Below are 57,671 nucleotides of genomic sequence, written 5' to 3'. Positions count from 1 at the left end.
GGTCGGCGGCTCGCTTTATCTGCTGGTCGTCCTGACGACGGTGGGCATGTTCGGAGCCGAGGAGACGAAGATTCTGACCTATCCGACGCTGGAGACGGCGCGCAGCGCGTCGATGGGCGTCGGACAGCGGCTGGATGCGCTGTTCCTGATCATCTGGGTCATCTCGATCTATACGACCATCTATGCGACCTATTACTTCTCCGTCCATGCCAGCCGCGATCTGTTCCGCCTCGAAGACCATCGCATGCTCGCTTCCTTCTATATGCCGGCCGTGTACGCCGTGTCGATGATTCCGCCCAACATCCATGTTCTATACTCCTTGTGGGACTTGTCCGGGCGCTACGGATTTTTGCTGACGGCAGCGTATCCCTTGCTGCTGCTGGTCATGTCGTTCATCCGGTCGGGAAGGAGGCGGGCCCATGCCTAGCTGGAGGCGCATGCCGGCCTTGGCGCTGGCGGCGGCGATCGCTTTGCCCCTATTGAGCGGCTGCTGGGACCGGCAGGAGCTGGAGGATCGCGCTCTTATTCTCGGCATGGCGATCGATGAGGTGAATGAGGCTGCAGCCGGCGACCACGAGCATACGACTCATCTGCATGAGCCCAAATCGTTGCGGAACCACCGGATTCTGGTGACGGCCCAGATCGCCATTCCCGGCAGGGTGCCGCTCGGTCCGGGAGAGAGCGGCGGCGGCAAGCAGGGAGGGCTGCCCGTATGGGTCGTGAAGGTGACGGGTTATTCCATCGACGATGCGCTCAACAACCTGCAGCAGGAAATCGCCGATCCGCGCAGCCTGATCCATCTGCGGATCATCGTCGTCAGCGAGAAGATCGCCCGCAGAGGGATGGAAGACATCAACGACTACTTCCGCCGCAACTCGGAGGTGAGGCGCTCCACCTGGATCGTCGTCTCGGATATCGAGGCGAACAAGCTGATGAACGTGGCGCCGCCGCTTGAGCGGGTCCCTACCCTCTATTTGCTGTCCATGATTGAAAAGTCGGTGGAGATGGGCAAATTCCCTCCCCAGTACTCCGGCAACTTCTGGAGCGCCGAATCGCGCCTCGGACAGGACGAGTTCCTTCCTTACGTATCCATTCGCCAGAAGGAGAACATCCTGCTCAAGGGGATGGCGCTGTTCCGCGGGGGCAAAATGGTCGGCCATTCGGAGCCGATCGAAATCGGCAGCTACATGGCCATCAAGGGGCTCAATCCGGGAGGCTATTCCATCCTCGGGGATGTGCCGGGCATAGGCGCAATCATGCTCAAAAGCAACCGCCGCATCGCCCAGACGAAGGTATCCATCCGGAACGGCAAGCCTCACGCGCATATCGTCGTCCATCTGGACACCAGCATCGAGGAGAAGATCGACGGCGAATCCGAGCGTTATACGGCGGAGGATTTCGACCTGATCCGCAACCACATGGGGAAGGAGGTTTCCTACTTCCTGCTGGAGTTCATTCGCAAAACCCAGCGTTACCGGAGCGATCCGTTCGGCTTCGGGGAAATGTTCCGCGCCCGGGAGCCCGCGTACTGGAACAGCGTCATCAAATCCAAGGAGGATTGGGAGCGGGAGTACGCAGGCATGACATTCGAGCTGGAATGCAAGGTCGCGATCCGCAGGGAAGGGCTGAAGCTCAATTGATTCCGCGCAAGGAGGCTTGGACCGAATGCTCGATTACAACTACAGCCTCGTCGTGTTCGTCATCCTGAGCCTGTTATGCGGCCTGTTCATGCTTACGGCGGATTTGCGGATGTACGAATGGCTGGGCAAAAAGAAGGAAGGCGGCTGGACAAAAGGGCTGGCTTGGATTCAACTCGGCTTTGCCGCGGCCGGAGCGGCCGTCCTGGCGCTGTACCAGCTTCTGTTGTGAGCCTCGGGACAGCGGCCTGAATTCGGTGCCTTTGGGGAGTCGAAGGAATCATGACGCCCGGCTTTCTGGATGAATGGAATGCATCTCAGGCGGGAGGCGGCTCTCCCGAATAGGGAGGATGCTTTTGGCTCATCTTAACCAAGCCTGAATTACACATGGAGGAGGAAATAACCTTGAACAATCAGCCCTACCAGCCTCAGTTCCAGCCCATGAGCCAGCCTGGACAGCCGTCGCAGCAGCATTCGTTCGCGCAGCCGTACCAGCCGCAGCAAGGCTATCAGCCGCATGCGCAGCAAGGCTATCAGCCGCATGCGCAGCAAGGATTTCAGCCGCAGCAGTCCCAGACCGCTGCGCCTTCAGTCCCTCAGCAGCAGATGAATTTGAACCATGGCGGACATGAGTTTTTCGACATGCATGAAATTTTGTCCGGCATGATCAACGTCCTCGACCAGTTCATGATTTTCCGCGGCTTCGTCAAGGATCAGGAGCTGCTCGGCATTTTGGACCGCCAGTACAATTTCATCCTCTCCCAGTACAACCTGACGGCCGAATGCTTCGCGACGGGTCAGAAGCCGCATCAGGAAACAGGCACGTACATGATGCAGCTGCAGCCGACGAACGTAACCTTCGGCATCAAGCCTTCCCAGCCGAAGAAGCCGAACCAGTCGCTCGCGGACGTCAAGGATGCCGGCATCAGCGGCCACATGCTCGGCCTGATCAAGTCAACCGGGTCCTTGCTGGCCATGGCCTCTCCGGAGATTACGAATCCGGTCGTGCGCCGCGTCGTCGCTTCCCAGATCCAGAACTATGTAGAGATGGCCTTCGAGATTTTCCTCTTCCAGAACAAGCATGCCTATTATCAGGTGCCGCAGCTGAAGCAGAACGACATGCAGTCGATGCTCGGCTCCTACGTTCCGGCTCCCGGCCAGCCTCAGATGCCGGCTCCGAATTCCTTCAGCCGCTACCAGTAGCTCATTCCCGGAAAAGGAAGACGGCTCATGCGATGTCGCATGAGCCGTCTTGCCGTTGGTTCGGAGAGGGATCGGACGTTGAGGGCTCCGGATGCCGGCTTCAACGGCCGGCGAACAGGCTGCCCGAAGCATTCATTCCGTATACGCCGACCAGCAGAAGGATGATGACGCATGCGGCTGCGGCCGCAAGCAGCAAATAGAAAGGCTTGATTTCGTTCATGGCTTCGGTTCCTTTCGGTCCGCTCAGCGGACGGGAGGATTCCCGGTAGACTCCCGGATGAGCAGCTTGGTATGGAGCAGCGTCTCGGCGTACGGCATGCCGGGATCCTCCAGTCTGGCCAGCAGCCGCTCGACCGCGCACCTGGCGTAGAGCGGAAGATCGACATCAACCGTCGTGATGGGCGGCGTCGCCAGCCGGGACAGATAGCCGTTGTCGAAGCTGACGACGGAGGCGTCCTCGGGCACGCGCCGCCCGAGCTGCTGCAGCGCCGAGCTGACCATGAAGCCGTACCCGTCGTTGACGCAGAACCAGGCGGTAGGCCCGCCGCTCAGCCCTTCCAGCCGCTTGCGGATCTCGTCGCTGTCCTCGGCCGCATCGGTCAGCAGCCAGGCCTCCTTCAGCTGCAGGCCGAGCTCAAAGGCTGCAAGCCTCATCCCTTCCAGCCGCTCGTAATAGCTCGGAGAGAAGGAGATGTTCCCGACATAACCGATGTCGCGATGTCCGAGTCCGTACAGATGCCGGACGGCTTCGTAGGCGCTGAACCGGTTGTTGGTCAGGATGCAGTCCGCCTGCAGATCGGGATGATGGTGGTCGATCAGGACGGCGGGAATGTCCGTATCCAGCACGGCCTGGATATAGGGAGTCGTAATATGGGACAGGATGAGCACGCCGTCCACGGCCCGCTGCTGAATGAACGGCGGGAGAGTTAAGGACGCGGCATCGTTCGGGCTGATGGACTGGATGACCAGCTCGCAGCCGATCTTCTTGAGCTCCCGGTCGATGCTCAGGTAGATGTCGCTGAAGAAGCTTTTCATGGAGAAGGCATAGTCGGAAGCGATGAGCGCGATCGTCCGCGGCTTCGCCGCCGGGCCGGCTTCCTCCGTGTTGCCCCTTCGGGTATACGTGTAGCCCATCTCGTCGGCCGTCTTCATGATGAGCCGGCGGGTCTCGTCGCTAACGCCGGGCTTGCCCGTCAAAGCTTGGGAGACCGAGTTCTTGGACAGATTAAGCCTGTCGGCGATGTCCTGCATCGTTATTTTCGATTTCAAAAGGGTCAGCCTCCGTTGTGCTCGCCCTTCGGGCCATATGCCCGACGCGCAGCCGTTCGTCTATCATTGTTTCCGCAGCGGGGCGGGAATGTCAAGCTTCGGCGGGAGGAAAATACATATCGAAACGGATCGCAATCCCGCTCTATAATTGTAACGTTACAAAATAAAATAGTAAAGTGAATAATGTGGAAATAGAATGACTTTATCGTATTGTAACTTGACTTGACGCTATTTATGCTCCATAATGAGTCTCACAAGCGCTTTCATTTTCAGTTTTGCTCATTGACAGCTGGATGACAGAGAATGATTTTAACATGACAAGTTAGGGAGGCCATGCAGAATGAAAAAGAGAATCCCAATGGTTTTATCCGTTGCTTTGATCGCGGGCATGCTGTCCGCCTGCTCCACCGGCCAGGGCGGCCAAAACGAATCCGGCTCGGCGTCCGGAGAAGGCGTGACGACGATCGAGTTCTGGGCGGCGCCGAATCCGACGCAGCAGGCTTACTGGCAGGAGATGGCCAAGGCGTATGAAGCCCAGAACGGCAAGGTCAAGATCAACGTCAGCGCGATCAAGGAATCGCCGACCTCCGAAGCCAGCATCCAGGCCGCGCTGGCGGCCAAGAGCGCGCCGACGATGTCGGAGAACATCAACCGCGGCTTCGCGGCCCAGCTGTCGAGCAGCAAGGCGCTAGTGCCGCTGGATACGCTGGAAGGCTACGACGACCTGCTCAAGGGACGCAGCATGAGCAAGACGATTGAGCCGTGGAAGTTCGCGGACGGCCATCAATACGTGCTGCCGATCTACTCCAATCCGATGCTGTTCGGCTGGCGCCTCGATATTTTGAAGGAGCTCGGCTACAACGAGCCGCCGAAGACGTACGGCGAAGTGCTGGAGCTGACCAAGAAGCTCAAGGACAAATACGGCGACAAGAAATACCTGTGGGCGAAGCCGGATCTGGCCGATCCCACCGCCTGGAAGCGCTGGTTCGACTTCTACATGCTGTATGACGCCGCGTCGAACGGCAACAAGTTCATCGAGGGCGACACGTTCACCGGGGACGAGAAAGCCGGCATCGAAGTGCTGACGTTCGTCGACAGCCTGCGCAAGGAGAAAGGGCTGCTGGCGCGGCAGGTGACCGATCCGTTCGAGAACGGCACGGGGGTGTTCACCGATATCGGTCCGTGGACCTTTACGACCTGGGCGGAAAAATACCCGAACCTGAAGTACAACGAAACCTACGCGCTGACGATGCCTCCGGTGCCTGACGGCGCCGATCCGGCCCAGAGCAAGACGTTCGCCGATACGAAGGGGCTTGTCATCTACGCTTCCGCGACGAAGGCGCAGCAGCAGGCGGCGCTTGATTTCGTGAAGTGGGTGTACAACGACGCCAAAAACGACGCGGCCTGGTTCAAGCAGACGAATCTGCCGCCGGCCCGCGACGACCTGTCGACCAACGAATCGTTCAAGGCGATCCTGGACGAGAGTCCGCAGTTGAAGCCGTATGCGGAGAATGTGCCGAATGCGGTGCCGCCGATGGACAACGCCAAGTACAACGACCTGCAGACGATCATCGGCACGGAGGCTTTCAACAAAGTGGTCAAGGGCGAAATCGCGCCTGCCGAGGGCTGGGCGGCGATGAAGGCTGCGCTGGAGAAAGCCCTGAAATAAGGGAGGTTCCGCTGTCATGGACCAACGCAACAACAAGCTGGGCTGGATGTTCGCCAGCCCTTACCTCATCTACTCGCTGATCTTTTTCTTTGTGCCGCTCTTATGGTCTTTGTTCCTGTCGTTTACGAACTGGGACCTCATCGCCCCGACGTTCAATTTCGTGGGGATCAGCAATTTCCTGGACGCGCTGCAATCGCCTGCCGTCCATGCGGCATTCTGGAATACGTACAAATTCATGATGATCTTCGTTCCGCTCGTCACCGTGATGGCGATCGGCGTCGCCGTCGTCGTCCATGGACTGCCCCGGTTCAAAGGGCTGTTCCTGATCGGATTTTTCCTGCCGTACCTCAGCTCGGGCGTCGTGTCCGCGCTGATCGTGAAGGGGCTACTCTCCTACACGAGTCCCGTCAATGAATTCCTGAGAGGCATCGGCATGGATATCAACTGGCTCGGCTCTCCCTTCTCGGCGCTGTTCGTCGTCGGCCTGATCCTCGCCTGGAAGTTCACCGGCTATTATGCGCTCATCATCACATCCGGCCTCGAGAGCATCGATAAGGAAGTGTACGAGGCCGCCGCCATCGACGGGGTCAAGGACAGCCAGCGGTTCTGGCGGATCACGCTGCCGCTGCTGTACCCGTCGCTCTATACGACGCTGATTCTGGCGTTCGGCGTGACGTTCGGCATCTTCACCGAGGTGTACCAGCTGACCGGCGGCGGTCCCGGCAACGCGACGAACACCTGGCAGATGGAGATCTTCAAGCAGGCATTCTCGAACATGCAGGTCGGCTACGCCTCCGCGGTCGCGCTGCTGGCGTCGCTGGCGACGTTCGCCTCGATTTTCGTGATCCGCAAAATTCTGGAGATATGGGGGAAGCGGAATGGTTGGGTCTAATAAACGCAGCGGCGCCAGGCGGGCCGTCCGTTACTCGCTCGCCCTCGCGCTCCTGCTCGTCATGGTTTATCCCTATCTGTACATGGTGCTCAGCTCGTTCGCGGACTGGACGCAGATCGACAAGAAGCTGTTCCCGACGAGCTTCACGCTCAAGTCCTACGAGTGGCTGTTCAGCGGCGGCGAGACGGGCATCACCCGTCCCTGGCTGAACGCGTTCATGAACAGCATCATCGTCTCGGTCGCCTCCACGGCGCTTATGATGCTGTTCGGCATCATGGTCGCCTACGCGCTGTCCAAGCTCAATTTCTTCGGCCGCAAGGCGATGAACAACTTCGTCCTGTTCCATATGTTCTTTCCGGCGATCATCCTGCTGGTGCCGACGTTTCTGGTCATCCAGCGGGTCGGCCTCTACGACACGTATCTGGGCCTGATCATTCCGAAGGCGGTCAGCCTGTGGGCGATCTTCATGTACACGAACTTTTTCAAGGCCGTTCCTTCCGTCTTCATCGAGGCGGCCAAGCTGGACGGGGCATCCGATCTGAAAATCATGTTCCGCATCATGCTGCCGATGTCGAAGTCGATCACGACCGTCATCTTCCTCTTCCTGCTCATGGAGCGCTGGACCGAGCTGCTGTGGGACATGATCGCGGTCAAAAGCGATTCGATGCTGACGCTGAACGTGCTGCTCTCGCAGATGTTCGGACCGTACGGCTCCTATCCGGGACCGCTGTACGCCGCTTCGACCATCCTGACGCTGCCGATCATCGTCATGTTCCTGATCTTCAGCAAGAAGTTCCAGGAAGGCATGCAGTTCAGCCTCAAATAAACATCCCATGCAGGGAGGAAACCTTCTATGAATACTCGGAAGCTTGAGCCGTCATCATGCCGCGAGCTGCTGGCGGAATACCGGGCATCGGGCGCGCGGGCCGAGGCGCCGGAGCGGATTCCGTTCGCGGAAGTCGGGGAGAAGGATGTCTACAACATTGCCGCTCCGCTTCTGGACAGCGGCCGGGAAATCATCCCGGGCCGCGTGGAATCCCGGGACAGCGAGCATTCCATGGTCGTCTTCTTCGCGGAAGAGGGCGGACGGTGGCTGCCGCTGGAGGGGGCTCCGGTGCTGGAGCTCCAGGACCCGTTCCACTGCCGCATCGGCGGGAAGCTCATCGTCGGAGGCGTGGAGATCTATCCGCATCCGGACAACGAAGGCGCGCTGATGTGGCGGACCGTCTTTTACCGCGGCAGCGGACTTTCGGATTTAGAGCCGTTTTTCAAAGGACCGGACGGAATGAAGGATATCCGCCTGGTGGAGCTTGCCGATGGAGAGGTCGGGGTTTTCACCCGGCCCCAGGGCCGGAAGGGAGGCCGCGGCAAGATCGGATTCGCGAGGGCGTCCTCTCTGGACGGGCTTACGCTTGAGCTGATCGAGGATGCGCCGCTGCTGGAAGGCCAGTTCGCGGAGGGAGAATGGGGAGGGGCCAATGAAGCCCATCTGCTGCAGGACGGCCGGATCGGCGTGCTCGGACATGTCGCCTGCTTCGACGAAGCGGGGGACCGCCACTATTACCCGATGGCGTTCGTGTTCGTTGCTGCCGGCGCCGGCTGCTCGAAGCTGAGCATTATCGCCGAGCGCAGCGTCTTTCTGCCTGGTCCGGCCAAGCGGGCGGACCTGCAGGATGTCGTCTTCAGCGGGGGGCTGCTTCGCAGAACAGACGGCACGGCGGTTCTATACGCGGGCATCAGCGACGCGGACGCGCAGAGGCTGGTCATCGCCGACCCGTTTGCCGGCTTGTAAGCTTTGGCCGCATTACTAGTTAAGATACAAAGGAGTTCATGCCATGAATAGCTACCGTTACGAACAGAATCCGCTGGTGACCCCGGCGGACGTGAAGCCGCATCGAGAGGATTTCGAGGTCATCGGCGCCTTCAACGCAGGGGTGGCGGAATATGACGGCGAAGTCATCCTGCTGCTGCGCGTGGCGGAACGCCCGATCAGCGAGGATCCGGAGGCGGTGCTGGCTCCCGTCTACAACAGGGAAAAAGGCGGCCTGGACCTCATACCGATCCGCAAGGACGACGAGCGCTACGACTTGTCCGATCCGCGCGTCATCGTGCGCAAGGAGCATGCGCCGGCCTTCGAATACCTGACCTCCCTCTCGTACCTGCGCATCGCGCGCAGCCGGGACGGCAGGAGCTTCACGGTCGACGAGGAGCCGTTCATTTATCCGACGCAGCCCCTGGAGATTTTCGGCGTTGAAGACCCCCGCATCACGCAGATCGGGGACACCTACTATATCTATTTCTCGGCCGTGTCGCCCGTCGGCATCGGGGAATCGCTCGTCTCCACGAAGGATTTCAAGAGCGTCACGCATCACGGCATGATCTTCGGGCCGGACAACAAGGACGTCATCATCTTCCCCGAGCGCATCGGCGGCAAGTATTACGCCCTTCACCGCCCGACGACCAAAAGCTGCGGCCGCCCCGAGATGTGGATCGCGGAATCGGACAACCTGCTGTACTGGGGCAACCACCGCCATCTCATCGGGCTGCGCGACGGCATGTGGGACAGCGGCCGCATCGGAGGCGGAGCCGTTCCGATCCGGACGGAGCGCGGCTGGCTGGAGCTGTACCACGGCGCGACCAAGGATCACCGGTACTGCATGGGAGCCGTGCTGCTCGACCTGGACGATCCCTCCAAGGTGATTGCCCGCTCCGGCAAGCCGATTCTGGAGCCGGAGGCGGATTACGAGCGGGACGGCTTCTTTGGAGGCGTCGTCTTCTCCTGCGGCGCTCTCGTCGACGGAGACCGCGTCCGCATGTATTACGGCGCAGCCGACACGTCCATGGCTTGCGCGGAGCTCAGCCTGACGGAAATTCTGGACAGCCTGGAGCCGGTCTGAGCGCAGGCTTGGCCTTGCCCGGATCTGGACCCGCGTCTCTGCAAGGAGACGTCAAAAGCATAACATGCAATAAGTTTTGCCCCTTTTCGTTCCTAGGCCAAGCCAAGGATTCTTGCTGGACAGCACCAGCCCCGGCGTATGCCGGGGCTTTTTTATTCCCGCAATCGTTTTTATTCTCCTCATCGGCCGCATCGGATCGGCTTAAACCGTTCTTGCCCCTGCGAAGCGGGCCGTACTCTGGTACACTGGCGAAAAGAACGAGTCGGGAAGGCAAGGGGGATGGACTCCCGGCTTGCCGTCCCGCATATGGAGGCTGCACCCATGATCAACGAAAACGAAATGCCCCTTACAAGCAGAGACATAAGCAAAGGGCTGCGAAAAATAGGAGTGGAGGAAGGGATGCTGCTGCTGGTCCACTCCTCCATGAAGGCATTCGGCCGCTGGGTCGTCGGCGGGCCGGAAGCGGTCGTGCTTGCCCTCGAGGAAGCCGTCGGGGACAGCGGCACGATCGTCATGCCGGCCCAATCGTCGGATTTGTCCGAGCCCTCCTATTGGATGCGCCCGCCGGTTCCGGAATCATGGTGGCCGCTCATTCGGGCCGAGATGCCCGCCTATCGCCCGGACTTGACGGCTACCCGCGGCATGGGCGCCGTCGTGGAATGCTTCCGCCGTCAAGAGGGCACGCTGCGCAGCGCCCATCCGCAGGTGAGCTTCGCCGCCCGCGGACCGCTGGCGCATACGATTCTGGAACCGCATCTGCTGTCGCCTGCCCTCGGCGAAGGCTCCCCTCTTGAGCGGATGGCCGAGCTTGGCGGCCGGGCTCTGCTGCTTGGGGTCGACCACGAACGAAACACGACGCTGCATCTGGCCGAGCATCGCGCTTCTTACCCCAACAAGGAGATGCTCAGCCAAGGCTCTCCCATGCTGAGGAACGGCGTCAGGGAATGGGTGGTTTTCGAGGACCTTGCGTACCGCGACGACGACTTCAACGTCGTGGGCGAAGCCTTTGAAAGGGATTGCCCGCTGGCCGCCAGAGGGCGGATCGGAGATGCGCTCGTGCGGCTGCTGCCGCAGCGGGAGCTGATCGACTACGCGGCGGCCTGGATGGAGGCCAACCGGTACTGACCGCGCGGCCGGCCAAGGATAGTTCCGGCGGATCTGGACCATCCTACCTCCATAAGGGAGGCTTGAAATCATGTCCGAACATCTCAAGCGTCCTCGGGCTGCCGCCGCCGGAGGGGCGGGCTCCGAAGGGGGCGCAAACGGCCTTTCTTGGTGGAAGCTGTCGCTGTTCGGAGCGGGCTGCACGATCGGCACCGCTTTTTTTCTCGGCACCGGCATCGCCGTCCGCCGGAGCGGCTTCCTCGTGCTGCCGATTTTTCTGGCTGCTGCCGCGGCCACTTATTTCGTCTATGAGGCGCTTGCTTCCATGACGGCCGAGCAGCCGGAAAAGGGCTCGTTCCGAGCGTATGCCAAAAAAGCGTACGGAAGATGGGCCGGCTTCAGCACGGGCTGGATCTACTGGTCTTCCGAGCTGCTCATTCTCGGGGGCTCCCTGACAGCTCTCGGGCTGTTCACGCGGTACTGGCTTCCGGCTGTTCCGCTATGGGTTTTTGCCGCAGGCTACGCCGTGCTGGCGCTCGCCGTCGTCGTGCTGGGGTCCAAAGGAATCAACACCGCCGAGAACCTGTTCGCCGTCGTGAAAATCGCGGCCGTCGCCATGTTCATCGCCGTCGCCGCCTTCATGCTGCTGAGCGGCAGAACGTCCCCGGCGGCAAAGCCGGCGGAGTGGAGGGGGCTGCTGGAGGCCGGCGGCTGGAAAGGCGCCTGGAGCGGACTTCTATACGCCTTCTACGCCTTCAGCGGCATCGAGGTGATGGGTTTCATGGCTGCCGGACTGAAGCGGCCTGCGGATGCCCCCAAGGCGGGCCGCATCATGCTGCTGGGCATTGGAATCCTCTATCTTCTTTCCATCGGCCTTGCAATTGTGGTCGTGCCGCGTTCGGATATGAATTCCTCGGAAAGCCCGTTTGTCCAGACGCTCGAGGTGATGAGGCTGTCCGTGCTCGTCCATATGCTCAACGGGGTGCTGATCGTCGCCGGATTCTCGATTCTCGTCGCCTCTCTGTACGGCGTATCCACGATGCTGGTATCGCTCGCATCGGACGGAGACGCTCCGCGCTGGCTGACGCGGACGGCGGGGGCCCGGCGCCTGCCATGGGCGGCGCTGCTCGTCAACGCGGGCGGCATGACGGTCTCCGTCGTGCTTGCCCTGCTTCTGCCCTCGACGCTGTTCGAGCATCTGGCGACAGCCGGCGGCCTGGTGCTTCTCTATGTATGGATGTTCATCGTCGCGACTTATCTGAAGCTGCATAAGCCGGGGCTTCCGGGATGGATCAAAAGCGGGACGGCGCTTGCCCTCATGGCGGCCGCCGCCTCCGGCTCGCTGCTGGAGCCGGCAGGCCGGCCAGGCTTCTGGGCCAGTCTGGCGATTGCCGCGGCGGTGGGCGCCGTCACGCTGGCCATGTCGAGACGCTGGAAGGGCGGACAGCCGCAGCCAGGCGAGGAGAAGCGTTCCGAGGGCGACGCTTGCGGGGAGACGGCTTCATCCTGAGGCGGCGAACGTTTCGTCTTATCGCCTGAGCGCTCAAGACCCGCGAGAATGCTTCCTTGCGGAATCCGGATCTAGTCGCCGGCAGGCAGCTTGATTTTGCCGCTCAGGAACGGGCATTTCGACAAGGCGCTGTCGTCGTCCCGCAAATAGTATTGCTGCCATTCCTGGTTGTCCTGCTGGCCGTACCATTTGAGCGACGGATGGGCGGGGATGCCGTCGTAGTCCGCCAGCTTCCTGCGGATGATTTTTTTCATGTTGCGGCCGAAGGGCGTGGAGTCGTTGATTTCCCGGAAAACCCAGCGCGGCTGGAAAGCTGCGAGAAAGCCGGAAAAGGAGCGGCTGCGCCGGACCACATGGGCCGGAGTGGCGCAAAAGGCGAAATAGGGCTCTCCGCCGAAGCAGAATTCCCATTCGTGATGCCCGGGATCCCGGGGAATCGATTCCGGCCAGGGTGCCGGGTCCAGCCTGGAAGCGCCGCTGAGAAGAGACCAGAACAGCTCCTCGTAGGTTTCCACGGACGCGCTCTCCAGCAGATCCTCGGGAGTGCGGAAGAAGATGACCAGCGAGGCGTATTTGCCCGTTTCCCGGGACAAGGGACCGTACTGCGCAAGCAGATCGGCGACTTCGCGCGCCGCCGCTTCCGTACGCGGGTCGGGAGCGAACCCGAACCGCAGATTGTCGGTCAGGAAGCCCTGCCTGCCCGGCACGCAAGGATAGGAATTGCCGTCGTCGGCGATCATGGAAGCAAAGCTCAGGTAGGCTTCCCTTTCCCACTTCTCCAGTGACATTGAGTGATGTTCAAGCCAGCTTTTCGCATGCAGTTGTGCCATCCGTCCTTGCCATCCTCCTTTGATACGTCGCTTCATCGTATGTAAGGAGTGGGAGTTGGGTGAACGTCCCGGCATTCTAGGCCGTCAGCTGGAGGAAGGCCTGCCAGCCGAAGTAAAGGCCGAAGCCGATCAGCGACAGCCCTGCCAGGGAGGAGATGCCTTGCAGGACGCGGCTGCTGGCGAATCGCCGCAGCGAGCTTGCGAGTGCGGCCATGACGACGTCCCAGAGCAGGATGCCCGCGAAAATTCCGGTGCTGTGCAGGAGCAGCAGAGAGAGGCCCTCATGGGAGCTCCCGGCGATCAGGGAGCCGTAGATGCCGAGCCAGAACAGGATATTGAGCGGGTTGAGGAGCGCCATCAGGAAGCCGGAGCGGAAGGATGCGGCTCTCGTCGTTTCCTCATGGAGCGGACCCGGCAGCGAGGGGGAAGCGGCCTTCAGCGTCTCGAGACCGGTGTACATGAGCACGAAGAAGCCGAAAGAGAACAGCAGCGTGCGCATGAAGCCGGTCGCCAGGAAGTTCGCCACGCCGAAATAAATCAGCAGCATGTACAGCGCGTCGGCAGCCATGGCGCCGATTCCGACCAGCCATGCATGGGTGAAGCCGAACCGGGCTCCCTTGTCCAGCTGGGCGGCGTTGATGGGGCCGATCGGAGCCGACAGGGACAGACCCAGCAGCACATAGGCCAAAAAGGCGTTCATCCGAAATTCACCTCCAGAGGAAATAGGCTTGCCTGCAACGGGTACAAGTCATCCTATTCCTATTCGGAGGCTTATTTTTGTAGAAGGACAAATAGGGGCGCCGGAGCGGCGTCCCTGGAAACAGTTCGATTCAACGACTCCCATGTGTCGCCCGGCCGATCCATCGATCGCCGTGATCAGTCGACAACTTCGACGCGGATCGGCGTGCAGGCATAGCCGTTGCAGGCGCTTTCCGAGCAGGGGCAGGCAGAGACGGCGACGATCAAATCCATTTCCGCCCTCAGCTCCACCGCGTCGCCCGCCTTCGATAACGGACGCTCGACGGAAATGCTGCCGTCCGGATGGATGACGGTGTTCATGAACACGTTGAACGCGTAATGCTGGTCCGGCTCCGGCAAGCCGTACGGCTCCAGTGCCCGGGTCAGGTTTTCATGGCAGCTGGCGTGGTTTTTCTTGCCGTACAAAAACTCGTACATCTCCGGACGGCAGGAGGCGTTGATGAAATCGTGGACGCCGACGTCGTCGGCGACAACGGTCAGGATCGGACGGTATTTGTTGGAGTAGAGAATATCCCCCGGACGGACCTTCATCTTATGGAGGGCGTCCATCGTCACGTTGGGATCGATCCTCTCGGTCGTGTCGTCGGCGCGGTAAGCGACGAAATCGGCCACCTGCTCGCCCTCGACATCCGTCACCCGGATGACTTGGCCTTTGTTTACTTTGAAGCCGATTCCTTCTCCGGCTGGAATCAGCCAGTGGCTCTGCGGCATGCTCGGTTCACCCTTCCTATGGTCATCTAGTCAGTATGGCTGTAAGGCGATCGGGGCATGCATCGGGACGCCCGGACCGTCGGCAGCGGCGGAAAAGTTGTCTGTCCGGCACGCGGCGTGATATCCTGCATGATAGACCTATCGTTTCCGGCAGAGGCGAGAGCGTGGACCGGAAGGATGCTGAAAGGGGCATTTCGCATCATGAGCAAGGGCGCATTCATGGGGGAAGACAGGCAAGCCTGGCTGGAATCGTTTCAATTTTCCATCCCGCTGAAAATCCGTTATTGCGAGACGGACATGCTGGGGCATGTCAACAACGTCAGCTACTTCATGTATTTCGAGCAGGGCAGGATCGAGTACGTCGAGAACCTGGGGCTGACCGACGAGCTGTTCAGCGACAAGACGGTATCCGTCGTGGCGGATCTCGAATGCCAGTACCTGGGCCAAATTTATCTCCGCGACCAGCTGCGGCTGCATGTGAAGACAGCCAAGCTCGGACGCTCGTCCATGGACATCCATTACGCGCTTACCGTCGGGGAAGAGCTCAGGGCCGCGGGACGCGGCACGGTCGTGCTGATCGATACGGCCAGCGGCCGCAGCACCGCCATCCCGGATCATGTGCGGGAGGCGCTCCGCTCCTTCGAGGGCGAGGGAATGACCGATTAACCGGACTTCGGTCCAGGACAGGAACATTCCACAGACGGTATGCCTCAAGCGCCCCATCGCGGTAAGCTGGTTCCAGACGACATCTTGCGGGCAGGGCATGCGGAAGAAGACTATTTCGGCCGAACGAGCCGTATGTATAAGCGGAAGCTGCCACCGGCTAAGATCTTGAAGGAGGAACCCCCTTTGGTACCTATAAGCCAGCAGAGGATCCTGGTCTTGACCGGGACGCTGGGCGACGGCCACAACCAGGCGGCCGGAGCCATCGCGGAAGCGGCGGCGCGGCAATATCCCGACGCTGTTGTCCGGGTCGTGGATTTCATGCAGTGGACGCATCCCAAGACGCATTCCGTAGGCAGATTCTTCTACATGCAGGGCTTCAAAGGCTTGCCGTCCTTGTACGGATACCTGTACCGCGCCACCCGCGACGAGAACCGCCTGTCCGGGATGTTCAAGCAGATGCGCACGTTCCGCTCCGGGAGGATGATGGAGCTGCTGGAGGAATTCAGGCCCTCCGTCGTAGTCAGCACCTTCCCGCCCGCTGCAGCGGCGATGTCCCGTCTCAAGACGGCCGGGCTGACGTCGGTCGCCACGGTGACGGTGATGACCGATTACGCGCGGCACAGCTACTGGCTCCATCCGGGCACGGACCGGTACATCGTCGGCTCCGAGTCGATCCAGCGCTCCCTGACGGAGCTCGGCATACCGGCTGGAGCCGTATCGGTCACCGGCATGCCCGTCCGCTTCTCCTTCGGACGCGCCTACGACCGTCTGGAGCTGCGGCGCAAGCATGGGCTCAGCCCCACCCTGCCGGTCGTTCTCGTCATGGGTGGGGGCGACGGCCTGATCGGACGGCGGCTGCTGACGCTGCTGGATTCCGCCGAGGACATGCCGCCCGCCCAGTACGTCTTCGTCTGCGGCCGCAACGAGAAGCTGCGCCGCCAGCTGGAGAAACGGCTGGAAGCGATGGGCGGACCGCATCGGATCCTCGTGACAGGCTTCATCGACTATGTGCACGAGCTCATGGCCGCAGCCGACGTCATGGTGACGAAGCCGGGCGGCCTCACCGTCTCCGAGGCTCTGTCGCAGGAGCTGCCGATGATTCTGTTCAAGCCGATTCCGGGACAAGAGCAGGAGAACTCGGCCTATCTGACGCGGCTGGGAGCCGCAGTGGAAGCCCGCTCCAAGTCGGACCTCATGCGTAGGCTGCGCCAGGTCATCGCGGAAGACGCGCTGCGCGCCCGCCTGCGCAAGAACGCATCGCTGAACAAGCCGGAGCATGGCGCGGATCGGGCCGTGCATGCGATCATCCGGATGCTCGGCCAATCGGCCGAAGGCGCGGACGCCGCAGCTCTTCGCTTGGCGGCTGCCCATGCGTGACAGCTGCACAAGCTGGAGACGTTGCTCAAGCATGACGGTCGGGCAGGCATGAGAATGCGGCAGGCATGACCGATTGCTGCGCACGCATCCGGAGATGCAAAAGCTCAGCTGCGCATCCATCCGAAGCTGCAACAGCTCAGCTGCGCAGACATCGGAAGATACAAGAAGGAATTCGGCCATCGGCCCGGATTCCTTTTTTTGATTTTTGCTGTCGGCGGCATCGTGTTTTTGTACTGATTTCGCCTGCCGTCTGCTTTATTTTTCAGGATGGCTTGCCTGATCAAAAATGTATGCGCTATCATAACAATTGTGACGAAAACGCTCAAAACGATGTCAGATTTTCCGATATTTATTGGAAATACGAGGAAAATTGGCATCGAAATGTTCTGGCGCTCGTCCAAATCCTTGACTATGATGGTAGAAAACATCCCAAAACTCGCCTGGGGGAATCGGCAGCATGGAAAACTGGCTCGGCAAATCACTCAAACACAAGCTATCCCTCCTGACGATTCTAGCCGTGCTCGTGCCGCTGATGTCGCTCGGACTGCTGTCCTACTCAATCGCCGAGGGGCTGTCGGAAGAGAAAGCCAAGATCGACGGCATGAAGACGCTGGATCTGCTCCAGGCTTACCTGGACAACATGGTCGCGGACGTGGAGAACATGTCGCTCTTCCTGATCGGCAACGAGAATGTCCAGAAGGATCTGCAGGCCGGACAGCGCGATGCGCGCAAGCAGACCGCCATCATCAGCTTTCTGACCGATCTGGCCTTCTCCAAGCCGTATATCAGCAACATCACCATCGACGGATCGGGCGGAAGCTCGCCCGTGAGCATCCGCTCCGTCGTCTCCTCCGGCCTTGACCGCCTTGCGGCCGAGGACCCGGAGCATTACGGCCCGCATGCCAAATGGTGGTCGTCCGTCTACGTGCAGACGACTTCCCTGGACAGCCAGCAGGTGCTGACGATGTCCCGGCCGATCCGCAGCACGACGCGTTACGACAAAGTCATCGGCCAGCTGCGAATCAGCCTCGACCAGTCGGTCATCGCCGGCCAGCTGCGGCAGTCCGAGCTGGAAGGCTCGGGCTCGGTCGTGCTGCTCGACGGACAGGGCCGGATTATGGCCGGACCGCCGCGCTGGGAGACGAACCGCCCCCTTACGGATTATTTGCCGGGCTTGACCGGGCTGGACGGAGAGAGCGGCGTGCTCACTTACGGCCAGAACGACACCCGTTCCACCGTCCTGTACCGCTCGCTCGGCAGAGCCGACTGGAAGCTCGCCGGCATCATCCCCTTTCAGGAGTACCGCTCCCAGAACCGCTATTTCCTTACGCTCACCGCAATCTCGGTATGCATCGCCCTCCTGTTCGTCATTGTCGTCGTCGGCTTCATCGTGCGCAAGGTGACCGGGCCGCTCTCCTCGCTGACGAGGCAGCTGCGGGGCGCGAATCCCGAGGAGCCGCTGCCTGTAATTCCGGTCACAACAATCGACGAGGTCGGCCAGCTGGTCATCAGCTACAATCGGCTCAGCAGCCGCATCGTCAACCTGACGGAGGAAGTGAAGCGGAGCGAGAGCATGAAGAAGGAAGCGGACATGCTGGCGCTGCAAGCCCAGATCAACCCTCATTTCCTTTACAACACTCTGTCTTCCGTCCAGTGGATGGCGCTGATGAACAAGGATGCCCGCACGGCGGAAATGGTCGGCTCGCTCAGCGACTTCCTCCGCTTCAGCCTCAACAAGGGGCAGGAATACTGTACGGTGTCCCAGGAAATCAGCCATGTGCAGAGCTATATCAAGGTACAGTCGATCCGTTATCCGGAGCGGTTCTGGTTCCGCACGGAGGTGCCTCAAGAGCTGCTGGAGCGCCGGATGCTGAAGCTGCTGCTGCAGCCGCTGATCGAGAACGCCCTGCTGCACGGCATTCTCAAGCGGCCCGAGCCCGGAGGCATCGAGGTCATCGCCGCTCCCGTCGAGGAGGGAATCCGCTTCACGGTCCGGGATGACGGAGTCGGCATTGAGCCGGCGAAGCTGGAGGAGCTGCGGGGCCTGCTCGTGAGCCGGCTGCTGCCGGGCTTCGATACGGCGACCGGGGGAGAATACGGCAGCTACGGGCTGCGCAACGTGCACAACCGGCTGCTGCTCCATTATGGTCCGGGCGCAGGCCTGCAGGTGGAGAGCCGCGTCGGAGAAGGGACAGTCGTCATGTTCGTGCTGCCGGAGCCGGCCGAGGAGGAGGGAAGCGGATGAAGCTGCTCATAGTCGACGATGAAGTCATCATCCGTACCGGTTTGAGCACGGTCATTCCTTGGGCGGAGAACGGCTTCAGCCTGCTGCCCGCAGCGGCTTCCGCGGAGGAAGCGCTGATGCGCATCCCGGTGGAGAGGCCGGAGCTGATTCTCACCGACATCCGCATGACGGGAGCAAGCGGCCTCGAGATGAGCTCGGAGGTGCTCGCCTCTTATCCGGATACCGAGGTCATCGTGCTGTCCGGTTATGATGAATTTACTTATGCCCAGCAAGCCATCAGGCAGGGCGTGAGCGAGTATCTGCTCAAGACGAGCGGTCCGGACGAGATTTTGCAGGCGGCGCTGCGGGCGAGAGACCGGCGCCGCAGCAAGCTGGAGCGCGAGGAGAGCAGACGGATGCAGTCGGAAGCCTATTACGGGCAGCAGATCTCCCGCCTTCTGGGAGGAGGGCGGCCGGAGCCGGAGCTGCTGGAGCAGACGTTCGACTGGCATCCCGCCCTGCGCGCTGTCGGCCGGAGCCGCGGCCTGCAGCTATGGCTGCTCGGCTATGCCGGTCCGGCCGCTGCGCGCGGACTCGCCGAGGAGGCGGTCCAGCAGCTGGCCGGCCTTCTGGGCGTCCCTGCCGCCGCGCATGAACGGGGCTGGCTGCTTGCGGCCGCTGTCCGCGATGGGCAGGAGCTCGTTCCGCAGATGCGCTCCATCGTCCGGAAGGCTGCGGCGGCCGGGGTGCCGCTCCATGCGGCCGGCGGCGAAGTCCAGCCGGGCTGGGACGGCATGGAGGCGGCGAGAAGGACAGCGCTGCATGCGTATTCAAGCCGCTACCTGGCCGGCAGCGGCGGCGTCGTCCTGAATGCCGAGGTGAGCGGGCGCGAGGGCATGCGCACCGTATGCTCTCCGGAGGAGGAGAGGGAGATCGCGCGCATGCTTCAAGCCGGTAGGGCGGAGGCGGTGGAGCAATGGACCGATCGTCTCCTGGAGAGCATCCGTTCCGAGGGGAAGGCGACGCCGGCTTCCGCAACCGCTTATTTCCACTCCGTGCTCATCGCCGGCTGCCGCTGGCTGGACCGCAGCGCGGAATCCGTCGGGGCGGAGCCGGCTGCTCCGCTGGAGGGCCTGGAGATCAGCGGCCTGGAGGAGCAGCCGCGCGAGACGCTCATCACCTGCCTGCTCACGCTGGCGAGCCGGTACAGGGAGCTGGCTTCCGGCGGCCACGGAGCCGTCAGGCGAGCCTGCGAATACATCCGCGAGCATCTCAGCAGCAGCCTGTCGCTGCAGCAGGTCGCCCGGCATGTCCACATGAATCCGACTTATTTCAGCGAGCTGTTCAAACGGGAGGCCGGACTCACCTATCTGGAGTTCGTCACGGCCGCGCGCATGGAGCGGGCGCGGGATCTGCTGCTGCATACGCCTGCCAAGGTCGCGCGCATCGCCGCGGAGGTCGGGTATGAGGACGCCAAGCATTTCAACAAGCTGTTCAAGACGCATAGCGGCTGCACGCCGACCGAATTCCGCCAGGCGGGCAGGTGAAGAATGCCCCCCCTGCTCCCGAAGGATCCCCCCTGCTGAGGCGGGGCCCCCTGGCTTATACTGAGGTCAATTCATGACAGGGGGAATGGTTATGAGAAACATAAGCAAGCTTGGAATCGCCGCCGTCACGGCCATGACGCTGCTCACCGCGTGCAGCGGCGGCACGAACAATGAAGCCTCCTCCAAGAACGGGGAAGGGGCGGACGCCGGCAAGAAGACCAAGCTCACCGTATGGCATAATTTCGCCGGGGACGACGCCCGCGCCAAGACGGTCCGAGCCAAGATCGAGGAATTCGCCGCCAGCCATCCCGACGTCGAGCTCGACGCTCAAGCCATTCCTCCGGACGGATACCGCCAGCGGCTGAGCACGGTCGCCGCCGCGGACGAGATGCCGGATGTGTTCCTCTCCTACTCCGGCAGCCACATCAAGGGCTTCCAGGAGTCCGGGCTCGTGCAGCCGATCAACGAGCTGCTCGACAGCAAGCAGGAATGGAAGGACAACTTCCTGCCCGGAGCCTTCGACGGCTCGACGATCGACGGCAGCACCTATCTCGCTCCGCTCGCCATGTCGGCGACGTCCTTCCTCTACTATAATGCGGATCTGTTCAAGCAGAACAACGTCGCCGTTCCGAAAACCTGGGATGAGCTGATGGCAGCCGTCGCCGCCTTCAACAAGGCCGGCATTACGCCGATCGCGCTCGGCAACAAGGCGCCATGGGTCGCGCAGTCGACCATTCTCGGTTCTCTGGCGGACCGCGTGACGGGAACCGAATGGTTCAAGAAAGCGGTCGCGCAGGATGGAGCCTCCTTTGCCGATCCGCAGTTCGTGGAAGCTCTGGGCTATTTCAAACAGCTCGTCGACGCGAACGCTTTCGCCAAGGACGCCAATACGATCGACAATACCCAGGCGGAGCAATACTTCGTGCAGGGCAAGGCAGCCATGATGGTGAGCGGCGCATGGACGCTGACGAATCTCGCCGCGACCAGCGAGGACGAGCTGAAGAAGATCGACATCACGGTGCTTCCTTCCGTTCCGGGCGGCAAAGGCGAGGCGAACACCATTACCGGCGGCGCCGGTGCCGGCTTTGCGCTCAGCAAAAAGGCGGAGGGCGACAAGAAGCAGGCCGCGCTCGACTTCATTTACGCGGTGAGCGGACCGGAGACGCAGAAGGCGATTGCCGAAAGCAACTCTATGATCATGTACAAGACGGAAGTCGACCAGTCGAAGGTCACCTCCCTCTATTACAAGGCGTTCGAGCTCGTCAAGACGATCGGCATCACGCCGGTCTACGACGCCTACCTGTCGGCCGAAGCGGCGGAGGCCATCAACAACGGCCTGCAGGAGCTCATGATGGGCGGCAAGCCGGAGACGGTCGCCCAGAATCTCCAGGATGCCCAAGCCCGTTCGCTCAACCCATAACCGCACAGTCGGAGACCCGTGCCCGCAGCGGGTCTCTTTTTTGCACAAAGGAGGCTGACAACCCGTGCCGACCCCACTTCGCAGCAGAGGCTTCATCGCGGCGGCGCTGCTGCCCGCACTGATCGTATTCATCCTGTTCGCCATCGTGCCGATTCTGTGGTCCGTCTATTACGGCTTCTTCCAATGGAAAGGAATGGGCCAGCCGAAGTTCATCGGATTCGGCAACTATTCGGCCATGCTGCAGGATCCCGTCTTCTGGAGGGCTCTGAAAAACAACTTGATCCTCGTCGTTTCCGCCATTGCCGGGCAGATTCCCATCGCGCTCGTCGGCGCGCTGCTGCTCACCGCGAACGGCTGGTTCAACCGGCTGATCCGCTCTGCGCTGTTCATGCCGATGGTGCTCTCCACCGTCGTCATCGGGATGATCTGGGGCTATATCTACAACTCGCAGTTCGGCCTGCTGAACGAGGCGCTCTCGCTGCTGGGGCTCGAGAGCTGGACCCGGGCGTGGCTGTCCGATCCCAAGGTCAATATGTACGCCGTCTCCATTCCGATCAACTGGAGCAACATCGGGCCTTACTTGATCATCTTCATTGCCGCCCTCCAAAACATCTCCTCGGAAATCCACGATGCCGCCGCCATCGACGGCGCTTCCGGCTGGCGCAAGCTGCGTTCGGTGACGCTTCCGATGGTATGGAGCACGGTCGTCGTCACGCTGGTGCTCTGCATCGCAGGCAGCCTGAAGGCGTTCGACCATGTCATCGTGATGACGGGCGGCGGACCGGCCAAGTCGACGGAGCTGCTCGCCACTTATATGTACAACAACACGTTCGCCGTCTACCGCTACGGGTACGGCTCCGCCGTCTCCACCATGATCATCGTCATCAGCCTGCTGCTCATCGCGCTCAACCTGCTGGTCACCCGCCGGAAGAACGGATGAGGGAAGAGGAGGACTCCTAATGAAGGCAACTGCTGCTCCTATCCGGCCCGAGGCCGTCGGAAAGCCTCGGGCCGGCTCCGCCGCCGGGCGATTCGCGGTGAAGCTTGCCCTGCTGCTCTACGCGGCGGGCACGCTGTATCCGCTCTACTGGCTGTTCATCAGCGCGCTCAAGACCAACGACGAATTTTTTGCCCATCCCTATGCGCTGCCGCAGAAATGGGTGCTCTCCAATCTGTCCCGCGCTTGGGAGCTCGGGCATATGGGCCGCGCCATGGTCAACTCCGTTGTCGTATCGGTGCTGGCCGTCGCCCTGACGCTGCTGCTCGGCACGATGGCCGCTTATGTGCTTTCCCGCTTCCGCTTTCCGCTGTCGCGGGCGGCGACGGGGCTGTTCGTGCTCGGCATGCTGATTCCGATCCACAGCACGCTCGTGCCCTTGTTCATCGTCATGAACAAGGTCGGGATGCTCGATACGTACGCTTCCTTGATCCTGCCTTACACCGCCTTCGAGCTGCCGATCGCGATCTTCGTGACGATCGCTTATCTGGCATCCATCCCGCGCGAGATCGAGGAGGCGGCGCTCATCGACGGCTGCGGCTGGTGGGGCATCTTCTTCCGGATGATTCTGCCGCTGTGCAAGCCCGCGCTCGCCACGGTGGCGATTCTGGCTTTCCTGCGCTTCTGGAACGACTTCGCGTTCGCGCTCGTGTTCATCAACTCGCAGGCGCTCAAGACGCTGCCACTCAGCCTCGCCCTGTTCTCCGACGGCTTCGGCACGGATTACAGCCTGACGATGGGGGCGATGGCCATTGCCGTGCTGCCGACCATCGCCGCTTATCTGGTCTTCCAGGAACAGATCATGAAGGGCATGACGGCGGGTGCCGTCAAAGGCTGATGAAGAATCGTTCTTAATATGGAATTTTATGTATAAAAACGAATATTCAATAGGCCTAATGGTATAAATTATTCATAAAATTAGGTCAATGGATGCAATAAAAACCGGTTCCATTTGGTTGGGAACCGGTTTTTTAATGTGAAGTCAATAGGACCTCTGTGCAAAAAAAGATAGGTTATGCTACTTAGTTCATATTGACGGGTTGTCTTTATGCATTCTATAATGGCAATGATCAAATGCAAATGTTGGTAATTGTAGAACTTTACTGCAATATTGATATTGTCGTCGATTGCCGTAATCTTCTGAAGGGGAAACTGCTATGGTCTATGATGGCATCCTTATCGGCCTTGTCGTCGGATTTATCCGGGCAGGCTGGAAGAGCGGCTTGATCGCTCTCGGCAATATCCGAATTAAGGGCGGCTGGGGTTTTCCGCTGCTGCTTATTGTCCAGTTCGGTTTGTTCTATCTGCAAGATTATGTGTCCTTTTTCGCTCGTTTCAACTCCTACTTTTACATGCTCGTTTATGTTGCAGGGCTTTCTCTCCTCTACGTAAACCGCTCTTACAAGGGAATAAACTTGCTTTTTATTGGTGTCTTTCTGAATTTTCTGGTCATGCTGGTGAACGGCGGACGAATGCCGGTGTCGCTGGAGGCTGCCTCCGTACTTGATCCTCATTTTATTGAAATGCTGAAGAACGGAGACGTACTGTACAAGCATATTCTTCTGGATAGTTCAACTAGACTCCCGTTTCTGGGAGACATCATACCTTTGGGTCCTCCTTATCCAAGAAGGCAGGCCATCAGTATTGGAGATGTAATCATGAATATAGGTATCTTCTTCTATATTACATCGCAAATGTCTTCCCAAAAAACCCATGAAAAGCAGCCTCGTACAGAAGCGGCTTGATCTTGAAAAAGGGGCTTTGAAGCATGAAGGGAGGTGACGAATATGAAAAAAGTCAATGTTAAAGTCATTCTCTTTAATCTTGCCATCATTGCTTCCCTGGGAGTTGCGCTGACTTCGGGACTTAAAGTATTCTAATAGCTTAAAAAAGGAGACAGAATGATCGTTCTGTTTCCTTTTTAATATTTACCCGTTAAGAGGGAGAGCCAGGATGAAACAGTTGAAAGCTATCGCGGTTATACTTAAAACGCCCTCATACCTCTATGTAGTCCTGCTATCTTTAATGGGTAGTCTATTATTGCTTTCTTACTTTCTTCCTGTCGGAATTGCCATTTCTAACGACAGATGGATCACGATTTACGCCATGACTGCAGGAGTCGTCTTGCTTGATTACTTTATGTTTCAACTCCCGCCTGAAGGGCACCGTCAATCCATGGACTCCACTATTTTTTTGGCGACCGTATTTGTATATGGAGTAGAGCCGGCACTGTTGACTTTGGCCATAAGCACCTTTTTTATTGTTTTCAATCATAAGGATACCAAGTGGTGGAAACATTTCCTTAATCTCGCTATGTATACTTTTATGATTGTTGGGGCTAATTACATCTACTTGCGGTTCGGCGGCGAGACAGGCACTTTTGAGACTTCTTTCCTGCCGGCATTCATTGTTTCGCTTGCGGCCTACTTCTGTATAAACGTCCTTTTGATTGGAACCTATTATTTTTTGGTCTACAAAGGAAGACTTGTCGAAATCCTGCGAATGTTTATCAAGGAAGTTCTCTTTGCCTATCTCAGCATTTTGCTGTTATCAATGATTCTGGTTATTTTGCTTATTTATACCAGTCTTTTCGGCCTATTTCTGTTCTTGATTATCGCTACGCTGCTGTCGCACGTCTTCAAACAGCTTTTCCTCATGTACCACGAAATCAACGACAAAGCCAACAAGGACCAGCGGACAGGGCTGTACAACCACAGCTACCTGGAAGAGAAGCTGGATGACTTCATAAAAACCTACCGCGAGGATGGGAATGTTTTCTCCTTCGCGATGCTGGACCTCGACGACTTCAAGAAGTACAACGATCTCTACGGACATCCGCAAGGAGACAAGCTGCTCAGCTTCGTCGGCTCCATCATCAAGGCGGAGTGCGAGCCTTATGGATTCGTCTGCGCCCGCTACGGCGGAGAGGAATTTGCGGTCATCATGCCGGCGTACGGCAAAAACGAAGCGCGCAAGTTCATCAACCAGCTGCGCAAGACGGTGAACAATTCTCCGTTCGAAGGCGTCGAAATCCTCCCGCACGGATGCGTGTCGTTCTCGGCCGGCGTCATGGAGATGAATGCCGATACGTACGAGAAGTCGCAGCTTGTCGGCTTGTCCGACCGGGCGATGTACATCTCCAAGTCCAAAGGCAAGAACACGGTGACGATCTACGGCGAGCAGACCTATCTGCCGCAGAAGTTCGAGCATGAAATCAACGAGCTGGAGCAGCAGATCCGTGTATTCCTCTCCAAGGATGTCTACACGTTCAAGCATTCCAAGAGGGTGTTCTCCTACGCGGTGGACATGGCGGAGAAGCTCGGCCTGAACGAGGAGGAGAGGCGCACGCTTATTCTGGGCGCGCTTATCCACGATATCGGCAAGCTGGAGATTCCGAGGGAAGTGCTGACCAAGAGGGCGAAGCTGTCCAAGGAAGAATGGGAGCTCGTCAAGCAGCATGTCACCTTCGGCAAGGAGTTTCTTCTCGCATCGGGAACCTATTCGGATCTCGTGCCGCTTGTCGAGCTGCATCATGAACGCTATGACGGGACGGGTTATCCGCATGGGCTCAAGGGGACGGAGATCCCGAAGCTGGCGAGGCTGCTTTGCATCATCGATTCCTTTGACGCGATGACGACCGAGCGTCCTTACCAGCGGACCCGTACGTTCGAGGAGGCCGTGGAGGAAATCCAGGCCTGCTCAGGATCGCAGTTCGATCCGGAGCTCGCCGTTCCGTTCATCGCCTATGTCAACCACCGGATCGAGCAGGACGATATCCCCGAGGAGATCATCCAGCAGCTCCGCGAGCAGCAGGAAAGAGAAGGAGCTTGATTCGCTGGCCGTTTGCCGATGAGGCAAACGGCCTTTATTATTTTCCTTTAGCCTATTGACGTTTTAGGGGACGAAAAGTCATAATTTAATAGAATGTAAACGCTATACAGGTCTCCTGGACGACAAACGCAACTTCAAAAGGAGGCTGAACGCATCGCATGAGCAAGCCTGACAAAGTAGCCTTGAGGCTGCAGGAAACGATGGATCGCCGCCGCATCGTCGGCATGGCCTGCGCGTTTCTCATTCGCGGGCGGCTCGTCTGGAGCGGCGGTCTGGGACTGGCGGACAAGGAAAGAGGCTTGCCGGTGTCGGACAAGACGATCTTCCGCATCGCATCCATTTCCAAGACGGTCACAGCCGCTGCGCTGCTTCAGCTCGCCGATCGCGGGTTATGCGGCTTGGACGACGACGCAGGCAAGCTTGTCGGCCTTCCGCTCCGCCATCCGGCCTTTCCCGGCCAGCCGGTTACGCTGCGGCAGCTGATGACCCATACGTCGGGACTGCGCGACGAGTATGCCGGCTTCGCGGCCGCTTCCCGTCAGGATCCCATGATTCCGCTCTCCGAACTGATCGTTCCCGGAGGACAATGGCATCCCACCAAGCTGTGGGGGGACAAGCCGCCGGGGGATCCGTCCGGTTATGAATACTCCAACCTTGGCGCGATTGTCATGGCGACGATTATCGAGCGGCTGAGCGGCGAGCGCTTCGACCGCTATTGCCGCAAGCATCTCTTCGAGCCGCTCGGCATGCGGGATTCCAGCTTCAACCTGCAGGATTTCGAGGAGCCCGACCGAATCGCCGTCCTCTATGAGTACGATGCCGATGCCGGCGACTATGTTCCGGCCGCAGACGCATTTCGCGGTTGTCTGCCGGAGCCGACGGACCTGCGGGATTACGTTCCCGGCGCCAACGGATCGTTGTTCGGCCCGCAAGGCGGCCTCCGGACGACAATCGCGGATCTGTCCCGCTGGCTGGAGATGCTGGCCGGCAAGGGCGAGCGCAGCGGAGTCCGGATTCTCCGCAAGGAGACGGCGGAGCAGATGCAAGCCCGGCAATGGTCCAGGGTTCCGCAGGAAGGCTTCTACCGGGAAGGCGGCCTGCAGCTCCAGCGGACGCATGATCTCATGCCCGGCAGGCTGATGATCGGCCATCCCGGCGACGCCTACGGGCTGCGCAGCGGAATGTATTTCGATCCCGAAGCCGGAATCGGCCTGATTTATGCCATGAACGGGCTGGACGACGCCAAGGAAGGCCATGTGTTCACGGCGGCGGAGACCGAGCTGGCTACCGCGATGGCCGAAATATTCCTGCGGAAGAAGAATCAGCGTTAACGGCGTCTTCACCGGGAGCCTGCAAGGCGCATTTCCGGCACAGCATGGACCCGGAGCCTGCTAGGCCGCCTCTAGGAGCAGACGCCTCTAGGAGCAGCTTGGACCGGGAACATGGTTGCCGTTAGAAGGGCATAACATGTCGGCGCGTGCCTGTGGTCGCAGTCAACGCCGGGCCGGCATGGGCCAATAGCAGGATTTCTCATTTACAACCCGCTCGAGTCGATGTTAGAATAATTAACATCCAGCGAGCGCATGAAGCAGACAAGGGAGAATGACGGATGCCTTTCGACAAGAACACGCTGTATCTCATAGGCGATGCCCAGTCATCCGTGAACAATCCGATTACCCAGCAGTACAGCGCTTTTTTCATCGGGCTCGTCGTTGGGAAGGAATCCGGGATCATCATCGATGCCGGCTGCTCCTCCACCATTCCGCTTACTTCGGAGTTCGTCCGCTCGATCTTCATCGGCCACTCCGTTCTGGACGTGGAGCTGGTAGCCGAGGAAATCCGGAGCAGGTACCACGGCTCTTCACAGAAGGCATTGATCGTCGCCTTCAAGGACGCCTCCAAAAAATTCAAATCCACGCTCATCGACTAGAAGAGCAGGCCTCCGCGCCTACTTCCGGTCAGCGTACGCTGCTTTATTTATCCGTATGGCGGGACATTCCGGCATGCACGTAAATAAAACCCAGCCAACGGATCCAGGGACAAGCATGTCCCCGGCTGTTGGTCTGGGTTTTTTTCATACTCTGTATCAAAACCGATCATTTCTTATATTCCGGGAGGATGGCCAATGAAGCTCTATATATCGGTAGACATGGAAGGCATAACAGGGCTTGTAGACAGCACGCACGTCGATTCGAGCCAGCGCAGCTATCCCCGCGGCCAGGTCATCATGACGGACGAGGCGAATCATGTCATCGGCACGGCATTCGACGAAGGCTGCTCCGAAGTGATTGTCAACGACAGCCACTCCAAAATGAACAATCTGCTGATCGAAAGGCTGCATCCCGACGCCCAGCTCATCACCGGAGACGTCAAGCCGTACTCCATGGTGCAGGGGCTAGACGCTTCGTTCGGCGGCGCCGCCTTCCTCGGCTACCATACGATGGCGGCAACCCGCGGCGTTCTCAGCCATTCGATGATTTTCGGCGTGACGAAGATGTACATAGGGGATACAGCCATCGGCGAGCTCGGCTTCAACGCCATGGTAGCCGGCTATTACGGCGTCCCCGTCCTGCTCGTGGCCGGCGACGACGAGACGGCGGTAGAAGCGGAGGCGCTGCTGCCGGGGGTGACGACGGCAGTCGTCAAGAAGGCGATTTCGCGCACGGCGGCTCTGTGCCTGACTCCGGACAAGACCGGACAGCTGCTGAGGGAAAAGACGAAGGAGGCTCTCGACAACCGCTCCCGCGTCAAGCCGCTGGCTTCGCCGGAGCGGCCGCATCTGTCGATCGAATTCGCGAACTACGGACAAGCCGAATGGGCGAGCCTGATGCCGGGAACCCGAATCGAGGGCAACAGCCCGGTCGTTTCCTTCCAGGCCAAGGACATTCTCGAAGCCTACCGGGCCATGCTGGTCATGATTGAGCTGGCGACAAGGACCAATTACTGCTAAGACGTTTTGCCAGACCGATTAAGGGGAGTGACAGAAGGTGGCATCTTACATCCTGAAGCGGCTTGTCTCCATGCTGGTGACGCTGTGGCTGATCGTCACGGTGACCTTTTTCCTCATGCATTCCGTGCCGGGGTCTCCGTTCGACAAGGACGGCAAGAACAGCAATCCGACGGCCGTGCAGAACATGATGGCTTATTACCATCTGGACGAGCCGGTCGGCGTTCAATACGTGCTTTATCTGAAGTCTCTGCTCAAGCTGGATCTCGGTCCGTCGATCGGGCATTTTCCCGACAGCGTGAATTCGATGATCAGCCGCGGTTTCCCCGTTTCCTTCCAGCTCGGCATGATCGCGATCCTGTTCGCCATCGTCGCCGGCATCGCGCTCGGAACGGTCGCCGCCCTGTACAAGAACCGGCTGATCGACCAGGCGGCCATGGTGCTCGCCGTGCTCGGCATCGCCGTGCCGAACTTTGTCGTGGCGACGCTGCTGATCAAATACGTGGCCGTGGAATGGCATCTGCTGCCGGTCGCCATGTGGGGCACCTGGCGCCACGCGGTGCTGCCGGGGCTGGCGCTGGCTACCGGTCCCATCGCCATCATTGCCCGCATGACCAGGGCCAACATGGTGGAGGTGCTCACCTCCGACTATATCGAGACGGCCCGCGCCAAAGGACTGCATCCGTTCGTCATCGTCACGAAGCATGCGCTGCGCAACGCGGTGCTGCCGGTCGTCACCCTGCTCGGGGCGCTGATCGCCAACGTCCTGACGGGAAGCTTCGTCATCGAGAAGATTTTCGCCATTCCCGGCATGGGCAAGTATTTTGTGGACGGCATCAACAACCGCGATTATTCGGTCATCATGGGCACGACCGTGTTCTACAGCGCTCTGCTGCTGTTCATGATGTTTCTCGTCGATATCGCCTACGGCCTCATTGATCCCCGCATCAAGCTGCACCGGAAGGAGGGCTGAGCATGAGCGTACCGGATTCCCTGTTTGTCCCGATGAACCGCTCCGCCGTGGATGCGGAAGCGATCGTTCGGCCCCGCCTCGGCTTCTGGAAGGAATCGTGGAACCGGCTGCTGGCCAACAAGCTCGCGTTCGCCGGAGCCGTCATCATCATCCTGCTCGCCCTGCTCGCTTCGTTCGGCCCGATGTTGACAGACCAGAGCTACTCCAGGCAAGTCCTCACCGATGCCAACATGAGCCCGTCCGCCGAGCATTGGTTCGGCACGGATGACCTGGGCCGGGACGTATTCGCCCGCATTCTCTACGGAGCCCGCATCTCGCTGTTCATCGGCCTGATGGCCACCCTGATCGACGTCGTCATCGGCATCGTGTACGGCGGCATCGCCGGGTACGTCGGGGGCCGCGCAGACAACCTGATGATGCGCTTCGTAGATATGCTGTACGGCGTTCCCTACCTGCTCATCGTCATTCTGCTCATGGTCATCATGGGGCCAGGCCTGCTGACGATCATCGTCGCGCTCAGCGCGACAGGGTGGATCGGGATGGCCCGCGTCGTCCGCGGCCAGGTGCTGACGCTGAAATCTTCGGAATACGTGCTGGCTTCCCGTTCGATCGGCTCCAGCGGCTGGCATATCATCCGCAAGCATCTGCTGCCCAACGCGATGGGCGTCATCATGGTGCAGATCACCTTCTCCGTGCCGTCGGCCATCTTCGCGGAAGCTTTCCTCAGCTTCCTCGGCCTCGGCATCCAGCCGCCGCTCGCGAGCTGGGGCGTCATGGCAAGCGATGCTCTCGGCGTCATCCTCTCCGGCCATTGGTGGAGGCTGTTCTACCCGGCATTCTTCATCTCCATGACGATGCTGGCGTTCAATCTGGTCGGCGACGGCCTGCAGGATATCTTCAACCCTAGGCAGAGGAGGTCATGAGCATGTGGAGACGATCCCGAAAAGCGTCGATATCCGCGGTCGCGGCTCCTGAAGGCCCGGCCAGGGAAAAGGAAAGAGAAACGGTTAGGGAAGACCGCCTGCCGGAGCGGCCGCCCGCAATTTACGACGGCCGGACGGCAGCGCCGGAACCGGCGGCGACGGAAAAGCCGGCCAGCCGGGAGCCGAGGGAAGCTGCCGAGGGCAGGGCGCCCGGCAAAACCCTGATGGCCGTCGAAAATCTGCGAGTCAGCTTCCGGACCCACGGCGGAGAGGTGCAGGCGGTGCGCGGAGTCGATCTCCAGCTTCGCGAAGGCGAGACGCTGGCCATCGTCGGGGAGTCGGGCTGCGGCAAAAGCGTCACCGCCCGCAGCCTGATGCGGCTGCTGCCGGAACAGACGTCGAAGCTCGGCAAGGACTCTCGCATCGTCTGGAAAGGCGTTGACCTGACGCGGCTCAAGGAAAAGGAGCTGCGGAAGCTGCGCGGCGCAGAGATTTCAATGATCTTCCAGGATGCGATGACGGCGCTCAATCCGACGCTCACCGTCGGAGAGCAGCTGATCGAGAGCATCGCCCTGCACCGCAAGGTGCCGAGATCGGAAGCGCGCAAAATCGCCGTGGAGATGCTCGGCCTGGTCGGCATTCCGAGTCCGGAAACGCGGCTGAAGCAATATCTGGGCGAGTTCAGCGGCGGGATGAGGCAGCGCATCATGATCGCGATCGCCGCCTCCTGCAATCCGTCGCTCCTTATCGCCGACGAGCCGACGACCGCGCTCGACGTGACGATCCAAGCCCAGATTCTGGAGCTGTTCCGGATGCTGCAGCAGAAGACCGGCGTGTCCATCGTGCTGATCACTCATGATCTGGGCGTCGTCGCCGAAACGGCCGACCGCGTCTGCGTCATGTACGCCGGCGAGATTGTGGAGTCGGGCTCCGTGCGGGAGCTGTTCCGCAGGCCCCGGCATCCGTACACGAGAGGGCTGCTGGCCTCGATGCCCCGGCTCGACCGGGACCGCTCGCGCCAGCTCGAGCCGATTCCGGGCACGCCGCCGGATCTGTTCGCGCCGCCGCCGGGCTGCGCCTTCGCGGCCCGATGCCCGCATGCGATGGAAGTGTGCCGGCTGCATCATCCCGCCTCGACACAGGTGGGCGGCAGCCATTCGGTATCCTGCTGGCTGGAGGATCCCCGGGCGCAGCAGGCTCCGCCGTCCTCTCCGGCCGGACGGTCGGCCGCAATCGGCTAGCCGTTCGGCGAGCTGACAACCGGGAGCCGCTTGTTCCGAATCATTTTAGCCCCTTTTTATTCGGGGCCAAGGGGGGAGAAGGGGAGCGCCAGGCCTGCGGCAGACAGATTAGAGGCAGGCCGTCTGACCAGATGAGACATCGGCGATATGACTTCGATTGCGGCCTCAGCGACGCAGTATCGACTTGTATCCCACCATTCGAATCAAAGGGGAGAGCCACAACCATGTCCATGAAAAAAATGTCTGCTGCGCTGATCAGCTGCGTGCTGCTGGCCGGAACGATACTGGCCGGCTGCGGAGACGGCAACGATGGAGGCGGCACCGGAGAAGCCTCCGGCAAGATTCTCCGCTACAACAACAGCAAGGAGCCGACCTCCCTCGATCCGCCGATCGGCTTCGACCAGATTTCCTATGACGTGGTGAACAACGCCTTCGAGGGGCTCACCCGCCTGGGCAAGGATCAGAAGCCTGAAGCGGCGATGGCGAAGGAATGGAAGATGTCCGACGACGGCCTGAAGTACACCTTCACCCTGCGCGACGGCATCAAATGGTCCAACGGCGATCCCGTGAAGGCGTCCGACTTCGAATATGCCTGGAAGCGGCTGCTGAACCCCGACACGGCGTCCGATGCGGCCTTCCTCGCTTATCCGATCGCAGGCGCGGAGGCGTACAATTCCGGCCAAGGCTCCGCCGACGCCGTCGGCATCAAGGCGACGGACGACAAGACGCTTGAGGTCACGCTCGCCCATCCGGCGGCCTGGCTGATCCAGATGACGGCAAGCCCGGCCTTTTTCCCGGTCAACCAGGCCGTTGTCGAGAAGAATGCGAAGTGGGCGGGCGAAGCGGCGACGATCGTCGGCAACGGACCGTTCACGATTACGGAATGGAAGCATGACGACGAGCTGAAGATGGTCAAGAACAAGGACTACTGGGATGCATCCAGCGTGAAGCTGGGCGGCGTCACCTATAAAATGGTCAACGATACGAATACCGCCTACCAGCTCTTCCAGTCCGGCGAGCTCGACACGACCGGCAGCATTCCGTCCGATATGGCCGACAAGCTGTTCGAAGAGAACAAGGTCAAGGTCGAAGAGGCGGCGGGCACGGCGTTCTACCGCTTCAACGTCACGATGGAGCCGTTCAACAACATGAACATCCGCAAGGCGTTCGCCGAAGCGGTCGACCGCCAGCAGCTTGTCGATCTCGTGCTTCGCCAGAAGCACAAGCCGGCCGTCGCCTTCGTATCCCCGGGGCTCGAGGATGCGGCCGGAGGCGACTTCCGCGAGAAGGGCGGAGATCTACTGAAGTTCGACGCGGCCGATGCCAAGGCGCTGCTCGCCAAAGGCATGCAGGAAGCCGGCTACTCCAAGCTTCCGGACGTCACGCTGACCTACAGCACGAACGACATCAACCAAAAGGTCGCCCAAGCGATGCAGGCGATGTTCAAGGACAATCTCGGCGTCGACGTCAAGCTGGAGAGCAAGGAAAGCAAGGTGATGGTCGCCGAGCAGAAGAAGCTGCAGCTGCAGCTGTCCCGTTCCTCCTTCCTGCCTGACTTCGCGGATCCGATCAACTTCCTGGACGGTTTCCAGTCGGACAATCCGTTCAGCCGCACAGGCTGGAAAAACGCCAAGTACGACGAGCTGATCAAGGGCGCTTACCAGCAGAGCGACGAGAAGAAGCGCTATGAGATGATGCATGAGGCCGAAGCGATCCTGATCGACGAGGCTCCGATTTTGCCGCTGTACTTCTACAACACGGTCAATCTGGAGAGCGACAAGCTGTCCGGCGTCGTGCGCCATCCATTCGGCTTCATCGACTTCAAATGGGCGGAGCTGAAGTGAGCCGTCCGGGCCTGATCCGCCCGCGCAAGCTGCAGCCCGGCGACACGGTCGGGATTCCGGCTCCGGCAAGTCCGGGCGACCGGGAGCAGGCGGAGGCTGCCGCAGGTTACCTGCGGCGCCTCGGCCTGAACGTGAAGCTCGGCCGGACGCTCTCGCTGCGCCGCGGTTACCTGGCCGGAAGCGATGAAGAGCGCGCCGAGGAGCTGAACGGGCTGTTCGCGGATCCGGACATCGCCGCCATCATCTGCGCGCGCGGCGGATACGGCACGGCACGCATCGCGGACCGGCTCGACTACGGCATGATCCGTCGCAATCCCAAGATTTTCTGGGGCTACAGCGACATTACGTTTCTTCATTCGGCGATCGGGCGGCTCAGCGGCCTGGTCACCTTCCACGGGCCGATGATGATCGACTTGAAGGAGCTTCCGGAAGGAGAGGACGGAGCCGGCCATGCCCGTCCCCATCCGCTGACGCTGGAAGGGTATAACCGCCTTCTAGCTCCGCATAGTGTTCACTATACGGAAGAGATCGCTCCCCTGCGGGTGCTGGTTCCGGGCGAAGCGAGCGGCCCGCTTGCCGGCGGCAATCTGTCGCTCCTCGTCAGCACGCTGGGAACGCCGTACGAGATCGATACGAGGGGCAGGCTGCTGCTGATCGAGGACATCGACGAGGAGCCTTACCGCGTCGACCGGATGCTGTGCCAGCTGAAGCAGGCCGGCAAGCTGGACGATGCCGCCGGCATCGTCGTCGGCGACTTCCATAACTGCGAGCCTTCAAAGCGCAAGGAGTCTCTGAGTCTGGACGAAGTTCTGGCGGAATACATCGTGCCGGCAGGCAAGCCGGCCATGGCGGGCTTCCGGATCGGACACTGCTCGCCGAATATCGCCGTTCCGCTTGGGGTGGAAGCTGTACTGAACACGAGCGGCCGAAGCCTTGTTTTCAACGAATCCGGATTCTCGGACGGCGCAGAGCCGGCTTAGAGCATCCCGGCCAGCCGCATGAGGAGGACAACAGCATGAACATTGAAAGCATACAGGTGATGAGGCAGTCGACCCCTCTCCACAAGCCGTTCAAAACCGCGCTCCGCACCGTGCATGACCAGGAATCCATCCTGGTCCGGATCCGGGACCGCGACGGCCGCGTCGGCTGGGGAGAGGCGCCGTCCACGATCGTCATTACCGGCGACAGCCTCGAGAGCATCGAGTCGGCGATCCGGCTTACGTTCGCTCCGCTGCTCGTCGGGCAGAGCCTGCTCGGCTACGAGCGCCTGCTGCAGAGCGTGCACGGAGCGATGGTCGGCAGCAGCAGCGCGAAGGCCGCCGTGGACATGGCGATCTACGACTTGGTAGCCCAGCATTGCGGCTTGCCGCTGTACCAATTTCTCGGCGGCTACAAGGACCGCCTGGAGACGGACTTCACGGTCAGCGTGAACTCGCCCAAGGAGATGGGCGAGGATGCGGCCAGCTGCGTCCGGGAAGGCTTCAACGTGCTCAAGATCAAGGTCGGCAAGGACGACGTGCAGGAGGATATCGAGCGCATCCGCGAAATCCGCAGCCGCGTCGGCGGCGGGGTGAAGATCCGCCTCGACGCCAACCAGGGCTGGCAGGTGAAGGATGCGGTCCGGGCGATCCGCCGCATGGAGGATCTCGGGCTCGACATCGAGCTGGTGGAGCAGCCGGTTAAGGCCCATGACATCGAGGGGCTGAAGGCGGTCACCGACGCGGTCCAGACTCCGATCATGGCGGACGAGGCCGTCTTTTCGCCGGCGGAGGCGCTGCGCGTGCTCCAGATGCGGGCGGCCGATCTCATCAACATCAAGCTGATGAAGTCCGGCGGCATCTACAAAGCCCAGCTTATCAACGGCATGGCGGAGCAGTACGGCGTGGAATGCATGGTCGGCAGCATGATCGAATCGCGGGTGGCGGTAACGGCGGCGGCCCATCTGGCGGCGAGCAAAAAGAACATCACCCGATTTGATTTCGACGCTCCTCTGCTGCTGAGGAGCGACATCGTCGACGGAGGTGTCCGTTACGACGGCCGCGTCATGACGTTCCCGGATGCGCCGGGACTCGGCATCCGCGACGTGCGCGTCGCCGCCAGTCCGGGAGCGGCGGTATCATGAGCGCGGCCTTGAGGGAAGCGCGTGCGGCGGTTCCTGTCGCGACGGTATGGACGAGACCGGACTCGCCGCGGGAGCTGGATGCTCCGGCGCTGGCAAATCCGGCCGACCTGCGCGGCTGGCTGTCTTCAATGTCGGTGGACGACCGCCTGGACCTATGCGACAACAATCGGGTGCAGACGCAGCTGCTCTATGGCGAGCGCGTGCTCGTGGCCGAGGAGAAGGAGGGCTGGGCTCGTGTATTCATTCCGGGGCAGAGCAGCTGCAAGGAGCCGCTCGGCTATCCCGGCTGGGTGCCTCTGGCGCAGCTGGCCTTCCCTTCTCCGGGAGCGTTTCCGGACGGAGCCTGCCGAAGCGGCAAGGACCGGCAGGAAGGGGAACGGGCATCGGGCCGCTGCGCCGTGGTCACCGCCGACACCGCCTGGCTGCTCGATTCCGATCCCGATGAGGCTGGAGGAGGGGCGCCGAAGCGCCTCATGGAGCTGAGCTATCTCACGCGGCTGCCGGTCGCGGAGGATGACGCCGAAGGCTTGACGGTGCTGCTGCCGGAAGGCGGCAAGGGCTGGCTCCAGCGCGGCGATGCCGATGTTGCGGCGATCAGCCGTCCATCGGCCGGCGGCCGCGGCGATCATGCCGGCCGCTTCGTCGTGGAGCAGGCGCGCCGCTTTCTCGGCCTTCCCTACCTGTGGGGCGGCATGTCGTCGCTCGGCTACGACTGTTCGGGCCTGGCGTTCAGCATGCACCGGGCGGCCGGCATCGCCATCCCGAGAGACGCCTCCGACCAGGCGCTGGAAGGGCAGGCTGTCGACCGGGAGGACCTGACTCCGGGCGATCTGCTGTTCTTCGCTTATGAGGAAGGCAAAGGGAGAGTCCACCATGTCGGCATCTACGCCGGCGGCGGGCGGATGATCCATTCGCCCCGGACGGGGCGCTGCGTGGAGCTCGTCAAGTTCGACGAGAACTATGAGCTGTACCGCGAGCATTGCGCTTCGCGGCGTTACTGGAACCAATAGGACTTGCGGGTCCGGCTTGCTGCCTTTCGGCGGCGGCCGGGCTTTTTTCATCTGCGGAATTCATTGCTGCGGCTGGCGCTCTTGGACTGCCGCTGGAGGCATTGATTTTACTTTTCTATCGGCATCAGCTCCACTTCGATCGGCATTTTGGCGTAGCCGGGGTAATCTTCGACATTCAATTCGGCGCTGCTTCTAGCTGCGTCATCTTCATTTCATCCCCTATTTATTAGACCTGCGGGGAAGAGAAACGGTTTTCCGGCCGCTGGATTTTATTTCCTCCGGGTTAGAAACTTTTCATCCGGTGGCCCGATTGGGCTCCCTTTGTTATACTAATGGCAAATCTAGCAAACACTTAATGATAGAGTGGAAGGAAAGGGGAGCCGCCCATATGAAGCTGACGGTCGATCCGGAAGCGGCCCGCTGGTATAAGCAAGAGCTGAATCTTCACGAAGGCGACCAGCTGCGCGTCTTCGTGCGCCTGGGAGGCTGCGGCAGCGTGCAGCCGGGGCTGTCGCTCGGAATCATGAAGGACGAATCGCGCCGGCCCGGCTTGCGTCAGGAGGAGGAAGGGCTCGTTTTTTTCATGGAAGAGGACCAGCTCTGGTATCTCGACGGGAAGGAGCTACATCTGCGCTATGACTCCGCGCAGGATGAGGCTTTCATGGATGTCTACTAAATCGTACTGCCGGAAGGGAGCGCATGGAATGAGAAGATGGCTGGTTGTCCTGATGGCCGCCTTGGTGTTGGCGGCTGGCATGCCTGTCGGACCGCCCTCGGCCGCGGTTGCAGCGGCAGCGGTATCGTACAAGGTTGCGACCAAATCGCTGCCTGTCCTCAAGGAACCGGATCAGAAAGCAGCCGTCAAAGGATATTTGACCCAAGGAGCGACGGTTCAGGTTACGGACGAACAATTCGGCTGGATGAAGGTGAGCGGACAGGGTCTCACCGGATGGGCAGCGGGCCACTACCTGGTCAAGTCGGCTTCCGTCGGAACGTCGGGTTCGGCATCGAGCGTGTCCCTGTCCGGCGCTGCCGGCCAGAAGTCGAGTGTCATCACGGGAAGCGGAGTGCGGGTGCGCAGCGGCCCCGGCACCGGTTATTCGGTCGTCGGGAGCGTTACGACCGGCGACCGGGTGACCGTGCTCAAAACGTCCGGGCAATGGAGCAGCGTCAAGACGCCGGGCGGGCTGGCCGGCTGGGTCAGCAGCCAATACATAAGCAGTTCAAGCGGAACTCTGGTGAGCACGGGCGGAGGCAGCGGCCCCGCCGTCGGCAGCGGAATCGGCAGCCTCAAGGGAAAGCTGATCGTCATCGATCCCGGCCATGGCGGCAACGATCCCGGCATGATCGGCACGACGCATAAGACCGAGGAGAAAGACCTTACGCTCAGCACATCCAAGCTGCTCGCCGACGAGCTGCGGGCGAGGGGAGCGAGCGTCATTCTCACCCGTACGAAAGACAGCGAGAAGCCGTCGCTCCCGGACCGGGTCCGGATCGCGGAGCAGGCGTCGGCGGACGCTTTTGTCAGCATTCATTACAATTCTTCCCCTACCAAGGCTTCCGGCACGCTGGTGTTCTATTATTCCAAGAACAAGGATGTGCCGCTTGCGAGAGCGGTCGAAGGCCCGCTTGAGGGGCTGAGCCTCGGCACGAACGGCATTTCGTTCGGAGACTATCATGTGCTGCGGGAGAACAGCCTGCCGTCGGTGCTGCTGGAGCTTGGATTCCTCAGCAACGCCAAGGACGAGGCGGAGGTACGGACGGAGAAGTACCAAAAGGAAGCCGCTGCCGCGATCGCGCAAGGCTTCGAAGCCTATTTCGCCCGCAAATCAACCTGAGAGAAGGATAAACGCCCATGAATTATGCCATCCTGGGATTGCAGGCCGTCATTCTGGCTGCCGTCGCGCTGCTCTATCTCACACGCCCAAGGAGCCGCTCCGGGACAGACCCGTCGCTGCTGCGGGAGCTCGACCGGATCCGGGACGACGTCCGCAGCTACACGGCTGAGCATGCGGCGCAAGGCCGGCAGGAGGCTGCAGCCGCCGCGCGCCAGAACCGCGAGGAGCTGGCGGCTTCCATGAACGCCATGAACCGCACGCTCATGGGCAACATGAACGACATGGCGCTGCAGCAGAAGCATCTGCTGGACAGCTTCTCCGAGCGGCTCGCGGAGCTGACGCGAGTGAACGAAACGAAGCTGGAAATGATGCGCGGCACGGTGGAGGAGAAGCTCCGGCATCTGCAGGAGGACAACAACCGCAAGCTGGAGCAGATGCGCGCCACTGTCGACGAGAAGCTGCATGCGACGCTGGAGCAGCGGCTGGGCGAATCGTTCAAGCTCGTCAGCGACCGGCTGGAGCTCGTGCATCAGGGACTCGGCGAGATGAAGAGCCTGGCGAACGGCGTCGGCGATCTGCGCAAGGTGCTGACCAACGTCAAGACGAGAGGCACGCTCGGCGAGATCCAGCTCGGCAACCTGCTGGAGCAGACGCTGACGGTGGAGCAGTACGACCGCAACGCCGCCACGCGGCGCGGCAGCAGCGAGCGGGTGGAGTTCGCCGTCCGCATTCCCGACAAGCACAATTCCAATCAGATCATCCATCTGCCGATCGACTCCAAGTTCCCGATCGAGGATTATCAGCGTCTGCTGGACGCCCTGGACGCGGACGACCATCTCGCCGCGGCGGAATGCTCCAAGCAGCTGGACGCGCGCATCAAGCAGGAGGCCAAATCGATCCGCGACAAGTATATCGATCCGCCGAATACGACCGACTTCGGCATCATGTTCCTGCCGGTGGAGGGGCTCTTCGCAGAGGTGCTCCGCCGCCCCGGCCTGTGGGAGCAGGTTCAGCGCGAGTTCCGGGTCGTCATCGCAGGCCCGACGACGCTGACCGCGCTGCTGAACAGCCTCCAGATGGGCTTCCAGACGCTGGCGATCCAGCAGCGCTCGAGCGAGGTATGGCAGGTGCTCGGCGCCGTGAAGACGGAGTTCGGCAAGTTCGGAGATCTGCTCGACAAGACGCAAAAGAAGCTGCAGGAGGCGAGCAACTCCATCGACGCGGCGGCGGTCCGTTCCCGGGCGATCGAGCGCAGGCTGCGCAAGGTGCAGGAGCTGCCGGCCGGAGAGGCGCCGGACCTGCTGCTGGAGGCCGCATCGGAATGAGGAGGCTGCCGTGAGCATCGCCAATCTGCTCGTGACCGGGTACCGGGCGCATGAGCTGAACATTTTCTCGCAAAAGCACGAAGCGATTCCGTTCATCCGCAAGGCGGTGGAGAACCGCCTCGTTCCTTTATTGGAGGACGGACTGGAATGGATCATCTCGCCGGGGGGCTATGGCTTCGATCTGTGGGCCTGCGAGGCCGCGATCGGGCTCAAGCGGGATTATCCGCAGCTCAAGATATCGATTCTGACGGCGTACGCCAATCCCGACGAGAAGTGGAAGGAAGACCGCAAGGCCTATTATGAAGGCATCCTGCGGCAGGTCGATCATCATGTCAGCGTCAGCAAACAGCCCTATGAGGGAGTATGGCAGCTGACCGCGCGCGACAGCCTGCTGCTGCGCAAGACCGACGCCATGCTGCTGTTCTACGACGAGGAGATGGGGGAAGGCAGTCCGAAGTATTTCAAGGAACGGGCGCTGCGGAAGCAGCAGGACGAGGACTATCCCCTGTTCACGATTACGGCGGAGAGCATCCAGAGCATCGCGGAGGAAGAACGGCTGGCGGATTGACCGACAGAAAAAAGGCTGGAGCATGCAGAACTTCTGCGGCTCCGGCCTTTTTCGATTGGAAATGAAATGTTCTGCCCGAACGGTTGCTGGCCGGATTCATCGCGGATTCAGGACGCTTTCCTCCAGCGCCTCGAACCGGTTGCCGTACGTCTTCTCCAGATGGCGGTCGCCCCATTCGCATAGCGAGGTCAGAATGGATTGAAGGGACTTGCCATAATCGGTCAGCTCGTATTCCACCTTCGGCGGCACCTGGTTGTAGCTGATGCGGTTCACGATGCCGTCCTGCTCGAGCTCGCGCAGCTGCTGGGTCAGCATCTTCTGCGTAATGTTCGGCATGAGCTGGCGGAAGTCGCAGGTCCGCTTCTTTCCATGCGTCAGATGGCACAGGATGACGGTCTTCCATTTGCCTCCGATGACGTCCAGCGTGGCCTCGACCGCGATATTGTATTTTTTCATGGTTGCGGTTTCACTCTCCTTGCTTCGCAAAAGGAACTAAAAAGTAGCTATGGCACTTGAAAGTGCGTTCTGTTCAAATTGTTGTTACAGTTCCATAATAGCATTTACCGGCACGAGATAACATCAAGGAGTTGAATTCAAGTGCAATCAAGCTCAAGAAAAAATACGCTGGCGCTGCTTTCGCTTGCCATCAGCGCCTTTGCCATTGGAACGACGGAATTCATCAGCGTAGGACTGCTGCCGATGATTTCCGGAGATTTGGACATACCGGTCACGATGGCCGGATTGACCGTGACGCTGTACGCGCTCGGGGTCATGTTCGGCGCCCCGGTGCTGACATCGCTGACGTCGTCCATTCCCCGCAAGACGCTGCTGATCGCCATCATGCTGGTCTTCATCGCCGGCAACAGCCTGGCCGCCTTCTCGACCGGCTTCGGCATGCTGCTCGCGGCCCGGGTGCTGTCGGCGCTCGCGCATGGCGTGTTCATGTCGATCGGTTCGACGATCGCCGCCGATCTGGTTCCGGAGGACAGGCGTGCCAGCGCAATCGCGGCCATGTTCACGGGCCTTACTGTCGCGACGGTGACGGGAGTTCCGCTCGGGACCTTCATCGGCCAGCAGCTGGGATGGCGTTCCGCTTTCATCGGCATTGTGCTCATCGGAATTATCGCTCTCGCAGCGGCATGGGTGCTTGTGCCCGCTCAAGGCTTGCGTCAGGGAGAAAGGACGCCGCTGAAGGAGCAGGTCAAGCTGTTGACGAGCGGCAGGCTTGTGCTGGCCTTCCTCATCACGGCGCTCGGTTATGGAGGGACGTTTGTCGTCTTCACTTATTTATCCCCATTGCTCCACGAGATAACCGGATTCAAGGAATCCGCAGCGGCGCTGATTCTGCTTCTGTACGGAATCGCCATTGCCATCGGGAATCTCATCGGGGGAAAAGCGGCCAACCGCAGGCCGCTGCCGGCCCTGCTCGCCATGTTCGCCGTACAAGCCGTCATCCTGCTCGTCATGATGGCGGCGCTGCCGCATAAGATCGCCGGACTGATCGCGGTGTTCGCGATGGGGCTGTTCGCCTTCATGAACGTGCCGGGACTCCAGCTCCATGTCGTGCAGCTGGCGGAGCGTTACGCTCCCAAGGCGGTCGATGTCGCTTCGGCCGTCAACATTGCCGCATTCAACGGCGGCATCGCGCTGGGAGCTTGGCTGGGCGGCATGGTGACCGACCATATGGGGTTGATCCATACCACGTGGATGGGAGCTGTCATGGTGGCGTCCGCAGTTGTTTTGACCGCATGGAGCCTGCTCTTGGAGAAGAAAAGCTCGAAGGTTGAAGCGATGGCTGCCGAAAGGCAGACGGTCTAAGCTTCAGGCAGTGTTGAAGTTGAATTGCGTGCTGGAAAGCAGGAGCAGTCATGCAAATGCAGCCATAAAGAGCAGTCGCGGCTAGAGCAGTCATGCAAGTGCAGTCAGGACACGGGAGCAAGAGCCAAAGACCGAGGTTGCATTGCACAAGGATGCATGAACAAGAATCAAGGAAAGGGAGATGGGAATGAACGCATTTACGAATCGAACGGTTGCGCTGGCCAACGGGGTCGCCATGCCTTGGCTCGGCATGGGGGTATTCAAGGTCGAGGAGGGGCAGGAGCTCGTCGAGGCGGTCAAGGCCGCCGTTCGCCTTGGTTATCGGAGCATCGATACGGCCGCTGTCTATGCCAACGAAAGCAGCGTCGGGCAGGGCATCCGGGAAGCGCTGGAGGAGAACGGACTGTCGCGGGATCAGTTGTTCGTCACCTCGAAGGTATGGAATGCCGACCTCGGCTATGAGGAGACCTTGGCCGCCTATGAGGCCAGCTTGAGCAAATTAGGATTGGATTATCTGGATCTGTACCTGATTCATTGGCCCGTTGCCGGGAAATACAAGGATGCTTGGCGGGCTCTCGAGACGCTGTACAAGGATGGCCGTGTGAAGGCGATCGGCGTCAGCAACTTCCATGTCAGCCATCTGGAGGATTTGATGAAGGACGCTGCGGTGCGCCCGATGGTCGACCAGGTCGAGTTCCATCCGCTGCTGTCGCAGCCGGAGCTGCGCCGTTTCGCCAAGGCGCAAGGCATCCAGCTGGAAGCCTGGTCGCCGCTGATGCAGGGCCAGCTGCTGGATCATCCGCTGCTGTCGGACATTGCCTCCAGACACGGCAAATCCGTCGCGCAGGTCCTTATTCGCTGGGATCTCCAGCATGGCGTCATCACGATTCCGAAATCGACGAAGGCGGAGAGGCTGGCCGAAAACGCAGCCGTCGACGATTTCGAGCTGACGCCGACCGAGATGGAGTCCATCGACGCTCTCAACGAGAACCGCCGCGTTGGCCCGGACCCGGACAACTTCGATTTTTAAGCACGAAAACATGCTCCGCAGACGGAAGGTGGAAACCTTCCGCTGCGGAGCGTTTTTGTTGAAGGGGCGAGCCGAAGGGCAGGACGCCGGCGAACGGACGCCCTAGATCACATTCTGCCGCCCTTCCTCGGCCCGGTCCATCGTGAAGCCGATCAGCCGCCGCAGATCCGCCGTGCGGATGGGAGCATGCTCCCCGGAGCGGCTCAGCAAGTCGCATAGCGCCACCATATCCTCCAGCAGCGACAGCTCCCGCCACCGCTCCGGCAGGAAGCCTCCGCCTGACCGGTAGCCGGCGGCGAAGGCTTCCTCGGCCGCGGTGCCGCGAGGCTCGTAGCGGAGCCAGTTGCCGATGTCCGCCATGGCGCTGCCGGCATAGGCGAATTCCCAGTCGAGAACGGCCGACAGCTCGCGGCGGCCGCCTGTCCTCACGCCAAGCACGTTCAATGCGTTGTAGTCGGAATGGACGAGCACGGGCAACATGGCATGCAGGTCGAGAAGAGGCGAGAAGCTGACGCCGAAATGATCGAGCCTCCGCGTCGCTTCCGTTCCAAGCAGGCTTCCTGCTGCCGCCTCCAGGCAATGCGCGATGAATTGCCGCCAGCCCTCTCCGTTCAAGGCGAGCGGCTCGCTGACCGCAAGCTCCCCGTCCAGGAAGCCGGCTTCCTGGAACCGGATGTCATGGATGGCCGCCAGCGTACGGCCGGCTGCATGATGCCATTCCGACTTGGCATCCATGCTGCCGGAGCGGAGCTCGTCCGCGAGCAGCACGCCGGGCATCCATTCCATGATCGCCCAAGGAGCAGGATAGAGCGAGCCGCTCCAGTCGGAAGCCAGGAGGCGCGGCACCGGAAGGCTTCCAGCGAGCAAGCGGGAAATGGACGCTTCCTTGCGCGCGACCACAGCATTCTGCCTGTAGATTCTCAGGGCGTAGGAACGCCCTCCCGAATCCAGTTTGTACACGAGGTTGCTGAGCCCGGCTCCGGTGCGTCGAGGCGTGCAATGCCGCAGCTCCGGCAAGGCGGCTGCAGCAAGCTCGCGGATGATGTGCGGCTCCGGCTCGGGCGGCGTTTCTCCTCGTTCCCAATTTTCCTTCATACGTCGGGTCTCCCCTTTCAAATCCAAATTGCAGTCATCTCACCAACAATCCTGCAAAAGCATAAAGTAGGCATATGCCAATATCGAGATGGAGTGAGAGCCTGTGCTTGAACCGTTTTCTGCTGACGGCGTGTCCGAACATTCCCCTGTGGAACCGTTCCCTGAACGGTTCCGGCTGCTTGGGCAGCAAGGAGCCGGCTTGGCGTTGACGGCGGCTGTTCCGCTCGGCATGCCTGCCAGCTTCGACAGCCGAGGCCTCTTCGGCAGGTTTGGGAGCTTCGGTTCGAAGGAAGGCAAGGGAGCGCCGGGAGGCAAGACCAAGTCCGTGCCGAAGCCGCTGGCCAAGTTCCTTCCGAAGGAGCTGCTGCAGGTTGATGCGCTGAGTCCCATCTCGATTCAGGTCATTTTCAGCAGGCCGCTGGCGGACGAGGAGCTCGAGGCGGATACGGCGAGGGCCTCGTTCAAGCTTGGAAGCGATCTGGAGCTGTCCGGTACGCCCCGCCTGAAGGCGGGGACGAAGGCCAGCTACATCGTCCCGACTGCTCTGCAGCAGCCGGGCAAGCGTTACACGCTCTCCTATCGGGGCGGCGACAAGCTTGGCTTCAAAGCCGGCGTAGACCGCCTCTTCTTCCGTTATGTGCGGCAGATCTCGTACGACACCATTGAAGTGGTGCCGCTTCTCGCCGACGGCGTCGCCGATTGCGGGATGGTGTGCGCGGATGAAGCCGGGACGGACTGCTCGGGCCCGCTGCTGAAGCTGAATCCGGACAACGTGAGCGGCGGCAGGCACTATCAGATCGTGCCGCCTTTGGAGGGAAAGACGGTACGGGTGTGCCCTGCAGGAGGCTTGCCTCTCCTTGCCGGATATGTGGAGAGGACACAGCTCGAAGGCGGCGTGCAGGCCCCGCAGTTTCGCCTGCCCGAAGGGTATGCGTTCACTCCGGGACAGCTCTATGCAGCGGATATGGATTGGGGCCGGATCGGCCGGGACGAGTTCACGGGGAGCGCCTGGCAAGCGCTCAAGATCAAAGGAGTCCGCTTGATCGAGCCGGATCTGATCCGGGTCGAGCTTGCCGCCGACCCTGGTTGCGATCTATTCGCCGGACGCATGCTGCAGCTCGCCTGCCATGGCGAGGCGTCCAAGCGGGCTTCGTACGTTCCGGGCAGCAGAGACGGCGCGGCGGGCGAATTCCGGCTGCTTCCGGGCTGGAGCCTCCAGCCGGGCAAAACGTACCGCGCCGCCCCGATCGGGCCGTGGGCTGCCTGTCCGCCGGAAGGCATGCCGCTCCAGTCGCTCGCTCCAAGTATAACAGGGACGGCACCGAGGGCGAAGTCCGGCGCTCGATGAGGATGGCCATGCCGAGGCGGTTATATGGGTTATTTTCTTTGGGATTTCCAATCCCCTCCCGGATAGAGGAGTTCGACAAAAGCAGGTCTTTCGTCGGACTCCGGTTGAAGGTTCGACAGGCGCGCGCATAGTTCCAAGGCTTCCTTTCGACAAGAGAGCAGGACCTCGGATTGACACGATGTAACCGATTTCATAAGGCACTGAGGCAAAAGACCTGCCAAACATCGCACCGTAATCCCCGCTGCCGAAGGGGGAATGGTCTGCATTCCGGGAGTTTGGTCCCTTGCCTCCTTAATGGCCGCGACTCTATAGTGAAAGGGATAATATGCCGCGTTTGCTCTTCTTCGCGAGACTGCCCTGACCGCTTGAGCCGCCTTAGTGACATGGTTGTCCCGTTTGATGGACGCTGCTGCCGCCTTGTTTGACCGATGGAGCATCGCCTGGATCGAGGGTTGCTCTGTCGACGCGTTTGATGGGATAGCAGGGGTACTGAAGAGACAAGCCGCTTCAAAATGGAAACGCTTACGAAATAGGCGGGATTGTTTTGGACGCGAAGGGGGAAGCCGGCCGGCAAAGTAATTCGGATTCATTCCGCAAAATGTAATCGATAACATTTAAGGCATTATTCATTCACAGGGAGGTTCAAGCCATTCATGCCAACGATGAAAAGAACCCAGGCCGATAAGTCCAGAAGCGGCCGATTCAGCCGCCGATCTCCGTCCGTACGCCGCCCGGCGGTACGGTGGCTGGCTGGAGCGACGGCCGGCTCGCTGCTGCTCGGCCTGCTGCCGCTGCATGCCGCCGCCGCGCCGGCAGATCCGGCGTCGCTGCCGGCTTATTACAATCCGTCGAAACCGACGGCAGAACGCGTCGCGGACCTGCTCGGCCGGATGACGCTGGACGAGAAGGTCGGCCAGATGGTCCAGGCGGAACGGGCATCCGTCACGCCGGAGGATGTTCTGGCCTACGGGCTCGGCTCGGTGTTCAGCGGCGGCGGCTCGTTCCCGAACGGCAAGCTGGCCGACAGCACTCTTGAGCAGTGGACCAAGCTGTACAACGGCTATCAGGACGGCGCTCTGTCGACGCGTCTCGGCATTCCGCTCCTGTACGGCGTGGACGGCGTGCACGGCCATAACAACGTCAAGGACGCCACGCTGTTTCCTCATAATATCGGCCTGGCTGCGACGCATGACGCCGAGCTGGCCGAAAAGGCGGGCGCTGCGGCAGCGGCGGAAATCCGCGCCACCGGCATCAACTGGACGTTCGCGCCGACGCTCGCCGACGTCCAGAACATCTCCTGGGGCCGGACCTACGAAGGCTTCGGCGACGATCCGGCTGTTGCGGCGGAGCTTGGAGCGGCTTACATCAAGGGGCTGCAGGGCGGGAAGCCCGGAGATTTGCAGCGGCCGGACAAGGTCGTGGCCACGGCGAAGCATTTTATCGGGGAGGGTTACACCGACAACGGCATCAACCAGGGCAATGTGACGCGGTACTCGGAGGAGCAGATCTGGGCGCTTGAGAAGCAGGTGTACGAGGCGGCCGTCCGAGCGGGCGTCGGCACGGTAATGGCTTCGTACCACAGCATTCAGGGCCTCAAGATGCATGCCAACCAGCGGCTCCTGCAGGACAAGCTCAAGGGAGAGCTCGGGTTCAAGGGCTTCGTCGTCTCCGACTACAACGCGATCGACCAGATTACGAAGGACTGGCAGGGCAACGCCGTCAGCGGCTTGAAGGCCCAGGTCAAGACGGCCGTCAACGCGGGCGTCGACATGATCATGGAGCCGGACAAGTGGAAGGAGGTCGTGACCGACCTCAAGCAGCTGGCCGAGGAAGGCGGAATCTCACAGGCGCGGATCGACGACGCCGTGTCGCGGATCCTGACGGTGAAGTTCGATTCCGGCGTCTTCGAGCATCCGAAGTCCGACCCGGATCAACAGGCCGCATTCGGCTCGGCTCAGAGCCGGGCGGTCGCTCGCGAAGCGGTCGCGCAGTCGCTTGTGCTGCTCAAGAACGATGTCGTTCCGGGCGAGGACGGCTCCGAGTCGCCGATTATGTCCCAGCTGTCCGGAATGAAGGATATTTTCGTTGCCGGCAAGGCGGCGGGCGATATCGGCAGGCAGGCAGGCGGCTGGTCGATCACATGGCAGGGCAGCGCCGGGGCGATCACCAAAGGCACGACGATTCTGCAAGGCTTGCAGAAGGCGGCGGAGTCCGGCGGCAAGAAGGTGACCTACAACGAGCATGGCCGCGGCGCGAAAGGCCATGACGCGGCCATCGTCGTTGTCGGCGAGATGCCGTATGCCGAATCGGACGGGGATACGTCCAACCTTAACCTGAATACAGAGGATCTGGCCACGCTGGCCAACGTTCGGGCTGCCGATCCGGAGCTGCCGATCGTTCTCGTGCTCGTCTCGGGCCGCCCGATGACGATCGGCGACCAGCTGAAGGACATCCAGGGGCTGGTAGCCGCCTGGCTCCCCGGCACGGAGGGCGATGGAGTCGCGGACGTGCTGCTCGGGAGCAAGGACTTTACGGGCAAGCTGCCGTTGAAATGGCCGTTCAGCCTGAGCGCCTACGATCATGCCGGCGATTCCGGGCAGTTCCTGTTCAAGACGGGGTACGGCTTGACCAAGTCGCAGCCGACTCCGGATGATCTGCCGCAGCCTCCGGCTCAGCCGGACACGAGCATTCCGGTTCCGGGCGTCGTGCAGGCGGAGGATTACAGCGCGATGAGCGCGCCGGGAGCGGTGCAGACGGAAACTACCCAGGATGAAGGCGGAGGCAAGAACGTCGGTTATATCGATGCCGGCGACTGGCTCCAATACGAAGTCAATGCGCAAAGCGGCCTGTACGACGTCGAGGTGCGCTACGCCTCTTGGGGAGATTCATCGGGCGTCAAGATTCTGGACGGAACCGCCAAGGAGCTCGGCTCCGTGAAGCTGCCGAAAATCAACAGCTACCAGGACTGGGGGACGGCCGTCCTGCATGGCGTTCCGATAGCCGCCGAAGGCAGGCAGAGCCTGCGCATCCTGTTCACGGGGGGGAGCATGAACCTCAACTGGCTGAAGTTCTCCCGCACGGGAGACGCTCCGGCTGACGGAGGCCAGCCCGGCACCGGGGAGCCGGGGGACGGCACGGTGCCGGAGGTGATTCAGGCGGACGCGGTGCAGAGCTGGACGACGAGCGAGCGCGATCCCGGCAATATCCAGTGGTATTATGCGGACCGTTCCAAGCCGGAGGACAAAAAGCTGGAGCAGCAGCAGCCTCTCGATATCGTCCGGCCGAACGAAGCCGCTGGAACGGTCCTTTCCCTCGATCCGGATGTGACTTATCAATCCATGGTCGGCATCGGCTCGTCGATGGAGGAATCGACGGTCGGCAATCTCGCCAAGATGTCGGCGGACAAGCGCAAGGAGCTGCTGGGCAAGCTGTTCGATCCGGCGGAAGGGGCGGGCATGAGCCTTGTGCGCGTGACGATCGGCACGGCCGATTTCACCGGGCAGCCGTTCTACACCTATGATGACATGCCGGCAGGACAGACCGATCCGGGCCTGGAGCATTTCTCGATTCAGAAGGACCGCGACCTGCACATCATTTCCACGCTGAAGGAAATCCAGGCGATCAACCCGGACGTGAAGTTCTTCGCTTCTCCGTGGAGCGCGCCAGGCTGGATGAAAACGACGGGCAGCATGATCCGCGGAGAAATCAAGGAGGAGTATCTGCCGGTCTATGCGGACTATCTCGTGAAGTTCGTGCAGGCTTACCAAGCGGAAGGCATTCCGATGGAAATGCTGACCGTGCAGAACGAGCCTCTGCTGGAAATCGATTATCCGAGCACGAAAATGTCTTGGCAGCAGCAGGCAAGGCTGATGGTGCTGCTGCGCCAGAAGCTGGATGCGGCGGGCTTCGGACACGTCGGACTGCTCACGTACGACCACAATCCGGGCGACACGATGGCTTATCCCGCCCAGCTTCTGCGCGACAAGGCCGCATACGCGGCAGTGGACGGAACGGCTTTCCACGATTACGGCGGAGAGCTGAGCGAGATGACCAAGCTGCATGACCTGTTCCCGGACAAAAACGTCTACTTGACCGAACGCGCGGTCTGGGGCACGAAGGGAGCCGACCGCATCGCCCAGTACTTCCGCAATTGGGCGCGCAGCTACAATTCCTGGGTTGTCATGCTCGACAGCGACATCAAGTCGCATCAGTGGGTCGGCACGCCGGATCCGACTCCGGTCATCCAGGATTCCTCGGACCGCGACAACTACTGGATCGCTCCGGAGACGTACCTGATGGGCCAATTCTCGAAGTTCGTCCTCCCTGGCTACAAAAGGATCGAGAGCGATTACGGCTCCTCCGGCACCGTGACGAATGTCGCCTTTGTCAGTCCGGACGGACGCAAGGTCGTAACTGTCGCAATCAACCAGACCGACAAGGACCAGCCGATCAAGCTCATGAGCGACGGCACGCAGATCTCCGCGGTCGTTCCGGCCAAGGCGGTCACCACGTTCTCGTGGATTCGTCCCGAGCTGGGCCGGACCGCGCCGGGCAGCTTCCGCGCGGCGGACTTTGACCGCGCTAGAGGCGTCTATCAGACCGATACGGTTACGGGCGAAGTATATGGCCTCAATGAAGGCGAGTCGTCCGAGCCGGCTTCCTTCACGTACGACCTGACGGTCAAGAAGGCCGGCAGCTACTTCCTCGATCTCGGTTATGCCGGACAGCCTTCCGGCGCTTCTGCGGCCATCTCGATCGACGGCTCGGATGCCGGGACCTTGACGGTGACGCGCGATACTTACGCAGGGCCGAATCCGTACGGCTATGCGCGGGTCAAGCTGGCGCTGCCCGCCGGCGAGCACGCTCTGGGCGTGACGGCGGAAGGGACCGGCTACAGCTTGCGCGACATTCGCTTGACGACGGCCGGCAATAGCGCCGCCGCCCTGCCGAAGCGGATTCAAGCCGAGCAGGCGGACGAGTCCTCCGGCGTTCTCATCGAAGACGGAGCGGCCGGTACGGTTCCGGGCAGCTGGCTGGATTACCGGGTCAGCGTGCCGGAGGACGGCGCTTATCTGCTGACCTACCGTTACCGGACCCGTGGCGGAGACTCGGCCGCCGACGCTTCCTGGAAGCTGGACGGAGGAGGAGCTGTCCAACAGGATTCCCTCGCCGCGTCCGACGAATGGACGACGCTGACCTCGGCCATTCCGCTGTCCAAGGGGGAGCATACGCTCCGCCTGTCCGTTGGCGGAACGAACGTATCGCTGGACTGGATCGAGATCGGTCCGCGCATCGTCCGCAAGGACAACCCGCCGCTTATTCCGGTTCCGGGCACCGCAAGCGCGCTTGATTACGCCGCTATGAGCGGCCCTTCCGAGGGCGCGGGGGGAGCGGCGGACGGCCATAAGCTGACCGGCATCAAGGCTGGCGACTGGATCGACTACAAGCTGGATGTCCCGGAAGCGGGCAGCTACACCTTCACGCTTGAAATGAGCTCTCAAGCCGGCGGCATGGGCGCGTTCGATCTCAAGCTCGGAGACGCTGTCTTGGCGTCGTACGACGTCCCGCAGATTTACGGGAACTGGGTGAAGAGCCGCAAGACGGCCGCGCTGCCGCAAGGCGAAATCACGCTGCGCCTGGCCGCGAACGTGGAGGGCTTCGAGATCGGGGCGCTGGCCATCGAGCCGCTCCACCTCTTCGCCGCGGACGCTGGCGGCATCCTGAACATCGAGGCGGAGAGCTACTTCGATTCCGGACGCAATGCCATCGAGACGAATAAAGCGGCCGGAACGGCCAACGTGGGCTACACGAATGCGGGCAATCTGCTGCGTTATCGGGTGGACGTCCCGCAGGACGGCAACTACAAGGCGACCTACCGCTACGCGACGAAGCAAGGAGGAGTATCCGCTGCCCTGTTCGCGGACGGCGAGCTGAAAGGCACCGCGGCGCTGCCGTCCACAGGCGATTGGGGCGCGTACAAGACCGTCTCCCATATCGTCTCCCTCAAGGCGGGCGTGCAGGAGATCGGCGTGCTGGACCAGGGAGACGGCTTCAACATCGACTGGATCCGGCTGGAGCCGACGTCCGAAGAGAACCGGCCGGCGCTCAGCCGGGCAGCGGTTCCGTCCGCTTCCCTGAAAGCGGGCAAGTATGACTCGCCGCAGGAGCTGCTGCTGGCGAGCGCGACCGATGGCGCGACGGTGTACTATACGCTGGACGGTTCGCTGCCTGCTCCGGACAACGGTATCGCAGCAAACGGTCCAATCGCGGTATCCGGAACCGCCGTCATCCGCGCAGCCGCTTTCAAGGATGGCTTGCCGGGCAGCTTCACGGCCGCATTCACGTATGTAACCGGCAAATCGCAGCCAAGCGCGACGCCATCGGCGACACCGAGCGCGACACCTTCGACGACGCCGAGCGCGACACCTTCGGCGACGCCGACGCCTTGGCCGCCATACTGGCCGACTCCGTCGCCAACGCCATCTCCATCGGCGGCCCCTTCCGGAGCGGACATCACGACCGCCGTTCCTGTGCTTGATCCCGCATCGGGAATAGCCGCTGCCTCCATCGGCGCCGATGAGCTGAAGCGTGCGGCAGGTATGGGAGCGGCGGGCATCTCGATTCAAGTTCCCGCCCTGTCGGGAGCAAGAGGGTACCGGATCTCCATACCGGCGGCCGCTCTGACAGACGGCAAAGCCGCGCTTGAGATTCGAACGGCTGCCGGGATCGTGACGCTTCCGGCGGAAATGCTGAAAGGGTACGGAGATCCCGCATCCGGAACCGTGGAGCTCGAAATAGCCCGGATCCAAGGCGCGGCAAGCCCATCCGGCGTACGAATCACCCTCTCGGCTGCCGGCAAATCTCTCCTCTGGCGCGGCAAGCTGCAAGCGGTAGGGGTCAAGCTGCCGTACTCGGCAGGCGTGGAACAGTCCGCACATCCGCAGCGCATAACGGTGCGGATGTCGGACGAAAAAGGTATCGCCGCAGCGGTGCCGACCGCCCGCTACAGAGCGGGCTCGGGCACTGTCGAGTTCCAGACTTCGCTGCTTGGGGATTTCCAGATTGAATATGTGGTCAAGGAATTCAAGGATACGGTTCATCTGACATGGGCAGCCGAAGCTATCGACGCTCTGGCCGCCAAGGGCATCATCCGAGGAACAGGAGCTGAAGTCTTCACGCCAGCCGCGAATGTGCGCCGGGCCGACTTCGTCCTCATGCTCGTGAAGGCGCTCGGTCTTCGCGGTGAAGCAGGAGCTTCCTTCGCGGATGTTCCGGCGGGCTCCTATTACGAGGAGGAGGCGGCAATCGCCAAATCGCTTGGGATCGCGGCAGGCAGGGAGGATGGAAGCTTCGATCCTATGGCACCGATAAGCAGGCAGGAAATGATGGCAATGGCAGCCAGAGCCCTGAATTTGGCAGGCCGGCCGCTGCCGGAGGCGTCCGTCTCCGATCTTGACGGCTACAACGATCGGTCCGCTGTAGCGGCGTATGCGGCTGAAGCCGCAGCGGCGCTCGTCAAGGCGGGACTGCTGAGAGGGGATGGCAGCAGCCTGAACCCGGCAGGCCTGACGACACGCGCAGAGGCAGCCGTGCTGATCTATCGTCTGTACGCTTGGATGGACTGACCCGTCCAAGGAGAAAAAGCTTCCCGGCCATTGCGGCCGGGAAGCTTTTTTTATCCCTTCCAAAGCGGAAGCGCCAGGAGGAGAGTCGGGCTGTCCGGCACGCCGATGCAGACAGCAGGCAGGTCCGTATTCATGTGGACCGATCTTCCCCGGAAGCAACGAAGTCAAGCACCTGCGCGAAGGAGACGGGACGATAGTCCCAATGCTCGACCGAGACGTTGAAATAACTGCGCCCGGCGTATTTTTGACCATGGATATGTCCGTGCACGTTCAAATAAGGCATGCTGCGGTTCATGTACATGGGCTCGTGGCTGAGGAAGTAGAAGCCTCGGTATACGATCGGCTGCTCGTGCACTTCGTCGAAGCCGGCCTCAAGCCACCATTCGCGGCTCCGGTCGCGGTCGTGGTTGCCGAGGATCAGATGCTTGTACCCGTTCAAGGCGCCGACGATTTCCCGGGTTCTGCCCAAGCCGCCAAAGGAGAAGTCTCCCAGATGGTAGACGGTATCTCCCTCGGAGACGGCCTCGTTCCAGCGTTGGATCATGGCGGCATCCATTTCCCCGGCATCGGCGAACGGCCGGGATTCATAATCGATGATTTCCCGGTGTCCGAAATGATGGTCCGATGTGACAAATATTTCCGGCATGGCTGTTCCTCCCTTATCGGCTGCATGCGCTATGAAGCGATTGTTTCCATCTTCGCCTAGATGTATAAGTCCGGCAAGGTACGTCCATGATGCGCAGCATGCTGTCGTCCTCCGCAATAAAGGCGGAAAAGCCGCAGGAAACGATCCTGACGGCTTTATTTAGACGGCTTCCGTTTTCCGGCACGCTTGCTTCGGTTGGGCTTATTTCGGGCAGGCGGCGTTTTCTTGGGGCTGCGCGCCGCTCGCTTTTTTCGCCTGGAGGAATCGTGGCGACGATTGGACGGCGGAGACTGCTGAGCAGCCGGAGAAGCGGCTTCCTCGGGAATGGATGCCGAAGCCGAACCGGCCTCGCCCGCCCGCATTCCGTCCAGGAGCAGATCCATCGGACCCGTGTATAAAAACGGCTCGCCGCTTTTTTCCTCCTGCGGCCGAAACCGCTGGGAGTCCACGTAAGCAGGCTCTTCAAGAGGCTGCGCGGCCATGATCGAAATCTCTTCATCCGAAATCCGTTCTTTGACGACGACCAGATGGAGCATCATTTGGTAGGCGACATTCATCTGGCTCTGACGAAGCAGGGAGAGCTCATGAGGCTCGTAAAGCCCGTCGTAGGGTGGGAAGTAGAAAAATTCCAGCTTCAGCAGCCTCAGATCCAGCTCTTCGCTTTCCCCTTCGGCATTTTGCTGCTCGGCATCCTCTTCCTCGATCGGCAAGACGACGGCTTCTTCCATCAAGGACCAATTCCGGCTGCCGGAAAGCTTGTATTCGTCCGGATCGACGTAACAGACCGGATGGCGCGTCCAGTAGCGGGGAGCGTGCTCATTCAGCAGCTGACGATACCGGCGGTTCGCGATGTGCGCCGAGACATGGGCATACGGAACGACGATGCACACGACGGCGCGGTGACGGCATACTCGGTAGATTTCGCGCAGCACAAAATCCGCATCCGCGGCATATTGAAGGCTGTTGGAAGCCATGACGAAGTCGACGGTTCCAGCCTCGAACGGAAGCGGGGAATCGAAATCATGAACGAGATCGACGCCATCATAGGGCAGCTTGTCGATCCCGTGGCATCCTGGATGCTTGATCGTCCCGCAGCCCAGGTCTATTTTCACATTACCTCATCCTTCGCGTAAAGCGGTTCATACAGTCTATTCACGAAGGAAGCTTGCCGTCTATGCGGTAGTCCATGGCCTTCAGCTTGGGCTTTATTTGCTTTTCAGTCCGTCTTCGCTCACCGCTGAAAGGGAAAGGAAAAGATGGTATTCCGCTTGTTCGCTGCGAGTCCGCCTGGAGTGGGTCTGCGCGAATTCAATGGCCAGTTTCAGGAACTCCTCGGCTTCTTCCTTGGTCAGGTAAACGTCCGAGTTGGAAAGGGTGCCGGTTCTTTTCCGTCCGGCTTCAGAACTTGCCAGATATTTCTCCTTGGCTGCGTCGAACATATTCGAGGCGAGCTTCTGGGACTCGGATCGGAAAATTTCCTTGATGGACTCGTCATCCGCCTCGTCCCGGCTTATATTGACGGTTCCGTCGTAGGCTTTATAGAATTTCGCTGTAATTCCGTTGATTTGCTTCGTCTCGACCAGCTCCAGCAGGCCGATGCTTTCAAGCTTGCGCGCATGATAATACACTTTGGCCGGAACCTCGCCCATTCGGTCCGCAATTTCCTTGATCGTTGCCGGATGGTCGGATTTATGAAAGAAATTCATGATTTTCATCCGGTATGGATCGGAAAAAATTCGGATTTCCTCGATCGTCTTGAGTACCTTCGTTTCGATAAGGGCCACTCCTGTCTGCTGCTTCGTACATGCTCGCCTTATTATACTATAATTTCATGAAATTCTTTTGGGTTAAAAGCAGCAGGCCGGGAATGATCATGATCAGGCCGGCAAGGAGATAGAGGGTTTGAACGGGCAGATGCTGGCCGGCAAAACCCGTTGCCACGGAACCGAGCGGAATGAGCGAGGAGCCGATCATCCCGGAAAGAGCGCCGATCCGGCCAAGCATGTTTTTTGGAGTCACCTCCATCATATAGGTGGACACGGGCGTTCCGATCATGGGGACCGCGAATCCGCCCAGGATGGAAAAGGCGGTGACAACGGCAAGCGGCTGCCATTGGATCAAAGATGGGAGGATAAATAGCGCCTGGCTGACGCCAAGCAGCAAGCAGCCGAAGACGATGAGAGAGCTTTTGCGATAACGAGCGCCGTAGGCGCTGATCAGCAAGCCGCTGGCGATCATGCCGCACATGAATCCGATTCCCATGATGCTTTGGCCCGACGGACCGGAATGCAGAACTTCTTTGACATATACCGTCTCCAAGACGTTATGGGGGGTGAGGCATACATTGAGCACGGCGGCGGTGAGCATCGTCAGCATGATCAGGCGGTGGGACCTCACGAATGCCATGCCTTCCTTGAACTGGCTCCAATAGGCTGCTTCGGAGGATGCGGCCGTTGAGGAAGGAGCCGCAGGGGGGTGGTCTTCAGTCGGAGAGATTCTCATGAATGCCAGTACCGCGGCAGCCGTGAAAAAGGTGCAGGCATCGATCAGGATGGCTCCTGACAAGCCGAAGGCGGCAATCAGGGCGCCTGCCGCCGCTACGCCGGCAAGCTCGGCTGTTCGCGAGGACGAAGCGCTTAGAGAGTTGCCGCTTAGCAGCAGCTCTTTGGGCAGCAGCCGGGGAACCACAGACATTTCAGCCGGGCCTGAAAAGCACTCGAAGGAGGAGTTCATGAAGGTGAAGATGAACAAGTGCCAAGGCTGCAGCCAGCCTTT

General features: G+C 60.7%; 48 protein-coding genes (2 of these 48 cut by a window edge). 38 read left to right on the top strand and 10 right to left on the bottom strand.

All coding sequences use genetic code 11. The features are described 5' to 3' along the window. The 4 genes from VE23_RS12130 to VE23_RS12115 form a co-directional block, all read left to right on the top strand. Positions 1-427: the end of a GerAB/ArcD/ProY family transporter gene (locus VE23_RS12130; protein ID WP_048747224.1), read on the top strand. It extends 665 nt beyond the left edge of the window; only the last 427 of its 1,092 coding nucleotides appear in the window; the start codon falls outside the window, past its left edge; the stop codon is at positions 425-427. Then, positions 420-1,640: a Ger(x)C family spore germination protein gene (locus VE23_RS12125; protein ID WP_048747222.1), complete on the top strand. Its 1,221-nt coding sequence runs from the start codon at positions 420-422 to the stop codon at positions 1,638-1,640. Before VE23_RS12130 ends, VE23_RS12125 begins: the two co-directional genes overlap by 8 nt. Positions 1,641-1,665: 25 nt before the next feature. Further along, positions 1,666-1,869 (top strand): CLC_0170 family protein, encoded by a 204-nt coding sequence (locus VE23_RS12120; RefSeq protein WP_049868075.1) that lies wholly within the window; start codon positions 1,666-1,668, stop codon positions 1,867-1,869. A 374-nt stretch (positions 1,870-2,243) separates the two neighbouring features. Further along, positions 2,244-2,840, top strand: a complete 597-nt coding sequence (locus tag VE23_RS12115; protein WP_048747251.1) for a spore coat protein — start codon at positions 2,244-2,246, stop codon at positions 2,838-2,840. A 243-nt stretch (positions 2,841-3,083) separates the two neighbouring features. Here VE23_RS12115 and VE23_RS12110 read toward each other — a convergent pair whose 3' ends face one another. Continuing rightward, entirely contained in the window at positions 3,084-4,109 is a 1,026-nt protein-coding gene (locus VE23_RS12110; protein ID WP_049868074.1) for a LacI family DNA-binding transcriptional regulator, read from the bottom strand. A gap of 340 nt (positions 4,110-4,449) precedes the next feature. Here VE23_RS12110 and VE23_RS12105 point away from each other — a divergent pair, with 340 nt between their 5' ends. From VE23_RS12105 to VE23_RS12075, 7 genes are all read left to right on the top strand, one after another. After that, complete coding sequence (locus tag VE23_RS12105) at positions 4,450-5,778, top strand: ABC transporter substrate-binding protein (RefSeq protein ID WP_049868073.1); 1,329 nt, start codon at positions 4,450-4,452, stop codon at positions 5,776-5,778. A gap of 16 nt (positions 5,779-5,794) precedes the next feature. Further along, complete coding sequence (locus VE23_RS12100; protein WP_049868072.1) at positions 5,795-6,670, top strand: carbohydrate ABC transporter permease; 876 nt, start codon at positions 5,795-5,797, stop codon at positions 6,668-6,670. Then, entirely contained in the window at positions 6,657-7,496 is an 840-nt protein-coding gene (locus tag VE23_RS12095) for a carbohydrate ABC transporter permease (RefSeq protein WP_049868071.1), read from the top strand. The genes VE23_RS12100 and VE23_RS12095 overlap by 14 nt, the downstream gene beginning before the upstream one ends. 27 nt (positions 7,497-7,523) lie before the next feature. Further along, positions 7,524-8,462 carry a DUF1861 family protein gene (locus VE23_RS12090; RefSeq protein WP_049868070.1) on the top strand — a complete coding sequence of 313 codons (939 nt, stop codon included), beginning with the start codon at positions 7,524-7,526 and terminating at the stop codon, positions 8,460-8,462. 43 nt (positions 8,463-8,505) lie between these two features. After that, entirely contained in the window at positions 8,506-9,567 is a 1,062-nt protein-coding gene (locus VE23_RS12085; protein WP_021877567.1) for a BtaManbiosPhlase, read from the top strand. 321 nt (positions 9,568-9,888) lie between these two features. Continuing rightward, positions 9,889-10,692, top strand: a complete 804-nt coding sequence (locus tag VE23_RS12080) for an aminoglycoside N(3)-acetyltransferase (RefSeq protein ID WP_049868069.1) — start codon at positions 9,889-9,891, stop codon at positions 10,690-10,692. A 70-nt stretch (positions 10,693-10,762) separates the two neighbouring features. Continuing rightward, the gene (locus VE23_RS12075) at positions 10,763-12,181 is read left to right on the top strand and encodes an amino acid permease (protein ID WP_048747214.1); all 1,419 of its coding nucleotides are present in this window, start codon (positions 10,763-10,765) and stop codon (positions 12,179-12,181) included. Between the two features lie 71 nt (positions 12,182-12,252). Here the strand turns inward: VE23_RS12075 and VE23_RS12070 are convergent, their stop codons facing one another. The 3 genes from VE23_RS12070 to VE23_RS12060 all read right to left on the bottom strand — a co-directional run bounded on the left by VE23_RS12070 (position 12,253) and on the right by VE23_RS12060 (position 14,481). Then, a complete protein-coding gene (locus tag VE23_RS12070; RefSeq protein ID WP_048747212.1) occupies positions 12,253-13,011 on the bottom strand; it encodes a YqcI/YcgG family protein in 759 nt (252 codons plus the stop codon). Positions 13,012-13,087: 76 nt separating this feature from the next. Next, positions 13,088-13,711 (bottom strand): LysE family transporter, encoded by a 624-nt coding sequence (locus tag VE23_RS12065; RefSeq protein WP_048747211.1) that lies wholly within the window; start codon positions 13,709-13,711, stop codon positions 13,088-13,090. Between the two features lie 176 nt (positions 13,712-13,887). Beyond that, positions 13,888-14,481 (bottom strand): DUF1989 domain-containing protein, encoded by a 594-nt coding sequence (locus VE23_RS12060; protein WP_021881523.1) that lies wholly within the window; start codon positions 14,479-14,481, stop codon positions 13,888-13,890. Positions 14,482-14,682: 201 nt separating this feature from the next. Between VE23_RS12060 and VE23_RS12055 the strand changes: the two genes are divergently transcribed. From VE23_RS12055 to VE23_RS11940, 23 genes are all read left to right on the top strand, one after another. Beyond that, the gene (locus VE23_RS12055; RefSeq protein ID WP_048747243.1) at positions 14,683-15,147 is read left to right on the top strand and encodes an acyl-CoA thioesterase; all 465 of its coding nucleotides are present in this window, start codon (positions 14,683-14,685) and stop codon (positions 15,145-15,147) included. 183 nt (positions 15,148-15,330) lie between these two features. Further along, the gene (locus tag VE23_RS12050) at positions 15,331-16,524 is read left to right on the top strand and encodes an MGDG synthase family glycosyltransferase (RefSeq protein WP_049868068.1); all 1,194 of its coding nucleotides are present in this window, start codon (positions 15,331-15,333) and stop codon (positions 16,522-16,524) included. Between the two features lie 457 nt (positions 16,525-16,981). Next, complete coding sequence (locus VE23_RS12040) at positions 16,982-18,769, top strand: cache domain-containing sensor histidine kinase (RefSeq protein ID WP_048747206.1); 1,788 nt, start codon at positions 16,982-16,984, stop codon at positions 18,767-18,769. Continuing rightward, positions 18,766-20,295 (top strand): response regulator transcription factor, encoded by a 1,530-nt coding sequence (locus VE23_RS12035; protein ID WP_049868066.1) that lies wholly within the window; start codon positions 18,766-18,768, stop codon positions 20,293-20,295. The genes VE23_RS12040 and VE23_RS12035 overlap by 4 nt, the downstream gene beginning before the upstream one ends. Before the next feature lie 91 nt (positions 20,296-20,386). Beyond that, positions 20,387-21,715 (top strand): extracellular solute-binding protein, encoded by a 1,329-nt coding sequence (locus VE23_RS12030; RefSeq protein WP_048746773.1) that lies wholly within the window; start codon positions 20,387-20,389, stop codon positions 21,713-21,715. A gap of 64 nt (positions 21,716-21,779) precedes the next feature. Beyond that, positions 21,780-22,655, top strand: a complete 876-nt coding sequence (locus tag VE23_RS12025; protein ID WP_048746771.1) for a carbohydrate ABC transporter permease — start codon at positions 21,780-21,782, stop codon at positions 22,653-22,655. Between the two features lie 19 nt (positions 22,656-22,674). Continuing rightward, positions 22,675-23,550 (top strand): carbohydrate ABC transporter permease, encoded by an 876-nt coding sequence (locus VE23_RS12020; RefSeq protein WP_021881044.1) that lies wholly within the window; start codon positions 22,675-22,677, stop codon positions 23,548-23,550. Between the two features lie 319 nt (positions 23,551-23,869). Then, entirely contained in the window at positions 23,870-24,457 is a 588-nt protein-coding gene (locus VE23_RS12015) for a DUF5317 domain-containing protein (RefSeq protein ID WP_049868064.1), read from the top strand. A 910-nt stretch (positions 24,458-25,367) separates the two neighbouring features. Next, positions 25,368-26,543 carry a bifunctional diguanylate cyclase/phosphohydrolase gene (locus VE23_RS12010; RefSeq protein WP_232313062.1) on the top strand — a complete coding sequence of 392 codons (1,176 nt, stop codon included), beginning with the start codon at positions 25,368-25,370 and terminating at the stop codon, positions 26,541-26,543. Between the two features lie 158 nt (positions 26,544-26,701). Continuing rightward, positions 26,702-27,874 (top strand): serine hydrolase domain-containing protein, encoded by a 1,173-nt coding sequence (locus VE23_RS12005; protein WP_049868062.1) that lies wholly within the window; start codon positions 26,702-26,704, stop codon positions 27,872-27,874. A gap of 278 nt (positions 27,875-28,152) precedes the next feature. Beyond that, entirely contained in the window at positions 28,153-28,473 is a 321-nt protein-coding gene (locus VE23_RS12000) for a DUF3870 domain-containing protein (protein ID WP_021881040.1), read from the top strand. 195 nt (positions 28,474-28,668) lie between these two features. Beyond that, on the top strand, positions 28,669-29,493 hold the full coding sequence (locus VE23_RS11995; RefSeq protein WP_049868060.1) for a M55 family metallopeptidase: 825 nt from the start codon (positions 28,669-28,671) through the stop codon (positions 29,491-29,493). Positions 29,494-29,530: 37 nt separating this feature from the next. Further along, positions 29,531-30,463, top strand: coding sequence for an ABC transporter permease (locus tag VE23_RS11990; RefSeq protein ID WP_049868058.1), 933 nt, complete (start codon positions 29,531-29,533; stop codon positions 30,461-30,463). 2 nt (positions 30,464-30,465) lie between these two features. Continuing rightward, a complete protein-coding gene (locus VE23_RS11985; protein WP_048746768.1) occupies positions 30,466-31,386 on the top strand; it encodes an ABC transporter permease in 921 nt (306 codons plus the stop codon). Between the two features lie 224 nt (positions 31,387-31,610). After that, positions 31,611-32,627: an ABC transporter ATP-binding protein gene (locus tag VE23_RS11980; RefSeq protein ID WP_049869710.1), complete on the top strand. Its 1,017-nt coding sequence runs from the start codon at positions 31,611-31,613 to the stop codon at positions 32,625-32,627. 230 nt (positions 32,628-32,857) lie between these two features. Then, positions 32,858-34,471 carry a peptide ABC transporter substrate-binding protein gene (locus VE23_RS11975; protein WP_048746780.1) on the top strand — a complete coding sequence of 538 codons (1,614 nt, stop codon included), beginning with the start codon at positions 32,858-32,860 and terminating at the stop codon, positions 34,469-34,471. After that, the gene (locus VE23_RS11970; protein WP_232313060.1) at positions 34,468-35,451 is read left to right on the top strand and encodes a S66 peptidase family protein; all 984 of its coding nucleotides are present in this window, start codon (positions 34,468-34,470) and stop codon (positions 35,449-35,451) included. The genes VE23_RS11975 and VE23_RS11970 overlap by 4 nt, the downstream gene beginning before the upstream one ends. Before the next feature lie 35 nt (positions 35,452-35,486). Continuing rightward, positions 35,487-36,593, top strand: a complete 1,107-nt coding sequence (locus VE23_RS11965) for a mandelate racemase/muconate lactonizing enzyme family protein (protein WP_049868056.1) — start codon at positions 35,487-35,489, stop codon at positions 36,591-36,593. Next, a complete protein-coding gene (locus tag VE23_RS11960; RefSeq protein WP_049868054.1) occupies positions 36,590-37,603 on the top strand; it encodes a C40 family peptidase in 1,014 nt (337 codons plus the stop codon). Before VE23_RS11965 ends, VE23_RS11960 begins: the two co-directional genes overlap by 4 nt. A 388-nt stretch (positions 37,604-37,991) precedes the next feature. Beyond that, the gene (locus VE23_RS11955) at positions 37,992-38,279 is read left to right on the top strand and encodes a HesB/YadR/YfhF family protein (protein WP_048746760.1); all 288 of its coding nucleotides are present in this window, start codon (positions 37,992-37,994) and stop codon (positions 38,277-38,279) included. Positions 38,280-38,307: 28 nt separating this feature from the next. Further along, the gene (locus VE23_RS11950; protein WP_049868053.1) at positions 38,308-39,441 is read left to right on the top strand and encodes an N-acetylmuramoyl-L-alanine amidase; all 1,134 of its coding nucleotides are present in this window, start codon (positions 38,308-38,310) and stop codon (positions 39,439-39,441) included. A 17-nt stretch (positions 39,442-39,458) separates the two neighbouring features. Next, a complete protein-coding gene (locus VE23_RS11945; RefSeq protein WP_049868051.1) occupies positions 39,459-40,766 on the top strand; it encodes a DNA recombination protein RmuC in 1,308 nt (435 codons plus the stop codon). 16 nt (positions 40,767-40,782) lie between these two features. Then, positions 40,783-41,334 carry a DUF1273 domain-containing protein gene (locus VE23_RS11940; RefSeq protein ID WP_048746779.1) on the top strand — a complete coding sequence of 184 codons (552 nt, stop codon included), beginning with the start codon at positions 40,783-40,785 and terminating at the stop codon, positions 41,332-41,334. A gap of 96 nt (positions 41,335-41,430) precedes the next feature. Here the strand turns inward: VE23_RS11940 and VE23_RS11935 are convergent, their stop codons facing one another. Next, positions 41,431-41,790, bottom strand: coding sequence for a winged helix-turn-helix transcriptional regulator (locus tag VE23_RS11935; RefSeq protein ID WP_048746754.1), 360 nt, complete (start codon positions 41,788-41,790; stop codon positions 41,431-41,433). Positions 41,791-41,931: 141 nt separating this feature from the next. Here VE23_RS11935 and VE23_RS11930 point away from each other — a divergent pair, with 141 nt between their 5' ends. Both VE23_RS11930 and VE23_RS11925 read left to right on the top strand, forming a co-directional pair. Next, complete coding sequence (locus tag VE23_RS11930; RefSeq protein WP_049868049.1) at positions 41,932-43,152, top strand: MFS transporter; 1,221 nt, start codon at positions 41,932-41,934, stop codon at positions 43,150-43,152. A gap of 187 nt (positions 43,153-43,339) precedes the next feature. Next, positions 43,340-44,182: an aldo/keto reductase gene (locus VE23_RS11925; protein ID WP_049868048.1), complete on the top strand. Its 843-nt coding sequence runs from the start codon at positions 43,340-43,342 to the stop codon at positions 44,180-44,182. Between the two features lie 102 nt (positions 44,183-44,284). Here the strand turns inward: VE23_RS11925 and VE23_RS11920 are convergent, their stop codons facing one another. Next, on the bottom strand, positions 44,285-45,277 hold the full coding sequence (locus VE23_RS11920; RefSeq protein WP_049868046.1) for a phosphotransferase family protein: 993 nt from the start codon (positions 45,275-45,277) through the stop codon (positions 44,285-44,287). A 103-nt stretch (positions 45,278-45,380) separates the two neighbouring features. On the opposite strand from VE23_RS11920, the gene VE23_RS11915 reads away from it, so the two are divergent. Both VE23_RS11915 and VE23_RS11910 read left to right on the top strand, forming a co-directional pair. Continuing rightward, positions 45,381-46,625, top strand: a complete 1,245-nt coding sequence (locus VE23_RS11915) for a hypothetical protein (protein ID WP_157053947.1) — start codon at positions 45,381-45,383, stop codon at positions 46,623-46,625. A gap of 653 nt (positions 46,626-47,278) precedes the next feature. Then, entirely contained in the window at positions 47,279-54,250 is a 6,972-nt protein-coding gene (locus tag VE23_RS11910) for a glycoside hydrolase family 3 N-terminal domain-containing protein (protein WP_049868043.1), read from the top strand. A 130-nt stretch (positions 54,251-54,380) separates the two neighbouring features. Here VE23_RS11910 and VE23_RS11905 read toward each other — a convergent pair whose 3' ends face one another. From VE23_RS11905 to VE23_RS11890, 4 genes are all read right to left on the bottom strand, one after another. Further along, the gene (locus VE23_RS11905) at positions 54,381-54,896 is read right to left on the bottom strand and encodes a phosphoesterase (protein ID WP_048746742.1); all 516 of its coding nucleotides are present in this window, start codon (positions 54,894-54,896) and stop codon (positions 54,381-54,383) included. Positions 54,897-55,051: 155 nt separating this feature from the next. Continuing rightward, the gene (locus VE23_RS11900; protein ID WP_049868042.1) at positions 55,052-56,008 is read right to left on the bottom strand and encodes a class I SAM-dependent methyltransferase; all 957 of its coding nucleotides are present in this window, start codon (positions 56,006-56,008) and stop codon (positions 55,052-55,054) included. Positions 56,009-56,101: 93 nt separating this feature from the next. Next, positions 56,102-56,680, bottom strand: a complete 579-nt coding sequence (locus tag VE23_RS11895; protein WP_049868041.1) for a winged helix-turn-helix domain-containing protein — start codon at positions 56,678-56,680, stop codon at positions 56,102-56,104. Between the two features lie 37 nt (positions 56,681-56,717). Beyond that, positions 56,718-57,671 carry the 3' portion of an MFS transporter gene (locus VE23_RS11890; protein ID WP_049868040.1) on the bottom strand. The gene runs 327 nt beyond the window's last position, so the window shows 954 of its 1,281 coding nt (coding positions 328-1,281); the start codon falls outside the window, past its right edge; the stop codon is at positions 56,718-56,720.

It is taken from the genome of Paenibacillus sp. D9 (genome assembly GCF_001188365.1).
Taxonomy (GTDB): Bacteria; Bacillota; Bacilli; order Paenibacillales; family Paenibacillaceae; genus Paenibacillus_O; species Paenibacillus_O humicus.
Note: the sequence above shows the minus strand (reverse complement) of the source record. Positions and strands in the feature narration are given on the sequence as shown.

What these genes read in the sequence shown, in the direction of transcription:
- VE23_RS12120 (WP_049868075.1), top strand. Translation starts at nt 1,666, where the DNA reads ATGCTCGATTACAACTACAGCCTCGTCGTGTTCGTCATCCTGAGCCTG.
- VE23_RS12030 (WP_048746773.1), top strand. Translation starts at nt 20,387, where the DNA reads ATGAGAAACATAAGCAAGCTTGGAATCGCCGCCGTCACGGCCATGACG.
- VE23_RS12100 (WP_049868072.1), top strand. Translation starts at nt 5,795, where the DNA reads ATGGACCAACGCAACAACAAGCTGGGCTGGATGTTCGCCAGCCCTTAC.
- VE23_RS12015 (WP_049868064.1), top strand. Translation starts at nt 23,870, where the DNA reads ATGGTCTATGATGGCATCCTTATCGGCCTTGTCGTCGGATTTATCCGG.
- VE23_RS11965 (WP_049868056.1), top strand. Translation starts at nt 35,487, where the DNA reads ATGAACATTGAAAGCATACAGGTGATGAGGCAGTCGACCCCTCTCCAC.
- VE23_RS12080 (WP_049868069.1), top strand. Translation starts at nt 9,889, where the DNA reads ATGATCAACGAAAACGAAATGCCCCTTACAAGCAGAGACATAAGCAAA.
- VE23_RS11975 (WP_048746780.1), top strand. Translation starts at nt 32,858, where the DNA reads ATGAAAAAAATGTCTGCTGCGCTGATCAGCTGCGTGCTGCTGGCCGGA.
- VE23_RS12115 (WP_048747251.1), top strand. Translation starts at nt 2,244, where the DNA reads ATGAATTTGAACCATGGCGGACATGAGTTTTTCGACATGCATGAAATT.
- VE23_RS12035 (WP_049868066.1), top strand. Translation starts at nt 18,766, where the DNA reads ATGAAGCTGCTCATAGTCGACGATGAAGTCATCATCCGTACCGGTTTG.
- VE23_RS11955 (WP_048746760.1), top strand. Translation starts at nt 37,992, where the DNA reads ATGAAGCTGACGGTCGATCCGGAAGCGGCCCGCTGGTATAAGCAAGAG.
- VE23_RS12040 (WP_048747206.1), top strand. Translation starts at nt 16,982, where the DNA reads ATGGAAAACTGGCTCGGCAAATCACTCAAACACAAGCTATCCCTCCTG.
- VE23_RS11925 (WP_049868048.1), top strand. Translation starts at nt 43,340, where the DNA reads ATGAACGCATTTACGAATCGAACGGTTGCGCTGGCCAACGGGGTCGCC.
- VE23_RS12105 (WP_049868073.1), top strand. Translation starts at nt 4,450, where the DNA reads ATGAAAAAGAGAATCCCAATGGTTTTATCCGTTGCTTTGATCGCGGGC.
- VE23_RS12000 (WP_021881040.1), top strand. Translation starts at nt 28,153, where the DNA reads ATGCCTTTCGACAAGAACACGCTGTATCTCATAGGCGATGCCCAGTCA.
- VE23_RS12010 (WP_232313062.1), top strand. Translation starts at nt 25,368, where the DNA reads ATGTACCACGAAATCAACGACAAAGCCAACAAGGACCAGCGGACAGGG.
- VE23_RS12090 (WP_049868070.1), top strand. Translation starts at nt 7,524, where the DNA reads ATGAATACTCGGAAGCTTGAGCCGTCATCATGCCGCGAGCTGCTGGCG.
- VE23_RS11945 (WP_049868051.1), top strand. Translation starts at nt 39,459, where the DNA reads ATGAATTATGCCATCCTGGGATTGCAGGCCGTCATTCTGGCTGCCGTC.
- VE23_RS12075 (WP_048747214.1), top strand. Translation starts at nt 10,763, where the DNA reads ATGTCCGAACATCTCAAGCGTCCTCGGGCTGCCGCCGCCGGAGGGGCG.
- VE23_RS12065 (WP_048747211.1), bottom strand. Translation starts at nt 13,711, where the DNA reads ATGAACGCCTTTTTGGCCTATGTGCTGCTGGGTCTGTCCCTGTCGGCT.
- VE23_RS12060 (WP_021881523.1), bottom strand. Translation starts at nt 14,481, where the DNA reads ATGCCGCAGAGCCACTGGCTGATTCCAGCCGGAGAAGGAATCGGCTTC.
- VE23_RS12125 (WP_048747222.1), top strand. Translation starts at nt 420, where the DNA reads ATGCCTAGCTGGAGGCGCATGCCGGCCTTGGCGCTGGCGGCGGCGATC.
- VE23_RS11980 (WP_049869710.1), top strand. Translation starts at nt 31,611, where the DNA reads ATGGCCGTCGAAAATCTGCGAGTCAGCTTCCGGACCCACGGCGGAGAG.
- VE23_RS11910 (WP_049868043.1), top strand. Translation starts at nt 47,279, where the DNA reads ATGCCAACGATGAAAAGAACCCAGGCCGATAAGTCCAGAAGCGGCCGA.
- VE23_RS12005 (WP_049868062.1), top strand. Translation starts at nt 26,702, where the DNA reads ATGAGCAAGCCTGACAAAGTAGCCTTGAGGCTGCAGGAAACGATGGAT.
- VE23_RS11960 (WP_049868054.1), top strand. Translation starts at nt 36,590, where the DNA reads ATGAGCGCGGCCTTGAGGGAAGCGCGTGCGGCGGTTCCTGTCGCGACG.
- VE23_RS11905 (WP_048746742.1), bottom strand. Translation starts at nt 54,896, where the DNA reads ATGCCGGAAATATTTGTCACATCGGACCATCATTTCGGACACCGGGAA.
- VE23_RS12095 (WP_049868071.1), top strand. Translation starts at nt 6,657, where the DNA reads ATGGTTGGGTCTAATAAACGCAGCGGCGCCAGGCGGGCCGTCCGTTAC.
- VE23_RS12020 (WP_021881044.1), top strand. Translation starts at nt 22,675, where the DNA reads ATGAAGGCAACTGCTGCTCCTATCCGGCCCGAGGCCGTCGGAAAGCCT.
- VE23_RS11995 (WP_049868060.1), top strand. Translation starts at nt 28,669, where the DNA reads ATGAAGCTCTATATATCGGTAGACATGGAAGGCATAACAGGGCTTGTA.
- VE23_RS12055 (WP_048747243.1), top strand. Translation starts at nt 14,683, where the DNA reads ATGAGCAAGGGCGCATTCATGGGGGAAGACAGGCAAGCCTGGCTGGAA.
- VE23_RS12070 (WP_048747212.1), bottom strand. Translation starts at nt 13,011, where the DNA reads ATGGCACAACTGCATGCGAAAAGCTGGCTTGAACATCACTCAATGTCA.
- VE23_RS11920 (WP_049868046.1), bottom strand. Translation starts at nt 45,277, where the DNA reads ATGAAGGAAAATTGGGAACGAGGAGAAACGCCGCCCGAGCCGGAGCCG.
- VE23_RS11985 (WP_048746768.1), top strand. Translation starts at nt 30,466, where the DNA reads ATGAGCGTACCGGATTCCCTGTTTGTCCCGATGAACCGCTCCGCCGTG.
- VE23_RS12085 (WP_021877567.1), top strand. Translation starts at nt 8,506, where the DNA reads ATGAATAGCTACCGTTACGAACAGAATCCGCTGGTGACCCCGGCGGAC.
- VE23_RS11935 (WP_048746754.1), bottom strand. Translation starts at nt 41,790, where the DNA reads ATGAAAAAATACAATATCGCGGTCGAGGCCACGCTGGACGTCATCGGA.
- VE23_RS11950 (WP_049868053.1), top strand. Translation starts at nt 38,308, where the DNA reads ATGAGAAGATGGCTGGTTGTCCTGATGGCCGCCTTGGTGTTGGCGGCT.